The sequence below is a fragment of the Mucilaginibacter sp. UYNi724 genome, from assembly GCF_054057495.1.
Map to the genome: position 1 here is coordinate 57,672 of NZ_JBSRZI010000003.1, position 57,671 is coordinate 115,342.

Here is a 57,671-nt window from a genome sequence, read left to right on the forward strand (position 1 = left end):
ATTCAAACCATCCAGCGTACCGCTACAGAGAGCGCTATCGAGAATACGGTATCTATCTTCAACATCGAGAACGACGAGATCAAAGGTCGTATAATCGGTCGTGAAGGCCGTAACATCCGTGCGCTGGAAGCAGCAACCGGTATCGAAATTATTGTGGATGATACCCCCGAGGCGATTATTCTGTCAGGTTTCGACCCTGTCCGCCGCGAGATAGCCCGTCTGGCAATGCACCGCCTGGTAACGGACGGACGCATCCACCCCGCACGTATCGAAGAGGTTGTTGCCAAAACCAAAAAGCAAATAGAAGAAGAAATTGTTGAGATAGGCGAGCGTACCGTTATCGATCTGGGTATAACCGGGCTTCACCCCGAGCTGATCAGGATGGTAGGGCGTATGCGTTACCGCTCGTCATACGGGCAAAACCTGTTACAGCACTCGCGCGAGGTGGCCAACTTTTGTGCCACCATGGCAGCAGAATTGGGCTTGAACGTAAAGCTTGCTAAACGCGCAGGCTTACTGCACGATATTGGTAAAGTACCCGATGACAACCCCGAATTGCCACACGCTATTTTGGGTATGCAGCTTGCCGAAAAATATAAGGAACATCCTGAAGTGTGTAACGCCATTGGCGCCCACCACGATGAGGTGGAAATGACATCCATGCTATCGCCAATAATACAGGTTTGTGACGCTATATCAGGCGCAAGGCCGGGCGCAAGGCGCGAAGTGGTAGAAGGTTATATCAAGCGCTTAAAAGAGCTTGAGGAACTTGCATTATCATACCCCGGTGTGGAAAAAACATTTGCTATACAGGCAGGCCGTGAGTTACGTGTTGTGGTAGAAAGCGAAAAGATCAGTGATGCACAATCAGAGATCCTGGCAGCAGATATATCAAACCGCATCCAAACAGAAATGACCTACCCTGGTCAAATAAAGGTTACCGTTATAAGGGAAACCCGTTCGGTAGCGTTTGCCAAGTAATTAATAATAAGCTTATATAAGCCCTCTCTCACATAGGAGAGGGCTTTTTTGTTTTATGGGAAAGCAACATCCAAACACTAAAACCCCGCTTGTTAAACAGGCAGACCAACGCAAGATAGACGTTTATTTTAAGCGTTTAGATGCCAGCCATCAAAACCCAACAAACCAGCTGATGCATTATTTTTTTGTACCGCTGATGGTGCTGGGCATATTGGGGATGGCATGGGCTATCCCTTTCCCGCGTATTGGTTTTATAGGCAAATATAACGGTTATTTCAACTGGGCGTCATTCATCATCGCGTTCGGTATCTACTACTATTTAAAGTTATCGCCGTTGTTGTCGTACTTCGCGCTGTTTTTGTTCTTTGGGTTAAGCTATGGCATTATGCAGCTGGAAGTTTACGAAAAAGCGGGCGGTGCAGAGTTAAGCGTTATCAGCGTAGCCATCCTGATGATCTCTCTTGCGGGCCAGTACATCGGCGGCAAAATAGAAGGCAACGAGCAATCTTTTAATGACGATACCAAACTGGCGCACATAACCCCGCTATGGGTGTTTTACAAGCTTACCCAAAGGTTTGGATTAAGGTATTAAGATAATTATTGGTAAGGGTTTTCATTGCCGTCTGCTTTAGCTGACGGAATGTGAGATTGATGGGCATGGCTTCAGCCAACGGCAATGATTGATTGTCCGCTTTCTGTCTCATGGAAACAGTACTAAGAAACGGACGGACGGCAAAAGTTAAATGGGCAAATCAAAATCCAATAATTGATAAAATTTCTTCAATCCCGGTTACAGGTTCTTCCCTAATTTCTCCAGAATATCCTGCGGTACTTTCTCAAGGTCTAATACCAGGAAACCATCCAGGCAATCGGCAAATTTAGGGTCGATGTTAAAGCTGATGATATTGGCGTTTAGCATCAGGTACTGTCGAAGCAGCACGGGAACTTTCATGTTGTGCGTTTCCACTTCCGATATCAGGTTATCCAGGCCCTTAAAACTATCACCTGCCGACATCAACAGGTCAGTATCTATATTCTCAAAATTAACCTTGAACTTTTTGCGCGGTTTAACATACTGCGCCATCTCATGATCGAAATGGTTGCGGTTAATGTAATCCACAATAAGCGATTTGCTGAACTGCGAGAACGAATTGCTGATGCTCACCGGGCCTATCAGGTAGCGATAGCGAGGATTATCTATCACAAACTTCAGGATGCCTTTCCAAAGGAGGAACAGGGGCAAAGGTTTTAATTGGTATTCCTTACGGATCCACGAGCGGCCAAGCTCCAGGCTTTTCTTAAGCACGGGCGTAAACTGCTCTTTTATCTTAAATAGTTCGTTTATGTAAAAGCCTTTTTTACCAACGCCATAAAATATCTCGTCGCCAAGGCCTATGCGGTAGGCGCCTACAATGCGTTTAGCCTCAGTATCCCATATGAAAAGGTGATGGTAATAAATGTCGTATTCGTCAAGGTCGGTAGCTTTGTTTGTACCCTCACCAACCTCGCGGAAGGTTATCTCCCGCAGGCGGCCAATCTCACGTATCACCGTCGGGATCTGCGATGTAGGGGTGATGTAAACTTCGTAGTACTTCTCCGTCCAAACTTTGTAATTCTCGCGCAGGCCGTCAACCTCTTTCTCTAATTTGGCGGCAGATGTTTCGGGAACAATAGCCTCGGGCAGTTTCTTTATTTTGAACAGGTTGCGCGGGTTAAATAATTTCTTTTCTTCATCCAACCCTGCACCAAGGGCATAGGTTTTGGCACGAAGGAAGTTGAGGATCTTTGCGCTGTTATTGTTATCGGGGATATCCTCGATCTTAATAGGTTTGCCGATGCGCAGCTTAATGGTTTGCCCTTGTTTGTTAAATAGCTCTGATGGTAGCTTAGCTGTGCGCAGGGCGGGGTGTATCATGCTCAGCAGGTTGAATAACAATCCATTGTTGCCATGGAAGTAAATTGGCACTACAGGCACTTTGGCCTTGGCTATGATCTTACCCACAACAGGGTGCCAAAGGCGGTCAGTTATCTCCCTTTTTTCAAGCTTAAAAGTAGATACCTCCCCGGCAGGGAAAATACCGATAGGCGTGCCGTTATTGAGCAGTGCGAGTGTATTCTTTAATCCGCTGATACTGGATGAATGCTCCACATTCTCAAATGGATTTACAGCAATAAAGTAATCGCTTAGGTTAGGGATCTTCTTCAGCAAGAAGTTCGCCATTAACTTGGCATCAGGCCTTGCCATGGTCAGGATCTTCAACAGTATTAACCCTTCTATTCCACCGTAGGGGTGGTTTGCTATCGCGATAAAAGCGCCATCTTTTGGGATATGCCTCAGTTCACGCTCATCAAATTCTATTTCTATACCACAGCCTTTTAAAATGGCATCCACAAACTCGGGGCCTTGTTTAGGCTGGGCTTGCGCGAAAAGGTCGTTCACCTGGTTAATTTTCATCAGCTCCATCAACATAGATGCTAACCCGGGCATTTTTAAGGTGTCCAGTTTGGTGGCTTTGGCAAACTCTTCGGTGGTTATAATTTTCATGCTGTAATTAACACAATAAAAGTCTCAGAAATTATTAATTTAACGGCTTTGTAACCATCATAATGAAAACGCAGTTCAAAAATTACATATCCTTTACCAAAAAAGAATGGAACGGTATGGTTGTGCTGCTGTTATTGATTGCCGTTGTGCTGGCTGCGCCCTACGTTTATCAATGGTATCACAAAGATAGTACAATAAATGTTACTGAGTTTAATGCCGATCTTGCAGCGTTAAATCACGCCAATCCGCGACTTTTAAACGACTCTAAATTACCAAAAAACGACCTGTTTAAGTTCGATCCTAACACAATTTCGGCAGGTGACTGGCAACTGCTGGGCATTACCGCGAAACAGGCCGCCATCATCAAAAATTACGCAACAAAAGGCGGCAGGTTCCGCAAGGCCGAGGATTTACAAAAGATCTATGGCTTAACTAAGGTAGACTACGCTCGCCTCGCACCATTCATTGTCATCCCGGATGAAAAAGCACAGCCCAATGTTGTATTGGAACTGAATTCGGCAGATTCGGCAAAGTTAACCACCATTAACGGGATAGGAGGGGCGTATGCTAAACGAATCATTTACTATCGCGAGCGGCTTGGCGGATTTATCAGTAAAGAACAACTAAAAGAAGTATTTGGGATGGATAACCTTAAATACGACGAGATAAAAGGGCAGGTAAGGCTTGATACCGCCCGCATCCGTAAGATAAATATCAACACCATTTCTTTTGACAAGCTAAGGCTTATGCCATACTTAAACTACAAGCAGGTGAATGCCATAATTGAATATAGAAACCAGCACGGCAATTACGCCGCTATCAACGATTTGGAGAACATCGCCATTATAGATGCCAATATTTTGCGTAAAATTGAACCCTATATAATTTATAAATGATAGAGCAGCAGATCAAGACCGCTATCCGTGATATTCATGATTTCCCAAAACCGGGTATTATCTTTAAAGATATCACCCCGATACTGAAAGACCCGGAGCTTTGTACTAAAATAAACGATGCCTTTTTAGAGCAGATAAAAGATATGCAGATAGATGCCATTGCAGGGGTAGAAAGCCGCGGGTTTTTGTTCGGCCTGTCACTGGCCACTAAACTGGGTGTGCCTTTTATACCCGTTCGTAAAGCGGGTAAGCTGCCGCATACCGTTAACCAAAAGGTTTACGAATTGGAGTACGGCACTGCGACTATAGAGATACATACCGATGCCTTTAACCCGGGCGATCGCATCCTTATCCACGACGACCTGCTGGCAACCGGCGGCACCGTTACGGCCACCAGCGAACTGATCCAGGACATGGGCGGCATAGTTGCAGGCTTTAGTTTTGTTGTAGGTTTAAGCTTTTTAAAAGGCGTGGAAAAAATACGCCCTATTAGCGATAACATCATCGTATTGGCAGATTATTGATCTCCTGGCTTATACAGGCGTTAATATTTAGCCTTATATTTTTAGCCATTCAAACCTCCCAAAACCCTCTAATTTTAATAATTAGGGGGTTTTTAGTTTATAAAATATTTACGCCGATCTATATTAAGATGCAGCGTGGTAAATCTGTTTTAATTTCAGCAAATAATCCGGGGTAGGTACCAATACCCACCGGTATTAAACAGGCCTAAGCTGTTTAATAAACCTTTGCTAAACCGTTCGATAAAAACATGAAATTAAATCGTTGCATTGCCCTTGCCATAATTTTTACGGCTTGTGCCCAATTCTTATTTGCCCAAAGCCCTATAAAGCAGGTTGGCAAGGTAACCGCCGTGACCGTAAACAACCAGGATGTGGACATCACTACCGAAAATGCTTTTGTAAAGCTTACCGTGTACAGCCCTAATATTATAAGGGTGCGTATGGATAAGCAAAAACAGGCGGCAGATTTTTCGTACGCGGTAATTAGCGAACCCACAAAAACCAAGGTAAACATCAGCCAAAATAACGACGAGATAAACCTTACCACCGACTCGTTAAAGGTTAACATCCGCAAAAATCCTTACCAGGTAACCTTCAGCACACTTGCGGGCGAGGTAATTAACCAGGATGAAGCAGGTTTAACCACCTCATGGGTAAACGAATCCGTTACAACCTACAAGCACATGCAGGATAACGAGCACTTTATAGGCCTTGGTGAAAAAACAGGTCCGCTGGATAGGAAAGGAAATGCTTACACGCACTGGAATAGCGATACTTACGCTTACACAACGGGGCAGGATCCTATTTACTCCACTATTCCATTTTATATAGGGGTGCACCATAATGTGCAGTACGGGATCTTTTTTGATAACACCTGGCAATCTGATTTTAACTTCGGCGCCAGCAATAACAGGTTCTCATCATTTGGTGCCAAAGGTGGGGAGATGAACTACTACTTTGTTTACAACAGCCACATTGCCGATATAATCAAATCCTACACATCGCTTACGGGTTTAATGAAAATGCCACCGCTTTGGAGCCTTGGCTACCAGCAAAACCGCTACAGCTACTACCCCGAGGCGGAGGTGATGCGTATAGTACAAACCCTGCGCGAGAAAAAGATCCCGGCAGATGGTATTACATTAGATATTCACTACATGGATAAATACAAGGTATTTACCTGGGATGCCAACCGTTTCCCCGACCCAGCTGCCATGATCAAAAAGCTAAACAATACCGGCTTTAAGGTTACTTTGATTGTTGACCCTGGAATTAAGGAGGAAAAGGGCTACGGCGTTTATGAGCGTGGACTTAAAGAAGATATTTTTGCCAAGTACCCCGATGGTAGCAACTACACAGGCCAGGTTTGGCCTGGTTGGTGTAACTTCCCCGATTTTACAAACCCTAAAGGCCGCGCATGGTGGGGCAGCGAACTGAAGAAATATGCTGCCGAAGGCGTAAGCGGAATTTGGAACGATATGAACGAGTTTAGCACCTGGGGCCAAAAAGCGCCGGATAACATAATGTTCAATTACGAAGGTAAAATGGCGTCGCACCCGCAAATCCATAACGTGTATGGTTTGGAAATGATCCGTGCGAGTTATGAGGGTTTTAAGGCGGCGCGTGATAACAAGCGCCCGTTCATATTAACCCGTTCCGGCTATGCAGGTTTGCAACGTTACGCCGCTATTTGGACAGGTGACAACCGCGCCGAGAACGACCATATGCTGTTAGGCGTAAGGTTAATGAACAGCCTTGGTTTAAGCGGCGTTCCATTTGCCGGTATGGATATCGGCGGTTTTACCGGTGGTGCATCACCATCATTATACGCCCGCTGGATGCAGATCGGCGCATTTAACCCGTACATGCGTAACCACTCGGGTATCAACTCAAAAGCATCAGAGCCTTGGGCCTACGGCGAGGAGGTGTTAGAGATAACCCGTAACTATATTAACCTGCGTTACCGTTTACTGCCATACCTGTATTCGAGCTTTTACGATGCTACCCAAAGCGGCAGCCCAATTATGCGCTCGCTTACAATAGATTACACGCATGATGAGAACGTGTACAACGGCCAGTACGAAAACCAATACATGTTTGGTAAATCGTTTCTGGTGTTTCCGTTTGATGGGGTAACCAACTATGGTAAACTTTACTTCCCGGCAGGTAAATGGTACAATCTTTACAACGGCCAGGTGCAGCAGGGAAACCAAAAAGTGGCGATGGACCTGGGCATTTCTCAATTACCTGTTTATGTAAAAGAGAGTAGCATTATTCCAATGCAATCGCAGATCCAAACCACGGTTGAAAAACCTACAGACACCCTTTATGTACACATTTACAAAGGCGATGTAAATAACAGGTTTGTTTATTACGAAGACGACGGCGAAACCTTTAACTATGAAAAAGGCGAATTTTACAAGCGCGCCATCACTTATGATGCAGGTAAGAAAACCATCTCGTTTGCCAAAGTGGAAGGCTCCGGTAAATCTAAATTCAATAACATCAAATTGGTAATGCATGGTTTTGGCGATGGCGCTGCCATAAAACTAAACGGTAAGCAAACCAAGGCCGAAACCGGCTTTGAGGCGCTAATGGTTCCCATATCAAGATTTGACCCGACAGGTTTATCAAACCCTGTTGAAGGAGAAAAGGTAAAAACTTTACTGGTTAAAAACATAAGCGACCAGTTTAGCGTAAGCTATTAATTCTTAAAATCAGTATTTAGCGGTGGCCCGTGGACCAAAAATGGCCCTTGTCCGTAACCATTGTTAATAGTTTAAAGTCGCCGTATTAATAATGGGTTTTACGGAGTGCCATTTAAATAATTATCACTTAAGTAGCCAGCCCGTAGTTTATTAATAAGCTACAGGCTTTTTTGTTATCGTTTTAACAAAAATGGATGCTATGTCAAAAAAATGGCTGATTATTACTAATATTACGTTTAAGGAGAATTGCCAGTTAGCTTCTAAAACTGATCTTATAAGGAACGAATTAAGGATTAAATCATAGCAGATTAAATCCTTTTGCCGGCGATGGAATTTTAAGATTTAGTTTATAGTGTTAACTTTAATTCCCGTTAAGACCCTATTATGAAGTTTTTCCTGAGGTTTTTATTTGCTGTGCTGCTTGCGTATCCGGCCTTGTTGTTTGGCCAGGGTACAGATAGCCTGATAAACGAATTAAAAACAGAGATAGGCAGAAAGAATAGTTACGACGGTAAAAAACAACAGCGTATAGCCCTTCTGAAAAAACGGCAGCAAAACACTTTAAAGCTGAATTATAGCCAGCAATACGACCTCTGTGTAAAACTCTATGACGAGTATAAATCGTACCAGTACGATTCTGCTTATGTGTATGTAAATAAGATGAAAGATCTTAGCGTATCTATGAACGATATGTCGAGGGCCTATTATAGCCAAATTAAACTTGGCTTTATCCTGCTATCATCCGGCATGTTTAAAGAAACCTTCGATAGTATGCGCAAGGTGGACCCAAAAGTGCTTACCGATTCTATGAAGGTAGAATACTATTTTATTATGTACCGCTGTAACAGCGACCTGGCCAAATATAATAGCGATAGATACTTTACCCCGGACTACATTAAAGCCGGTTACGCTTACATTGATTCGGCCGTAAATCTGAGTAAACCGGGATCGGTGGACCGTATTTATTATACCGGCTTAAAACATGTTGCCGAAAATGATTTTGCCAGTGGCTCTAATGAGCTTAATAAGCTGATTGCACCAAATGCACCAATATCTATGCATTTACGTGCCATGATCACCTGTTCGTTAGGCATTATTTACCTTAATAGCGATAAACATAGCGAGGGGATAAACTTGCTGATACGATCGGCCATTGCAGATATTAAATCATCTACCAAAGAAACTGTAGCGCTGTTTACCCTTGCCGAGCAACTTTACAAAGCCGGCAATATTAAAGATGCTTATGCTTTTGTACAATTAGCTAAAGAAGACGCCGACTTTTATGGCGCAAGGCAACGCAAGATCCAGATAGGCGCTATTTTACCGTTAGTAGCTGCCGAAGAGTTAAACCACTCCGAAAAAGAAAAGCGTACGATATTGATGTATTTGCTGGCAATAACCGCCCTGGCATCGTTGGTTATCCTGTTTTTGGTAATGATCTACAAGCAATTGGGTAAACTGAAGCACAAGGAGCGCATTATCGAAGATCAAAACCTGCAGTTAAAGGATATTAATCATAAGCTGGGTGAGGATGCGCACATCAAAGAAGAATACATCGGCCAGTTCTTTAAAATCATATCCGGCTACATTTTAAAATTGGAGAAACTTAAGATGTCGGTAGATACAAAACTATCTATAAAAAAGTACGACGATATACGGCTGATCGTGAATGGCATCAATATAAAAAAAGAGCGGGAGGCGCTGTATTACAGCTTCGATCATATTTTCCTGAAGATATTCCCTAATTTCATATCCGTATTCAATTCGCAGTTTGAAGAGAAAGACCAGATATGGCCGCACGAGCACGAAGTGTTAAATACCGACCTGCGTATATTCGCCCTTATTCGTATGGGTATAAACGATAACGAAACCATAGCCAAGATCCTGGAATATTCGGTAAATACCATATATGTGTACAAAATGCGCATCAAGGCGAAAGCCAAAAACCCCGATCAATTTGAACAGCGTATAATGGACATTAAGGCTGTTGCAACCATAGAATAGTTGGGGTGCTCGATTGTATCATTCATGCTACTTTAAAAACTATATAAGTAACGTTTTGGCTATATATTATAAAAAAAAGGCTTAAAATGGGTTATATTTTCAGGTTAGTTATTTTATTTAACTTGCTGAAAATCAAATATTTAACTTTTATAAAGTCTATATTTTTTTTCAAATGAATTAAAGTAGTAGGGAATGATGCGGCATACATACATCTTTGTATAGAGGTAAAAAGTTTTAAAGGCCGACCAATCCTTTAATATTACTCCAATAGCTTTAAAAGGCATATTTATAAACCAATATATACTGTACTATTTTATTAGCGTTTTCAACAGGCATTAACGTTGCACTGTACCATCAATAATCAACTTGTCGCATTTTTTGCGGGCTTGTGTTTTTGATGTAAGCATGAACCATGTACTAACTTTTATATAACCAATTATCAATTAAACCACAAACTATGCAATTTAAACACTTACTCACATTATGTTTTTTTGCTTTAACCTGTTTCTTTGTTCAGCCTGCCCTGGCCCAAAACAAGGTTATTACAGGTAAGGTAACAGACAAAAAAGACGGCTCTACGCTAATTGGCGTATCGGTAGGCGCTGCCGGCGGTGTTGGTACACTAACCAGTGTAGATGGTACCTTCAGGCTTTCGGTACCGGTAGGCACAACCGCTTTAAACTTTACCTACATTGGCTACAAAAGCCAAACCGTTCAGCTTAGCGGCCAAACATCAATCGCTGTATCGCTCGAATCAGCAAATACATCTTTAAACGAAGTTGTAGTTATTGGTTACGGTACGCAGCGTGTGCGTGATGCTACGGGTTCTGTGGCATCTTTAAGCCCTAAAGATTTTAACAAAGGCGTTATATCAACGCCAGATCAATTATTACAGGGCCGTATTTCTGGTGTACAGGTAACGCCATCAAGTGGTGAACCAGGTGCCGGTGCAACTATTAATATACGTGGTGCAGGTTCTATCCGTGCAGGTGATGGCCCATTATACGTAGTTGATGGTATCCCTATCGATCAGGGCGGCGGTACATCAGGCGGTTATGGTGTGGGTGCCGGTAACTCTTCGGCACGTAATCCGCTAGCATTTCTTAACCCTTCAGATATCGAAAATATATCGGTGTTAAAAGATGCGTCATCATCTGCTATTTACGGTTCACGTGGTGCAAATGGTGTTATCTTGATCACTACCCGCAAAGGTCGTAAGGGTCAGGGTGTTCAGTTCTCTGCAACAACAAGCCTTGCAAACACTGCAAAACGTTATGACGTACTTAATCGTGATGAATTCTTAAAAGCGGTTGAAAGTGTAGGTGCAAATGCAGGCCCCGCATCAGCAGGTGGTGTTGATTACGGAGGTAATACCGACTGGCAAAAAGAGATATTCCGTTCAGCAATTTCTCAAAACTACAACGTTAGCTTTGGTGGCGGCAGCAATACAGGCAACTACCGTGCTTCTGTTGGTTATGATGACCAACAGGGTACTGTTAAAAACTCTGGATTAAAGCGTTTAAACGCCCGTTTCAATGGTGGTCAATCATTTTTTAATGAAAGGCTTAAGTTTGAGCTTCAGTCAACTTACTCAAATGTAAAAGACCAGTTTGCCCCAATTACAAATAATGCCGGTTTTAACGGTAGTTTAATTGGTTCGGCAATACAACTTAACCCTACAGCACCTGTGTTTGATGATCAGGGCCGTTATTTTAACCTAAATGGTTACGAAAATGGATTTCCTAAGGGTAATACGTTCAGGAACCCGGTTTCGTTGTTAAACCAAATAGATGACAGGGATAACATTAACAGATTTTTGAATAACCTAACCATGACCGTTAAGTTATTTGAAGGCTTATCTTACAAGGGCAATTTTGGTGCGGATGTATCACGTGGACTGCGTAAAACTTTTTATGATCCAGGCGTTATTGGATATACAGATGCAATTGGTATAAGGCAGGTGAACTTCCCGTCTCCTACCGGAAATGGTACTGCTATTAAACAGTACAATGAAGTAACTAACATAACCACTGAGCATACATTAAATTATGAGAAAAAGTGGTCTGATAACAGTTCATTAACAGGTTTATTAGGTTACTCATACCAAACCTTTAAAAACTTTAATCGTAACGAGTTTGGTTTTAAGACATCAAAACCTGGTGTGTTGGTGAAAGATTACAACGATTTTCAACAACATTTGCCTTACCCTGTGGGTGATAGCTCGAGCTACAGGTTGCAGTCGTACTTTGCACGTGTAAATTACTCGTATAAAGATCGGTACATTGTAACAGGTACAATACGCCGTGATGGTTCAACCCGTTTTGGTGACAATCACAAATATGGTAACTTCCCGGCCCTTGCGTTTAAATGGCGTATAAGCAGCGAAAGCTTTATGCCCAAAAGTGGCTTTTTTGATGACTTAAGTTTAAGGCTTAACTACGGTAAAACCGGTAACCAGGAAATCCCTTCTTATGCATCTTTAAATGTTAACCGTCAGCTAAACTTTGATGGTAGTGCAGTTACTTCAGATTACCAGGGTAACCCCAACTTAAAATGGCAATCCAATACCACTTATGGCGCTGGTTTAGATTTCTCGATAATAAAAGGTCGCTTAAACGGATCTGTTGATTACTTTAATAAATCAATTACCGACCTGTTATTTTATCAGGATATTGCACAACCGTCATTATCTTCAAGGGTATATCTAAACTTACCGGCTAAAGTTCTAAATAAAGGTGTTGAATTAGGTTTAAACTTTGCAGCTGTGCAGGGTACTAAATTCACCTGGGATATAGCTTATAACATGACGATCATTAAAAGTAGTGTAAGCAACTTTGTAGGCCGCAACATTGTAACAGGTAATATTGATGGCCAGGGTTTATCTGGTGCATACGCACAACTTATTGCCAACGGTTTACCATTATTTACATTTAACGTACCTAATTATGCAGGCTTAGATGCCAATGGTTTCGGTATTTATCCGCAAGGTATTGATGTGCTTAGCGTACAGGGTAGCCCAAATCCTAAATTTACTGCGGGTTTAACCAACAATTTCAGCTATGGTAACTGGAATTTAAGTTTCTTCCTGAATGCTGCAACAGGTTTCCAGATCTACAACAACACTGCTAACGCGTTTTTCTACAAAGGCAATCTTGTTAGCGGCCGTAACGTAACTAAATCAGTAGCAGCAACTAACGAGAACCCACTTAACTCTGGCGAGGTTTCGACCCGTTTCTTGGAAAAAGGTGATTTTCTTAGATTAAGCAACGCATCAGTTGGTTACACGTTCCCTGTAAAGAACAGTGTATTTAAAACTTTAAGATTATCGGTAACTGGCCAAAATTTGTTCCTGATAACCAGCTACACTGGTCTTGATCCGGAGGTTAACACAGATAAACAAAGAAATGACGTAGCTTCAAGAGGCATCGATTATACATCATACCCTAAAGCAAGGATTTTTACATTGGGTTTAAACGCAAGTTTCTAAATAAAAAATTAGTATGAAAAAAATAACTATAAAAGCACTGATCTGCGGTTTGATTGTTACAACTGCTGCAGGATGTGCAAAGCTTGATGAGAAGCTTTACGGCTCTAAGTCATTAAAAGATCCAAATGCGGCAGCCGGATCTGCCGACTTAAACGGTGTATACTCGCAATTATATGGTCAAACAGATCAGGCAAACACTTACGCTTTGCAGGAACACCCTACGGATGAAATGATGGGCCCGACGCGTGGAACTGACTGGGGAGACTTTGGTACCTGGCGTAAATTGCACACGCACACCTGGACGCCAACACACAACCAGGTTAATGATACCTGGGATCAGTTAAACATTGGTGTATTTAGAGCCACACAGGTAATTAGCAAAGCAACGGACAACAACGTTAAAGGGCAGGCAAGCTTTTTACGTGCCTACTTTATGTTCCAGGTTGTAGATTTGTACGGCCAGGCGCCTTTCCGCGAAGCTGATGCACCGGTAGAGTCTGTTCCACGAGTAATGAGTCGTGCTGAAGCAACCGACTTTATTATTAAGGATCTTGAATTTGCAGAAACAAATTTGCCGGCTACATCAGCCAACATTGGTGTTGCTAATAAAGCAGCAGCACAGGCGTTACTTGCGAAGGTATACCTAAACAAAGCGGTGTATACTGCATCTACAACCGGCGGGCCTTTCACATTTGCACCGGCAGATATGAACAAGGTAATTGAGTATGCTAATAAAATAACAGCAGCAGGCTATACGTTAGAGCCGGCCGGTAAGTATTTCCAGGATTTTGCATGGGATAACTCAGAGCAGTCTCACGGTAACATATTTGGTTTATACAACACAGAAACCAGCGCACCTGCATCTGCCAAAAACCGTTGGAGAATGGAATTGCATTACAACCAAACACCAGATGGATGGAATGGCTTTACAACCCTTGCAGACTTTTACAATTCGTTCCAGGCAGGTGATGAGCGCCGTGGCGTAGCTTACCCGGGCTTAACTGATAAAGTCGGCTTAAGGGCAGGTTTTGCGGTTGGTCAGCAATTTGGCCCTGGTAATAAAGCTTTAACTCAACGTAGCGGTAAACCACTTATTTTTACACCAGAGGTTAACCTTAACTTTTCTACAGAGGCACAAGGCATCAGGGTGTTCAAATACTTCCCTCATCCTAAAGCAGACAACACCGTTAATGATGATAACTCATCAAACGATTACGTGATTTTACGTTATGCCGATGTGCTTTTAGAAAAAGCTGAAGCTATTATGCGTGGTGGTACAGATCCTAACGGCCAAACCCCATTAGCAATTGTAAATGCTATCCGTACCCCGCGTGGTGCAACAGCGTTAGGTACCGTTACTGAAGCTGATATGCTTGCAGAACGTGGCCGCGAGTTATACTGGGAGGGTTGGAGAAGGAACGATCAGATCCGTTTCGGTAAATTCAACGATCCGGTTGACCAGCGCCCTACCGCCTCAGATAAAACACGCACTATATACCCAATTCCACAACGTGCAGTTGATACTAACCCTAACTTAAAACAAAACGCGGGTTATTAATTGTAACGAGTTTCCAATTAGTTATATTTGATTTGATATTTTAAACGTAGCGAAGTAATTCGCTACGTTTGTTTTTTGTGCCTAATACAAATGATCAATAAGAGCTATTATTTAACCATCATTGTTATTTTACTTGGCTTTACAGCGTGCCGTAAAAAGGGCGTTGATAACCCTTTGTTCTCTATACAGGATAACAATAAACTGGGCATCAACTTTATTAATAAGTTAGATGAACAAGACAAAACCAACGTTTTTACATTTCGTAACTATTACAACGGCGGCGGCGTTGCCATTGGCGATATTAATAACGATGGGTTGAATGATATTTATTTAACCTCTAACCAGGGCGGCAACAAATTATACCTTAACAAAGGCAACTGGCAGTTTGAAGACATAACCGATAAGGCGGGCGTTAAAGGCACCAAATACTGGAGCACCGGTATTACCTTGGTTGATATAAACGGCGATGGCTGGCTGGATATTTACGTATGCCACAGCGGTAATATTATCGACAGGAAGGGCAACGAACTTTTCATCAACCAAAAAAATGGCACTTTTAAAGAGGAAGCCGCAAAATATGGATTGGTGGATAATGGATTATCTACCCAGGCAATCTTTCTGGATATGGATAACGATGGCGATCTGGATTGTTTTATCCTTAACGACTCATTCAGGCCTATTGGCTCGTTCGATTTTAGCCAAAATTTGCGCGCTGTTGTTGATGAATTGGGTGGCGCACGCCTTTACCGTAACGATGGCGGCCACTTTACCAATATTACCAAGCAAGCGGGCATCTTCTCAAGCGATATTGGTTTTGGTTTAGGTGTTTCGGTTGCCGATATCAACAACGACGGCTACCCGGACATTTATGTATCTAACGATTTTTTTGAACGCGATTACCTGTACATCAATCAAAAGAACGGTACTTTTAAGGAAGACATTCAAAACGAAACAGGCCACCTGAGCCTGGCCTCGATGGGGTCGGACATTGCCGATATAAACAATGATGGCAACCTTGATATTTTTACTACCGAAATGTTGCCCGAGGGTGATAAAAGACTGAAGAAGATGACATCATTTGAATCGTTTGATGTGATCAAACTAAAACAACACGATGGCTACTTTAACCAGTTTATGCAAAATTGCCTGCAGCTTAATAACGGCGATGGTACTTTTTCTGAAGTGGCATTTAAAGCTGGCGTAAGCGCCACCGACTGGAGTTGGGGAGCACTTTTCTTTGATATGGATAATGATGGCTGGAAGGATATTTTTGTATCAAACGGTATCTACAAAGACCTTACCGACCAGGATTACGTAGAGTTTTTAGGCAACCGCGAGAATATGGATAAGATAGCCGAGAAAAAGAAATTCGACTATAAAGAGTTTTCGAACAACATGAAATCTACCCCGCTAAGCAACTATGCTTATCACAACAATGGCGACCTGACTTTCACTAATCAATCAACCAGTTTTGGCCTTGATGAACCAGGATTTAGCAACGGGGCCGCCTACGGCGATCTTGACGGTGACGGCGACAACGACTTGGTGGTGAATAACGTAAACATGCCTTTGTTTATTTACAAAAGCAACGCGGAAAGGCTTCATAATAACTTCATTCAAATTAAGTTACAGGGCGAGGGGCTTAACCGTTTTGGCGTTGGGGCAACTATAAAAGTTTTCTCAAAAAACGCTTCGATGGTTTATTACCAACAGCCAACCCGGGGTTTCGAAAGCAGCACTTCACCAAACTTGCTTACCATAGGCATGGGCAAAATAAAACAGGCCGATTCTATCCAGGTTATTTGGCCGGGCGGTAAGTACCAGGTAGCTAAAAACGTAAAAACCAATAAAGTTTACACTTATAAAATTGCAGATGCTACAGCACAATACAACTTTGCCAAACCGCTAATAAAAACTTTGTTTGTTGATGCGGAAAAAACGCTATTTGATTCGGTACCCGCACACAAAGAGGATGGGTTTATCGATTTTGATAACGAGCGATTGATGCTGCAAATGTTATCGACAGAAAACCCGTATATGGCTAAGGGCGATGTTAATAAAGACGGCCTTACCGATTTTTATTTCGGTAGTTCAAAAGATAGCCCGGCAGCAATATACATCCAGCAAAAAAATGGCAGGTTTAAACAAACCATCCCGCCCGATCTGGAAAAACAAAGTTACCTTGAAAACGCCGGTGCTGTATTTGGCGATTTTGACGACGATGGCGACGAAGACCTTATTATTGGTGTAGGTGGCAACGCAGATGAGGCCGGTACAAATATTTATTACCCGCGCTTTTACGAGAACGACGGGCAAGGCAACTTTCATCGCAACGCGCAAAAGGCTATCCGCGTGCCGGTAAATGCATCGGTAATTACCGCTTGTGACTATGATAAGGACGGCCACCTGGACCTGTTCATTGGTGGGCGCAGTATTCCCGGTACTTATGCGGTATCGCCCAACTCATATGTAATGCATAATGATGGCAAAGGCAACTTTACCAATGTAACCAACGATGTATTAGGCGCTGATGTTAAACCCGGTATGGTAACCGCGGCAGAGTGGGCAGATATCGATAATAATGGCTATCCCGATCTTGTGATTGCCGGTAACTGGATGGGCATTAAGATCTTTAAAAACAACAAAGGAAAATTTACACCCGACAGGCAGCTGGATAATTATAAAGGCTGGTGGGGCAGCCTTGCAATTGCTGATATAAATGGTGACGGCAAACCGGATATCATTGCAGGCAACATCGGCTTAAATTCTAAATTTAGCGCAACCAAAGCCCAACCCATGAAGATCTATGTAAAAGATTTTGATGGTAATGGTACTAAGGAATGTGTTACATCAATTTACCGCGAAGGTACCGCTTACGTGTTCCACATGAAGCCGGACCTGGTGGGGCAGATGCCTATCCTAAAAAAACAATATCTAAAATATGCCGACTATGCAGGCAAGCCCTTTACCGAGGTTTTTACACCAGAGATGTTGCAGGGTGCAGAAGAACATGAAATGAATTATCTGTCGTCTGCAGTGTTTATAAACGGAGCGGATAATAAGTTTACCGTAACGGCCTTGCCTTACAATGCCCAGCTATCAAACGTGAGCACCATTTTGTGTGATGACGTTGATAACAGCGGCACTCCATCAATAATACTTGGGGGTAACTTTTATGGCTTTAAACCCGAGGTTGGCCGTTTAGATGCAAGTTATGGCTCAATTTATAAGTACACTAAAAACGGATTTGTTTATATTTCACCAGCAAAAAGCGGCATGAAATTAAACGGACAAATACGGTCATCGTTGATGGTCAAAAACGCCGCGGGTACCAAATACTATTTATTTGGGGTAAATGATGATAAGCTTAAAGCTTACAAATTACGTTAAGCGATATGCCAAAAGCTAAAACTAAAAAGCCGGTATCGAAGCCGTATAAACCGATCTTGTTTTTTTGCTGTGCTATTGCTGCGGGTATAATTATTTATACATCGTGCAAGACCCGCAAAAGCGGCGAGGGTATTTTTAAACTGCTGTCCGCCAGCCAAACCAATATCGATTTTGTAAACAAGAACACCGTATCAGATTCTGTCAACATACTCGATTACCTGTATTTTTATAACGGCGCGGGTGTGGCATCTGCCGATTTTAATAACGATGGGTTGGAGGACATCTACTTCGTATCTAACCAGGGGCCAAACAAATTATACCTCAACAAAGGGGACCTGAAATTTGAGGACATCACCGCTAAGGCGAAAGTTGCAGGTACCGGCAGTTGGAAAACCGGCGTAACCGTAGTTGATATAAATGGCGACGGTTTAAAGGATATTTACGTTTGTGTGGTAGCCAATTACAAAGGGTTTAAAGGCAAAAATCAGTTATATATAAATAACGGCGACCTTACTTTTACCGAGAGCGCCGCCCAATACGGCCTCGATTTTTCGGGATTCTCTTCACAGGCATCCTTTGTTGATTTTGATAAGGATGGCGACCTGGATATGTTCCTGCTTACCTCATCGGTGCATAGCAACGATACCTATGGCGACTCTACCCTGCGTTTTAAAACCAGCCACGACGCCGGCGATCACCTTTTTAGGAATGATAATAATAAGTTTACTGATGTTACCACCGGATCTGGCATTTACCAGGCGCCGATAGGGTATGGGTTGGGTGTAAGCGTGGGCGACCTTAACAACGATGGCTGGGACGATATTTACGTAAGCAATGATTTTTTTGAACAGGATTACTACTACATCAACCAAAAAAACGGAACTTTTAAAGAGGAATTAAAAAGTGCCTTTGGGCATACCAGCTTGTTTTCGATGGGGAACACCCTTAGCGATGTAAATAAGGATGGGCACCTGGATGTGATAAGTACCGATATGCTCCCCGAAGAAATGACGGCGCTAAAATCGACCATAAACGATGAGCCGCTTGACATTTATAACCAGGAGGTAAACGCGGGGTACTATTATCAATATTCAAAAAACAGCCTCCAGTTAAATGTGGGCAACGGCAAAAAGTTTGTTGATATAAGCCTTTACTCGGGCATGTCGGCAACGGACTGGACGTGGTCGCCGCTTGTGCAGGATTTTGATATGGATGGGCGTAAGGACATGTTTTTTTCTAACGGGATAAAAAAGCGTTTGAACGATATGGATTACCTCAAATACCTGGGCGACCCTAACGTAATAAAAGATTTTAAAACCAGCCGCTTTTTTGATAAGGAGAAAATTAACCTGATGCCCGATGGCGACGTGCATAATTACCTTTATCACGGTGCCGATGGGCTAAAGTTTAACGATGTATCGGGTGGGAACGATATGGAGGAGGCCTCGATATCGGCAGGCTCGGTAGCGGTAGATCTTGATAACGATGGCGACCTTGAATTGGTAACCAACAACATGGATGCCCCGGCGTTCATCTATCAAAACATGACGATGGAGAACCATAAGGATAATAAGCCATCGTACTTAAAGCTTAGCGTAAAATACACCAAGGCAAACCCTGATGGTATCGGCACAAAGTTGTTTTTAAAGTCAACCAAACAGGTGGATCACCAGGAGATACAAACCAGCACCGCTTTTGAAAGCACACAGGGCAGCAACCTGCTATTTACATTTTTACCCGATGATAAACCGGTTGAATTGATGATACTTTGGCCGGATAACTCCTACCAGATAGTGACAGATTTTGCGCCGGGTAAAAAAACAGTGATAACTTATGTTAAAAATAAAACACAGGTGGCTATAGATGTGCCAAGCCTTATAAATGGTTTTGTTAGCAGCAAAAGTCAGTTTACTTATACCGATGTAAAGGCAAACGTGCTGGCTACCGTGCAGCCATTTGAAACCCCCGATTTTAATTATTACGGCCTTTTGCCGCATGCTTATTTGCCGCATACCCCCGCCCTGGCTATTGCCGATGTAAATAACGATGGCGTTGATGATATTTATGTTGGCGGCATAATTGGCGAAGACAAATACATTTTGGCGGGTGGCCTCAATGGAGCTTTTACCAAAATATTGGTAGATGCTTTTGTGCCCTTTAAACAACAGGGCGATACCGAAGCGCAATGGGTTGACGTAAATAACGACGGCCTGCCCGATCTGGTGGTGCTAAGTGCCAACCACCCCTTTACCGAGGCCGGCAAAAGCATACCGCCGCGCCTGTATATCAACAAGGGGAATTATAAATTTGAGTATAAGGCATTGCCCAAGTTCGACGGGCTTGTAGCTAAGATATTGGCTTACGATTTTGATGGTGATGGTAAAAAGGACCTGTTGTTTACCAGCAGTGTATCGTTCCAAAACTATACTAAACCGGCAGCATCGGTGGTATTGCTCAATAAAGCCGATGGCGATTTTGCAATTGCGGCTAAAAACCAATATGCCGATTTAACAACCATCCCCTACGTAAATAATTTTTCGGTAGCTGATGTTGACCATAATGGCACCGACGATATTGTTGTTAGTGCCGAGTGGCAGCCCGTACAAATTTTCCTGAACAAGGGTAAAAAGCTACATAAGTTTTCGTCTCCGGTGTTGGATAACGAGAAGGGTTGGTGGCAGTCAGCCATTGTTACCGATATTGATGGCGATGGCAAAGCCGATCTGATAGCCGGCAATTGGGGCGAAAACAGTAAGTATAACGTAAATGGCAAACAGCCGCTATACGCCTACAACAACGATCTGGATAACGATGGTAAGAACGACCTCATCCTTTCGTACTTCTACAAAGATAATTACTACCCGTTCCGCCCGAAAAACGATCTGGAACAAGAGCTGCCGTATCTTAAAAAGGAGTTTTTGAGCTTCCGCAAAATGGCTGATAAAACCACCGCGGAGATCTTTAAAGATAACATAACCGATAAAGGCCGCCTGGAGGCGAACCAATTCAGTAGCATTTACATTAGTGATATTTTAAACGCGAAAACCATAACGCCGCTGCCATATTTGTACCAGCAGGCACCTATCCGCTCTATAACCCCGCTTAATAAACAGGGTGATGTTTTGCTGAATGGCAACTTTTGGGGTGTAGTACCTTACGAAGGTAAATACGATGCCCTTGGTTTGGTAACCGCCCATTACGATAAAGGCACCAAACAAATGTCGACACCGCAGTATTGGGTAAATGGCATGATAAACCCGCAGGAGATAACGCATCTCTATCCGTTAAAAAACGGCGATAGCTTCGTTATTACCACCTATGATGGCAGGGTGATGCTGCTTACCAAATAACCTTAAAATATCGGCCAGAAAATTTTGGTGGTCCATTTTGCGGTATCGGGTTGGGCAAGCCTGTTGGTAACCAAAACCTCGAACGGCATAGCGGGCGATATTAGGCGGTGCGCCTTTTGATAGTTTTTTAACTGTGTAAAAGCGTTAATAATGGTGTTTTTGCCACCGGTTACATCAGCTTCTAAAGCATTGCCATTTTTTACCAGCATGTTTATCTTCATGTTTTTGCCCGGCATAATATTTTTATTTATGGGGATAGCCACCATTATCTGGTAGCCATCTGTTTCGCCGGGGTGCACGTTAAGCATCGGCGAATCTACCGCCGTGGCGTGTTGCAAACTTATCTGTTGCTTAAGCGCGGCAACCAGGCTGTATATGGTTTTTGGTGAGGGATAATCATGTGTATTAGTGCTCGATGCCAAAACTATGGGGTTTTTAATGGGGCTAACACGTACTTTCATTCCATAAATATTGGTATCGGTTTGCATGAATTTTTTAAAGCCCGATAAAATGGTGTTAAGATCTTTAGTTAAGCTTTTTGTTTTTACAAACTGGGATACGCGTTCAAAAGGGTTAAGGCTGCTTTGCATTTCGGTAAACCAGGTAACGCGGCAACTACCTTCGCCAATTGTCGCGTAAATAAGCTGGCTGTTTACTTCCATCCCGTCAAACTTTATTAGTGCCTGCATATCGCTGTTGGTGTTTCGCTGCAACAGGTAATCAGTGCCGTTAAAGTTGTAAAGGCTGCTGTCGGCCACGTTGTGCTGGCCCGGCCACCACTTAGCCCAGGGGCGTTTGTTAACCAAAAATTTTGACACGTTTACGTCCGTAGCGTCCATTTCAACTACGTTGGTTGTTTTTATTTTTTGTGGGATAATAAAATAAACGCTGATGAATGCCAGCAACAGGATAGCAAATAAAATAACGAAGGGTTTTTTCATAACAAGCAAGGCAATAATATAGCGCGACACGGGCTTGGTTGGGCGCAAGTTTCGCGCGGTAAAAGTAATTATTTAAGCGGGTTAAAATCAAACAATATACGCACTTAGCAATTACCGAAAAAACGCTATATTAGCCTGTAATCATACAAAAGCCGATATAAATCCGATGGCCCGTTCGGTCATATTTTCTTAAACCAACATTGCTATATGAAGCGTTCCCTGTTTTTTATTGCAGCTGCAATTTTTGTATTTGCATCCTGTAAAAAAGCCGACTACCAAAAGGTTACCCACGACCCCGAGCTATACCGCATCACAGTAAAAAAGCTCAACGATATTGTACTCGAAAATAACTTCCCGCCGGTAATTGCATCCCGTAACTACGTTTATGCCAACATTGCCGCTTACGAAGTTATCGCCGCCGGCGACCCAAAGCATTACCGCTCGCTGGCCGGGCAGATCAAACATCTGCCAAAAGCCCCGCAGCCAGAGAAAGGGAAGGAGATAGATTTTCATTTCGCGTCGTTACTTTCCTTTTGCTTTGTGGGCAACGCGGTAACTTTCCCCGAAGGGAGCATGAGTATTTATGTTGATGAATTGAAGCAAAAGGTAAAAGACGCCGGTATGCCGTCTGATGTTTTTGAAAATTCAGTGGTCTACTCTGATAGTGTTGCCAAATACATCATGAAATGGAGCAAGAAAGACAATTACGCCCAAACCCGGTCGGCGAGTAAATACACTGTTAATCGCAAGGATGGCCGCTGGATCCCTACGCCACCAATGTATGCCCAGGCGCTTGAACCGCATTGGGGAGAGATCCGGCCAATGGTTTTAGATTCCGCATCGCAGATCCCGGCACCCGAGGCCCCCGCTTATAATATGAAAGACAAGAACAGCCCGTTTTATAAAGCTGTTATGGAAGTTAAAGCCCTGGGCGACAGCCTCACTACCGACCAAAAACACATGGCCGATTTTTGGGATGATAACGCATTTAAGATGAACGTGGTAGGGCACGCCATGTTTGCTACCAAAAAGTTTGGCCCGGCAGGCCATTGGATGAACATTGCCGGCATCGGCTCAAAAATGACGAAAGCCGACTTTGGCACAACGGTAGCAGCTTATACGCAATCTTCGATAGCCTTATTTGATGCCTTTATAAACTGCTGGTATGTAAAATATAAATCAAATAGCGTGCGCCCCGAAACAGTAATTACTAAATTGATTGACCCTGATTGGAGGCCTCGCATCCAAACCCCGCCGTTTCCGGAATATATTAGCGGGCATGCCGTAATATCCGCCGCCGCTGCCGAAGTACTTACCCATGCCTTTGGCGATAATATGCCATATACCGACGCATCAGAATCTGAATTTGACATACCCGAGCGCAAGTTCCCGTCTTTTAGGGGCGCTGCGCAAGAGGCTGGTTTGTCGCGCGTTTATGGTGGCATCCATTACAAAAATGCCTGTGTTATCGGTAATATGTCGGGCCGTAAAATTGGCGCCCTGGTGGTCGAAAAATTAAAATTGAAGATCAAGTAAATTGCTTTTATGAGAAAATTAGCTTTCCTCGTTATAGTGTTTAGCACTATTGCAGTTGGCGTGCAGGCACAAAGCCCATGGGTAATTAAAGCCGATAAAATAGACCCCAACAACTATTACGGCATAACCGTAGCTAATGGGATGATCGGTATCGTATCATCGCCCGAGCCTTTTAAAGTGAAGAATGTGGTGCTTGCAGGAGCGTATGACTTGTATGGACGTGGCCGGGTAAGCAACTTTTTGAACAGTTTTAACCTCCTTAATATGTACCTGGAAGTTGACGGCAAACGCCTGGACGCCAAAATGGTAAGTAATATGAAACAGGAGCTTGATATGCAGCATGCCGCCATGACAACCACGTTTGATTATGGCGACAAGGCGAGTATCAAATACACCTATTATTCGTTGCGGCAGTTACCATTTACCGTTTTGATGGATGTTGCTATAACCGCTAAAAAGGCTATTAACATAACAGCCGCCAGCGTTATGGAGGCGCCCGATGCCTTGAAGGAAGTACAGAATTATTACAACGAGATTGATAGGCCGCATGTAACCATTAGCCTGCTCACATCAACTGCAAAATCACCTACGGGCAAGTTACAGTTGTGTGCATCAACTTCGTTTTTGTTTAACGAGGAGCATGGCAAGGAGCCACGTGTTATCCACGAAATGTGGGACAATAATATGCACCTGATGAAGTTTAGCCACGCTATCGGTGCAGGCCAAACGTATAAATATGGGGTAACAGGGTCGTCCATAACATCGGCACACCACGCCGACCCGTTGAATGGGGCGGAACGTTTAACCATCTTTGCCAAATTGGAGGGCCGCGACAGGTTGATACAGTTTCATAACAAGGCTTGGGACGAACTTTGGAAAAGCGACATCCAGATAGAAGGCGATGCGCAGGCGCAGCAGGATGTTCACAGCATGTTATATCACCTGTATTCGTTCTCGCGTGCAGGCACGGCTTTATCTCCATCGCCAATGGGCTTATCCGGTTTGGGTTACAACGGCCACGTGTTTTGGGATACCGATCTATGGATGTTCCCGGCGATGCTGGTGATGCACCCGGAGATAGCAAAGTCAATGGTGGAGTATCGTTTTGAGCGGTTAGAGAACGCCCGGAAAAACGCTTTCTCGCATGGTTATAAAGGGGCGATGTTCCCTTGGGAGAGTGCCGATAGCGGTGTGGAAGAAACACCTGTTTGGGCATTAAGCGGCCCGTTTGAACACCACATAAGTGCCGATGTAGCCAACGCTGCCTGGGCTTATTACTGCGTAACGCAGGACAAGCAATGGTTGCGGGAAAAAGGCTGGCCGATCTTATCGGCAACCGCCGATTTTTGGGCGAGCAGGGTGGAGCGCAACGGCGCCGGCCATTATGATATTAAGAATGTGGTTGCTGCCGATGAGTGGGCAGAAAATATTGATAACAACGCATTCACCAATGCCGCCGCGAAGTCTAATTTGATGAATGCTACCGCCGCCGCGCAGATCTTGGGCATACAAGCCGATAGCAATTGGGTGAATGTTGCCAACAATATCCCAATCTTAAAAATGGCAAACGGCGTAACGCAGGAGCATGCGCAGTACAAAGGCGAAGGTATCAAGCAAGCTGATGTGAACCTGTTAGCTTATCCGCTTAAAACTATTACCGACCCGGTGCAGATAAGAAAAGACCTGGAGTACTATGAAACCCGCGTACCAAACGAAGGTACCCCGGCCATGACGCAAGGCGTATTTGCCCTGCTTTACGCCCGCCTTGGCGATGGACAAAAAGCGTACAAATGGTTTAAGGAAGCGTACGAGCCAAACCTAAACCCGCCGTTCCGTGTGATAGCGGAAACCAAAGGCGGTACCAACCCTTACTTTGCAACGGGCGCGGGTGGTATTATCCAGGCCATGCTCATGGGTTTTGGAGGATTGGATATTACACCAACCGGCATCATGCAAATAAAAAGCAAGCTGCCTGCCAATTGGAAATCATTAAAAATAACCGGGGTAGGAACGAATAAGGCGACCTACACGGTGAAATAACATCACCCCCGAATACACTGAGGAGACGCGATACCTCGCGTCTCCTTTTGTTTGAACAGACTAACAAATTATGATTTTAAGGGTTAAACAAGCATGAGTAAAGCAGCAAACGTTACTAACCTTTCCATAATTGACACAGATCGCGTGATGGAAATGGCATGGGAAGACCGTACGCCATTTGATGCTATAAAAGCGCAATTTGGCTTGAGCGAGCAAAATGTAATAGACGTGATGCGCAGGCAAATGAAACTATCCAGTTTTAAAATGTGGCGGGCAAGGGTGCAGGGCAGGCAAACCAAACATACAAAATTACAGGTTGACGGTACTGACAGGTTTAAATGTAATTTACAACGGCAGATAACGCTGAATAAGATAAGCAAGCGGTAAATTATGAGATAATAATTTTACAACAACTCGTTTTATTCTTTCTCTTTCTTCTCTTGAGCTTCTTCTATATCGTCTTCATCGGCCGTTAACGGTTGCTGATGATTATAGGCATCAGCATCCAGTTGGATGTCCAAAAAAATCGGAAAGTGGTCTGACCCGTAATTAGATAAGCGTTTTATTTTGTTCAGTTTAAAATGCCTTGAAATAAAAGCATGATCTAATGGAAAGCGCACAAAAAAATAATGCGCGTGAAACGAATTGAAAAAGCCACGGCCACGCCTCGGATCAAGCAATCCGCTCATTTTTAAAAATAATTCGGTTGTATGGCTCCAGGCAACATCATTCAGGTCGCCGGCTACAATTACGGGCAATTTGTTTTTTCTGGCTAAATCGGCAGTTAATAATAACTCTTTATCGCGCTCGGTCGATCTTACGTTTTCTGTTGGCACTGGCGGTGTAGGGTGTACAGCGTATAGTTGCACCATTTGCCCGTTATTTAATTTAATTTTAGTGTGTATCGAAGGTATGTCCTCCTCTACCAAGTACTTAACCTGTGTATCATCAAGTTCAAATTTAGAGTAAAGCATCAGGCCGTAAGTATTCTCTAACGGCACCCTAATAAAATACGGGTAGTCTTTTTCCAGGCTTCGTGTTTCGGTATCCCAGCGGCTGTTGGTTTCTAACATGATAATTACATCGGCATTAGCTTTATCAATTACTTTTAAGCACCCTTCGGTATTAGTATTGTCCTGATAAACGTTGGCTATCATTATACTAATACTACGTTGGGCATCCTTTGGTGTGGCTTTTAAAACCTGTTTGTGGGCAATAGCCGTAAAAGGATAAATAAGCCATAAAAGGTAAGTAGTGTTGGCGCTTAGGGCCACAATAAACCCAAACTGTAATTGTGCATCGCCGTTATAAACCCAAGATAATAGTGCTATGCAAACAAAGTTTAGAAATAATTTTTGCAGGCGGGGATAATCAAACACCCTGAAAATCCAGTAATCATTTCTTACCAGGGGCAATAAGGTAAATAGTAATAGAAGGCAGGCAAATATTAATAAAGTAAGGTTCATTAAATATAAATGTGTGGCAAGATAGTAATTGCTGCAAAAAACCGGAATTTTTAATTTGATTGCTATGTTTAAGGCACAATGTTAAATTATTTGGTGCACCAATTTATATAGCATTGTTAACGCATATGATACAGGTTTAAATTACCCGCACCGATTGTTATTTTATAAATTGCCTTATGAAATGTTTTAGTCTGCTTAGCATTTTTCTTATCTCCTTTTCGGCATCTGCACAAACTACCGTGAAGCAGGATGCGGGCATCAAACAAATGGTAGAAGAGGTGTCTTCTAAAAAAATCGAAGCTATTGTACATAAACTGGTGAGCTTTAAAACCCGCCATACACTAAGCGATACGGTTAGTAAAACCGAGGGCGTTGGCGCTGCCCGTAACTGGATCAAAGCCGAATATGAAAGATATGCTGCCCCCTCAAACGGGCGCATGAAGGTACAGTTTGATGAGTTTATCCAGCCACAGGGTAATCGGATTGACAGGCCCACGCCCATGAAGAACATTTTGGCGATCTTAAAAGGGACTGATACTGCTAATAAACGTATTTACATCGTATCCGGCCATTACGATTCAAGGGTAACGGATGTGATGAATGTAAAATCATTTGCTCCCGGCGCGGTCGACGATGCATCTGGCACGGCGGTTTCTATGGAACTTGCACGGGTGATGGCTAAACGGTCGTTCCCGGCAACCATCATATTTATGGCCGTGGTGGGCGAGGAGCAGGGGCTGTATGGCTCTACCAATGTTGCTAAACGCGCTAAGGCCGGGGGCTGGCAGATTGATGCCATGTTGAATAATGATATAGTAGGTAATACCTATGGCATGGAAACCGGCCTGAAAGATAACCGCAGCGTACGCGTATTTAGCGAAGGGGTACCTGCCGCCGAGACTGATAAGCAGGCCGCAATTCGGAATTCAGTAGGGGGAGAGAATGATAGCCCTGCGAGAGAACTGGCCCGTTACACCAAGGAAGTAGCCGAGCGTTATGTAGAACAACTGGATGTAAAACTCATTTACCGCCGCGACCGTTACCTGCGTGGAGGAGACCATACCCCATTTTCTCAGCAAGGTTACTCCGCCATCCGCATAACCGAAATGAACGAGGACTTTAACCGCCAGCACCAGGACATCCGCAAGGAAAACAGCGTAGATTACGGCGACCTGCCAGATTTTGCCGATTACGATTACACCCAAAAGATAGCCCGTATGAATTTATCGGTACTGGCCAACCTCGCCCTTGCGCCGGGCCAGCCACAAAACGTAGGCATTATCACCAGCGGTTTAACCAATAAAACGCAATTGAAATGGGATGCCCCAAAAGGCAAATCCCCGGCGGGTTATTACGTGCTGATGCGCGAAACCATCAGTCCGTATTGGGAAAAGAAATTTTATGTAACGGGCACCACTGCTAATATAGGCTACTCAAAAGATAACTACTTATTTGCTGTGCAATCCGTGGATGCAGATGGGCACGAAAGTTTACCTGTGTTTCCTAAGCCGGTGAGATAGAAAACAGATAGTGGTCAGTTATTCTCCCTGCTGCTCCTCATAATTATACCTGTTCATCAACTTTAATAATACCCCGTTCGTCCACCCGAAACCATCCTGGAGTGGATATTCGCCGCCGCCCGCAGTTAGGCTGGTATCAACTACGTTGTATTTTTCTAACAGCTTGCCGGTCTTTTTAAATACGCAGATGTTTAGCTGCAGCCAGCGGGTGGCAATATCTTTAGCCAGTTCGCTGTGTCCATAATTCTCCAACCCGTCAATAGCCATGTATTGAAGGGGAGCCCAACCGTTTGGCGCGTCCCATTGCTGGCCGCTAAAGTTTAGCGTAGTAACCAGTCCGCCCGGTTTCAGAAAATTGGCCTTTAAGCCTTCGGCTATCTTGTTTGCCTGCATAGGCGTTGCCAGCTTAAACTCCAGCGGGAAAACAGCCGCCAAAGTTTGGATTGGCGAAGATCGCTTGGCAACGAAGTTATAGTCGCCAAACCAGCCTGTTTTTTCATCCCAAAAGTATTTCAGGATGGCTTTTTTGCGGGCATTTGCTTTGGCATTATAGGCGGTGTAAAGTTTGGTGTTGCCTTTAATTTGATAGCTATGGGCAATGGTTAATTCGAGATTGTACAACAGGCAGTTTAGGTCTACAGGAACAAGGTTGGTAGTTTCTATAGTGCCAAGCGTGGCGGTATCGCTAAACCATCGGCTGCTGAAATCCCAGCCACTTGCAGCTGCCGCGCGCACGTTGTGATAAAATACAGGCAAGGGTTGTTTGGTGGTTTTAGCGGCATCTACATCTTTGATATAGCTCTCCTCGCGTGGCTCGTCGCTTTCGTCCCAGTACCGGTTAAGCAGTGTGCCGTCGGCCACGCGCACGGCGCGGTGGGTTGCTTTGTTATTGGCCAATGTTGCGCCGCCAAGCATCCAGTAGTTATATTCCTTTATTAATTGCGGTTGATACTTGCTGAGGATGGCCTTGCCCCCGCTTTTTGCCAGCAAGTTTACCATCAACGAGAAAAATGGCGGCTGCGAACGCGTTAAATAATAAGCACGGTTGCCGTTAGGGATAAAACCGTAGGTATCTATCAGGTAAGCAAAGTTATCTATCATGTTGCTGATCACTTTTGTTTGCTTACTTTCTTGAAGACCAAGCATCGTAAAGTAACTATCCCAGTAATAGATCTCGCGGAAACGGCCGCCCGGTACAATATAGGGGTTAGGCAAAGCCGCTAATGATGATAGCTTTGAAGTAGCATCCGGCTTGCGTTGCAGCACCTGCCAAAGGGTATCAATATGTTTACGGATGCCGTCCTCAATATTAGTTTGAAAGGCATGGGTAACGCCTGATGGTACGGTAAAATTAGCCATCACAAACTCCTTAAGGTCGAAACCTGCTTTGCCTGATTGCTCGTTATAGGCTTTCATGATCTGCGACGGCGCGTATTTCGGCGTACAGTCCACAAAGGTTTTATTATCCGGAAATATAGTAGATGATTGTACCGACTCGAACAAGCCGGGGAACAACTGGCGCGGTGTTCTTTGCTGTGCTTTCACTACAAAAGTGCAAAGCAATAAGGCTGCCACAATAAAGGTTTTTTTCATTTATAAGGGGTATTATAGGTTATAACCAGAGCCCTTAAATTTAAACTTTTAATGCAGTAAATACAAGCGGGTTATAGCGGCGGCGATACTTAGTTTTCGTTGTTTTTAAGCTGATCGAGCTTTAGGATTTTGCGCACCGCCAAAAATATGAGGTAAACCAAAAATGGTGCGGCAACAACGTCAATAGTGTAGTGGATGTGTTGAACAAGCAACAACACCATCACTGCTATGATGGCTATAAAGCCCATTACCTTGTCGCTACGTTTTTCCAAACATAAAAATATCAGCACCATAGTTGAGGTATGGCCCGAGAAGAACAAATCGCGTGTAATAACTGTGTTTCCGTAAAAAACGTTGGTGAGCGGGTCTAACAGGTGAATAAGGCCAACCGGTGGGTCAAGCGGTATGAGATATATGGTTAGCATGCGGGCAAGGTTGATGAATATCAGCGTCCACACGTAGTTGATGTATATAACCGGGTTGTAGAGTGCACGCGCGAATGTCAGCGCAGCCATGCCCCAAATAATAGTAAATATGATTATGGATACATCATGGGCGGGTATATTAGCCAAAACCCAATCGCTAAGTAAAACACCTTGTCGTTTTTGTATATAGTTAAAAAATATGGGCATGCCCGATAGCATGATAGCCACAATGAATGAGCCTACTAATAATTTATCACGTTTTTTAGGTGATTGCAGGGCAGTAGTCCAGGCTTGTTTTACAGAAGGTTTACCTAATTCCGTCACTATACACATTAATTAAAGGAGCGCAAATTTACGAAAACCCCCTATATTAAATAAGGGTTAGTTGAATATTACATTTTCGTTAGAATAGACGGAGTTGATAAACAATTGTTACTAAAGTTCTTACTAATTGTTGTTTTTATTTGAATAATTTTAATGAGTATATTAAGGCGTTGTAAAACTCATAAAACTAAAGCCTTTGGAAAACATCAACGCCAAACAACTGAAACGGGTATTAAAGCCCATCCATCTTTGGGCAATAGCGGTAGGGCTGGTTATATCCGGCGAGTATTTTGGCTGGAACCTTGGCTGGGCGGTATCGGGTACCATCGGTTTCCTGATCGCCACATTGGTGGTTACGCTGATGTACGTCACCTTTATTTTTAGTTATACCGAATTAACCAGCGCCATACCACATGCCGGCGGCGCTTTCGCCTATGCCTACAGGGCTATGGGGCCTTTTGGCGGGTTAATAGCCGGTTATGCTACACTGATAGATTTTTTGCTTGCTACACCTGCTATCGCGTTTTCATTAGGAGCATACCTGCATTTTTTGCATCCGCAGATAGGGGTATTGCCATCGGCGCTGGTATTCAACGTGGTGTTTATTCTGCTCAATATTTCGGGGGTGAAGGAATCGGCAACCTTCTCGGTTTTCATAACCATTTTGGCCGTGGGCGAGCTTTTGCTTTTTATGGGTGTGGTTGCACCATCCTTTAAAATGGATAATTATTTAGCCAACCCAATGCCTTTTGGCTGGAGCGGTGTGTTTGCTGCCCTGCCCTTTGCAGTCTGGTTTTACCTGGCGATAGAGGGCGTTGCTATGGTTGCCGAAGAAGTAAAAGACCCCAAACGCAACATCCCGAGGGGGTATATTTCGGCATTAATAACCCTTGTGTTTTTAGCATTGGGGGTAATGATATTAACCGGCGGCGTTACCGACTGGCGCAAACTTAGCAACCTTGATTACCCGCTGCCCGAAGCCATTGGTATCGTATTAGGTAAGGCAAACGGACTCACAAAAGTGTTTGCCAGTATAGGCTTATTCGGGCTTATCGCATCTATCCATGGTACCATACTGGCATCATCAAGGCAGGTATTCGCGATGGCCCGGAGCGGTTATTTGCCGCGTGGCCTGGCATCCGTTAATAAAAAATTTAAAACACCGCACTGGGCCATTATTGCCGGAGGGGTTGTCAGCTTTATAGCCTTATTTACGGGGACAACGGGGCAAATTATCATTTTATCGGTTATGGGGGCAGTAGTGATGTATATGATGAGCATGATAAGCCTGTTCATTCTTCGTAAAAAAGAGCCCCGTATGGAGCGGCCTTTCGCTGCCATATTTTACCCCGTGTTCCCGGCTATTGCATTGGTTATCTCTACCATTTGTATGTTTGCCATAATGTATTACAACTTTATGTTGAGTATGATCTTCTTCGCCGGGCTTGCTATAGCTATTGCTGTTTTTATGCTAATGGGCAAACATAAAGTACGAATAATGGACGATGAACTGATGGAAAAAGCGTTGGAGCAGCCGGTTATCCCAACCTCAAAATAAATCTTTAAAAAACATTCTTGGGGCAAAGCAACCATCCTGTAAATGTGGGCGTAATCATATTAAACACTAAAACCATTTAATATGAAAAAGTACATCTTAGGGATTTCATTTATGATAGCGGTTGTGGTTATGGGCATCGCGGCTTGTTCAAAATCAAGCAGCAGCAACCCAACCCCCGAAACACCAACCAACCCATCAAACCCGGCTAAAGGCGCTACCGTAAGCATTTCGGGTTTCGCCTTTTCCCCTGCAAGTGTAACTATTAAGGCCGGCGAGGCAGTAAAATGGACAAATGCTGATACTGCACCACACACAGCGACAGATGTTGCCGGTTCATTTGACAGCGGAACACTAAACCAGGCCGGTTCGTTTACGCACACATTTGCAACGGCAGGTACTTACACCTACAAATGCGTTATCCATTCTACAATGGCTACGGCAACCGTTGTGGTACAATAATTAATTGTTGTGAGTAATTGATAGGTGAGCATTTGCTGTGGATAGGGTTGGTGAGGATTTTTATTCATCACGGCGGTGCTCACTCTTTTTTCTCTGTGTTGCAGCACTGCATTACCCTTGCCAATGTTAAGCTTTTATTAAAACAGGCTATTATTGCCGGTTTTTACGTCGAAGAATTTATCTTAGTAAAAACTAAAGCAATATGCCATATCAGCATACCGTACAAGGGAAGGTTTACGGGTTTGATAACCTGCGGGTATTGCTGGCAAAAGCCTCGCCGTTCCGTACAGGGGATGCGCTGGCGGGATTAAGTGCGGAAACCTACGAAGAACGCGTTGCCGCCCAGATAGCACTTGCGGATGTCCCCCTCAAGGCTTTCCTGACCGAGGCCGTTATCCCTTATGAAGAGGATGATGTTACCCGGCTGATCATGGATAGCCACGATGCCAATGCTTTCCAAACCATAAGCCATTTAACCGTTGGCGACCTGCGCGACTGGCTGTTAAAAGATGAAACAGACACCATTGTGCTAAAAAGCATCGAAGATGCCATAACGCCCGAAATGGCTGCCGCGGTGTCTAAAATAATGCGCAACCAGGATCTGATAGCGGTAGCAAAAAAATGCGAAGTGGTTACCCGGTTCCGCAATACCATAGGCTCAAAGGGGCATTTTGCTACCCGCTTACAACCTAACCATCCAACAGATGATCCACGTGGCATTGCCGCCAGTTTGATTGAGGGCCTGTTGTATGGCAGCGGCGACGCGGTTATCGGCATTAACCCCGCTACGGATAGTCCCCAGGCGGTAATGCAGATCTTGACTTTGGTTGATAACCTGCGGCAGCAGTTTGAGATCCCTACGCAAAGTTGTGTACTAAGCCATATCACCACCACAATAGAGCTTATCAATAAAAATGCACCCGTCGATCTTTGTTTTCAATCTATCGCGGGTACGCAAAAGGCTAATACAAGTTTCGGCGTAAGTTTGTCTTTATTAGAGGAGGCTTACCTGGCAACGCTATCCTTAAACCGCGGCACGGTTGGCAATAACGTAATGTACTTTGAAACAGGGCAGGGTAGCGCGCTGTCTGCCAATGCGCATCACGGGGTAGATCAGCAGACCTGCGAGGCGAGGGCTTATGCGGTGGCTAAAAAGTTCAATCCTTTTTTGGTGAACTCGGTAGTGGGATTTATTGGGCCAGAGTATTTATACGATGGTAAACAGATCATCCGCGCAGCACTGGAAGATCACTTTTGCGCAAAACTGCTTGGCTTGCCCATGGGAATGGATATTTGCTACACCAACCACGCCGAGGCTGACCAGGACGATATGGACAACCTGCTTACCCTGCTTGGGGTTGCCGGCTGTAATTTTATTATGGGCATCCCCGGCAGCGATGATATTATGCTAAATTACCAGAGTACATCCTTCCATGATGCTTTATATCTGCGTAAAGTGCTTGGCCTTAAACCCGCGCCCGAGTTTGAACAATGGCTGATAAAACAAGGTATATTTGATGAACAAGGTAACCGATCTGCCACTGCTGCCGCAGGTTTGTTAAAAGATATGGGGAGTTTATGGATAAAATAACCAAGCCGGAACAACCCGACCCGTTAATTTTTTTAAAGGAGTTTACCGCTGCGCGGATTGCGATTGGCGCAACGGGTAGCAGCATCCCAACCAGGCAATCGTTACAGTTTAAACTGGCGCACGCCCATGCCCGCGATGCGGTTTATTCTGCTATGGATACAGAAAGTTTGGAAGATGCGCTGGCGCAATTCCATCGCCCGGTTTTGCAGTTACATAGCATGGCTGGCAGTCGCGCGCAATACCTTCAACGCCCAGATCTTGGCCGTAAACCCAGCGAAGAATCCCTTAACCGCCTTGCCGACCAAATAACCGGCGACGATATTGTAATTATTATTGCCGATGGGTTATCCGCGATTGCCATAAATGAAAACGTGCTGCCGCTTTTGCAATTGCTTATTCCGAAACTATCAGCCGCTAATTTGAAAATCGCGCCGTTGTGCCTTGTGCGGCAGGGCCGGGTAGCCATAGGCGATGATATAGCCCACGAATTACAAGCGAAGTTTTCCATTATGCTTATTGGCGAAAGGCCGGGGCTTAGCTCCTCAGATAGTATTGGCGCTTACTTAACATATCAGCCCAAACCCGGTTTAAAGGATAACTCGCGCAATTGCATTTCAAACATCCGCCCCGGTGGGTTGGATTTTAATTCGGCTGCCTATAAGATCTTTTACCTGGTGCAGGAGAGTTTTAAGCGTAAGTTATCAGGTGTGGAATTGAAAGATAATGAGGGCTTGTTAGGGTTATAAATAAAATTATTGTTTCTTCATTTCCTTTTTACGCATGGGCATCGCGTCAATAATCCCGTAAAGTTTTTGAAGGGTTATAGGTTGCGAATTACGGTATTTCTCACCGCCGTCTTTGCCGGTTAATGTAACAGTAAAAAATCCTCTTATCTTATTTTTTTCGAATACAGCTGCAGTTTCGTTACTGTAGATATAGGTTTGGATAACGATATTCCTGCTGGGAAGCCCGGGCTTATCACTGTTTAATATTTTCAATTGCTGCGTGTAGGCAGCATTATCAGCACTGGTTGTATATAAAGTTAAAACACGTTTTTCATTGGTTTGAAAAAATAATACTATCGATAAGATAATTAAGCGTGTCATAAATATTGTTTATAGTGTATAGAATTTAACTTAAATTGATTGTTGTATAAAACCCCCAAAGTGGTACAAACTTAAAACTAAAAGGAATAATTGGCTTTTTCGGATATTTTTTTGACAACCTTTAGAATAAATATACGTAATTAATTTCGAACCAATTTTTATATATGCAGAACCAGCCGATACCAGGGAATGAAATGGAACGGATCATCAGTCTGTCCGACTTCGACCTTGATTACACCAGTTTCCAGGACAATTTTAAAGACCTTGCCAAGTTAGCAGCAAAAGTTGCAGGTACCGAGATCTCGCTTATTAACCTTATAGATTCGTTTACGCAATGGACGATCACTAACCATGGGTTAGATATTGAACAAATGCCGCGCGAGGAATCTGTTTGCCAGTACACCATCGCCAGTCCCGAAGATCATTTTGAAGTGAAAGACCTAAAGGCTGACGAGCGTTTTAAAGACAGGTTTTATGTGGCAGACGACCCAAATCTGCGTTATTATTACGGCATCCCGCTAAAAACTGCTGAAGGGCATAACCTTGGCGCGCTTTGTATGCTCGATAAGGACCTCAAAACACTGTCTCCCGAAAAGGTGGAACTCTTAAAGATCATCGCCGACGAAATTGTAAACCGACTGAATGCGCACCGCGTAATTACCGGCCTTAAAACCAAACTGCACGAGGCCAACGAAACTAAAAAGAAAGTAGCTCATGACATTCGCGGGCCGTTGGGCGGCATTATAGGCCTGGCGCAGGTAATAAGCGAACAGGGGCAGGAGAACGAGATTGACGAAGTGTTGGAGTTTATAAACCTGATACAGCGCAGCGGCCGCTCGTTACTGGAACTTGCCGATGAGATCCTTACCGCTGATAAACCTCAGCGCGACCTGAAAGCTGATGAGTTTAACCTCATTGTTTTTAAGGATAAACTGGAAAAGCTATACACGCCGCAAGCGGTATATAAAAAAATTAAGTTCACGGTAAACACATCCGTAAATTCATCAACCATACCATTTTCAAAAAATAAGTTGCTGCAAATAACGGGTAACCTCATCTCAAACGCTATGAAGTTTACCCCCGTTAACGGCAGTGTATCAGTAGATTTGAGCCTGAAGATAGAAGAAACCCAAAATTTGTTGCAAATAAATGTAACCGATACGGGCGTAGGCTTAAGCCAGCAAGCTATTGATACTATACTAAGCGGCAAGGCCGAATCTACAAATGGTACAGGAGGCGAGCAGGGCTACGGCTTTGGGCTGGCACTGGTAAAACACCTGGTAGATGCCCTGAAAGGCACTATGCACATTTATTCGCACCCGGGTAAGGGCGCTAATTTTGAGATAGCATTGCCGCAGGTTCAATAGGCAGATTGTAGTTGGCAGTTAGCAAACTTAATTACCATGCAAACCGCAACAAGTAAAACTTTTAATACACAATTTGATGGGTGTTATAATTTGATAACTTTATATCAACCAACGTACATCAAACCGTATTAATTTATGAAAAAGCAAACCTTAAGCAGGCGCCAGTTTATTGGCACCGGAGCCATCGCGGCAACCGGGGTGCTGTTCCTTTCAAAAATATCTTTTGCCAACTCGTTACTTAGCGGGTTTGCCAAGCCAAACAGCATGATAAACGGCGTGCAGATAGGGGTGATCACCTATTCGTTCCGCAGTATGCCGGGCACTGCCGAAGACCTTTTGAAATACTGTATCGACTGTAACATAAATGCCATTGAATTAATGGGCGATGCTGCTGAGGCGTACGCCGGTGCACCTAAACGCGAGCAAGGCCAGAACTGGACAGACTTTGCTCCCAAAATGGCCGAATGGCGCACAAATGCACCTATGGATAAGTTTAAGGAACTGCGCAAAATGTATAATGATGCCGGTGTAAGCATCTACGCCTGGAAACCCAATGCGCTGGGCACAAAAAACACTGACGCCGAGATTGAATACGCTTTTAATGCCGGTAAAGCGTTGGGATGCAACCATGTTACTGTTGAGCTGCCCGATGAAGCCCAAACCAAACGCCTTGGCGACCTGGCTACCAAACATAAAATGATGGTAGGCTACCATGCCCACACGCAGGCCACCCCAACCCTTTGGGATGCCGCTTTGGGGCAATCGAAATATAACGGCATCAACCTGGATATTGGGCACTATGCATCGGGTACCAGCAGTAGCCCCGTTCCTTTCATTGAGAAATACCACGACCGTATTACCAGCATGCACATTAAGGATCGTAAGTTTAATAATGGGCCTAACGCAGTATGGGGGCAGGGAGATACGCCGATAAAAGAGGTTTTAGCCCTGATGAAGAAAAATAAATACAAGTTCCCGGCTACAATTGAGCTGGAATACAATATTCCCGAAGGCTCTGACGCGGTTAAAGAGGTGAAAGCGTGCCGCGCCTATGCCGCGGATGCATTAAAATAGCAAGCGTGTGCAACCTATTGATTAAATAAGGCGTCTATTGCATAGTCACCTTATTTAATTTATCCCAATTTCTACATTCGCTCCATGAAAAAATACATCTACCTTTTCGTTATTGCACTTATTGCCAGCAGCTGCAGTTACACCGTTTATGATATGGCTAAAGGCAGGTTAGATATAGCCCCAAAAGCAACATATAACGTTAATTACATAACAGAAATACCTGCCGGTACAACTGCTACCATCAGCTATATTGATAAGGATAATACCAGGCATGTAGAGAAAGAATACACAGGCAAATTAGATAAATCGGTAGTGTTACCCTCAGGCCAGGATGTTAAGTTAACCGTTGATGTTAATCTGCCAAAAACAAACCCCGCAAGCCAGTTGGTAACCACCATTAAGGTAGATGGCGAAGTTGTTGACACCAAAACTCAAACGGGCAAAAAAGTTTTATACAGGTTTGAGTTTAAGCTGCCATAAGTTTTTCAAATGGCAGATCTTAAAATTACAGGCGGGGCGTACATTGGCAGAAGCAGGGCCACGTGGCCGTTTGCCAAATTAACGGTAAACGACCGTTTGTTAGAACTTAATGCAGGTATTATTGGCAAATTTGTGTTTAAGCCATCGGATATCGTTACTATAAGGCCTTATGATGGATTTGCAGGGTTTGTTAACGGTGTTGAGATAGTGCACACCGTACAAAGCTATAAGGAGCGCATTGTGTTCACTTCGTCAAAAGGTGTTAACGAGGTGATGAGGCTTATAAAACAAACCGGGTTTTTAGATAATAAAGATAAGCAGGGTTTAATATACGATTATGATATAGATGCTTTAAGGGCAAGCGGCACCTTCCCTCTAAAAACCCTCCCAACAGTTGTAATTGTTGTGATTTGGAACCTTTTGTTTTTTATCGATTTCACCGGTATCATCAAGGGAGAAATGCCAGCTAATTCTTTTTACTCGGGCCGTAATCTTGCAATAACGTATATGCTTGTATTGGCTTTACTGATACTTGTATTTAAGCCTCTAAGCAGTTTGATCTTAAAAGAAGGCCGTAGTGTTGGTGATATTATGCCATTTCTACTGTTCCTGATGTTTATACTTTCTATTTTGCTTGCAGGTTCATTACTGGCGCCGGTTAGTTAACTTTACCCGCACAGTGATTGATTATCATATAGAATAATTGCTAAATAGTAGAAATATGTATCCACAACTACTGGCCCACATTAAACGCCAGGTGCAGCTTAACCCGCAGGAAGAGCAGATGCTTTGCGATAGCATGGAGTTGAGAAAATACAAGAAGAAGGAAATCATCCTGGAGCCGGGCCAGCATTGCAAGGGTGAGTATTTTGTACTGAGCGGGTTGCTGCGCCAGTATTACGTTAACGCCAAGCTTAACGAACAGATTGTACAATTTGCCCTGGAGAATTGGTGGATAGCCGACCATGACAGTATTGTAAACCAAGTGCCCGCAGGTACTTACATCCAAACTATCGAAGCATCAGAAATATTATTGCTGCATAACCGCGATAAAGGCCCGCTGCTGGAGCAGATCCCCAAGCTGGATACCTACTTTAGGCTAACTATGCAACGGGCTTTTATAGCCTCGCAACGCCGCATAGGCTTTCTGTTCAACCAAACCGATGAGGAACGCTACAGATACTTCACCGCCATGTTCCCCGGCTTTGTGCAACGCGTGCCGCAGTATATGCTGGCATCGTACCTCGGTTTTACCCCGCAATTTTTAAGCAGGATAAGAGCTAAAGGATAGAGCCAAGATGCAAGAATCAAGACGTAAGATTTTTATTCTTGGCTCTTGATTCTTATCTCTTGATTCTAATTTTTCTTAACCTCAATTCATTTTTCTGAAGGGTGCTTGTGCGCAACTTTGTCTTAACAAAAACAAGAAAGACAATGACAAGAGCAAATATTTTAACTACCCAGCCCGATGCTTACAAAGCAATAATGGCTTTAGAGAATTTCGTTATCAGCAGCGAGATAGAACCACTGCATAAAGAATTGATCAAACTTCGTTCATCACAAATTAATGGTTGTGCCTACTGTTTAGATATGCATAGCAGGGATGCCCGCAAATTAGGCGAAACCGAGCAGCGCATTTACACATTAAGCGCCTGGAGAGATACCCCGTTCTTTGACGAAAAGGAGCAGGCGATATTGGCGTTAACGGAAGAAGTTACATTGATTAATAAAAAAGGAGTGTCTGATGATACGTACAATAAGGCTACCGAACTATTGGGCGCTAAATACGTAGGCCAGGTTATTATAGCCATCATCACTATAAATGCCTGGAACAGGATAGCCATCAGCTCTCACTTCCAGCCCGCGTTAAAAAAGTAATTTCAGCGGTATTTTATGCATTGTGTTCACGATTTTACACCACGTCAAATTATTAAACAACTGTTTATCAGCTTATTGAATATATTTTTTTGAGCGTTCACGCGTGAACGTGAACACCAATTGCCAAAAAAAAGCCATCTGCAATTGCGGATGGCTTTTCTTAATTTATATCAGGTTTGCTTATTTAAAAGCAGATATGTGTGTTGTTTTGATGCTGAGGATAAAAGATTTACCTACGCTTATTTTGATGTTTTTGTCCTGAAGCATCTCTTTGATGGCCTCGTCGGTTTTAAGGGCCTCATACAGATCGCGGGCTACAGCCGAACCGCTGATGTTGTTGATTACCTTACCGTTTTCCATAGCGATGTTAAACGTATAGCCAGATTTTCCCCTGTCGCCTGCCGACTCGAAATCGGTGATGTTCAGTTTAAAACTTTGGTCTTCGTTTAAGCTCCTTTTTAAATGCAGGCGTATAACCGGGATATATTTTCTCCAGGTTGTTAAATATTTTCTTTCTTCCATGTGTGTGTGTAAAGGTAAAATAATTAATTGGTTACACTAACTATTCTACCGTTTATCTGTTACAGACAACCGCATTATGCGTAAGCTATTATATGCATAACGGATAAATGCTGATCTTATTTGAAATTAATTAAGACAAAAAACCGCCTTAAAATTAATTAAGACGGTTGCTATAAGTGTCCACGATGAGATTCGAACTCATATCGACGGCTTCGGAGGCCATAATTCTATCCATTGAACTACGCGGACGATATTTGCGCAAATATAGAATTTTTGCTGCTACTATGTGCCACAATATAAAAAGCCCGGGTGGCATGTTGCAGCAACCCGGGCTTTTTATAATATTGGGAACGTTACTGCATACCCGCACCGCCGGATGATCCATAAATCTGTCCGGTTGCGTAGCTTGCATCCGCAGCGGCTAACTGTACATAAATGGAAGCCAGTTCTGCAGGTTGGCCGGGGCGGCCCATTGGGGTTTGCCCACCAAACTGTTTTAATTTTTCTTGTGTTGCGCCACCGCTAACCTGTAATGGTGTCCAAATTGGGCCGGGGGCGACGCCGTTTACGCGGATACCTTTTGGTGCCAATTGCTTAGCCAGCGAGCGCACATAGTTAGTGGTTGCCGCTTTAGTCTGCGCGTAATCATACAGATCGCCCGATGGATCTGTAGCTTGTTCTGATGTTGTGCCGATGATAGCCGAGCCAGGTTTTAAATAGGGCAACGCTGCTTTAATGGTCCAGAAGGGCGCATAGATATTAGTCTTCATGGTCCAGTCGAATTGCTCGGTACTAATATCTAATATCGACGGGTGCGTTTGCTGGCGGCCGGCGTTGTTCACCAATATATCCAGTCCGCCTAATTGTTTAGCTGCATCGTCCACCATTCTTTTACAAAAAGCTTCGTCGCGCAGGTCACCGGGAATGGCTACCGCTTTGCGTCCTGCTGCTTTTATCAGGGCGATGACTTCACGTGCATCCGGTTCCTCTGCAGGCAGGTAATTGATGGCAACATCGGCACCTTCACGGGCATAAGCTATAGCCGCAGCACGCCCCATGCCCGAGTCGCCACCAGTTATAAGTGCTTTTCTGCCCGCCAACCTGCCTGATCCTTTGTAGCTTTTTTCGCCATGATCGGGCACAGGGTCCATTTTACCGGCCAATCCAGGCCATGGTTGCAATTGACCGTTAAATGGTGGCTTCGGATACTTGGTTTGTGGATCTTCCAGCGGTTGCGCTGTTTGATTAGATGAGCTAAACGCCTCTGTAGCGCCTAAAACCGGCGATACCGCAACTGCGGCAAGCCCTGCACCAAGACCGCCAATTACGGTCCTGCGGCTTATTTTGTTATCGTTATCCATGGGTTTGTTTTCGTTATAGTATAAAATAATAACCCATGGTTTCTATTTTGGTTTGAGGGATTTCAGGAAATTGTTAAATAAAAAACCCCGCTTAAGCGGTTTACAGTATCTTACTCCCCCCTTACGGGGACTGGAGGTTACACGTTAAATCTAAAGTGCATAATGTCGCCATCCTGCACAATGTAGGTTTTACCTTCAACGCTCATTTTTCCGTTCTCTTTTATAACCGCTTCAGATCCATTGAACTTTACAAAGTCTTCATACTTAATAACCTCGGCACGGATGAAGCCTTTCTCAAAATCTGTATGGATAACACCTGCTGCTTGTGGAGCTGTAAAACCTTTTGTGATGGTCCATGCGCGTACTTCCTGTACACCCGCGGTAAAATAGGTAGCAAGGTTAAGTAAGCTGTAAGCAGCTTTAATCAGTTTGTTCACACCTGATTCTGTCAAGCCCAGATCACCCAAAAACTCCTGGCGTTCTTCAAATGATTCCAATTCAGCAATTTCGGCTTCTATTTGTGCAGATATCACCAAAACCTGCGCGCCTTCTTCTTTCGCAATGGCTTTTACCAGCTCTACATAAGCATTGCCCGTAGTAACAGAACCTTCGTCCACGTTACAAACATACAATACCGGTTTAGCAGTCAGCAACCAAATATCTTCGATGTATTCTTTATCCTCTTCGGCAACAGGGGCAGTGCGTGCGCTTTTACCTTCAAGCAAATGGTTTTTGTAAACTGTAAGCACGTCGTAGGTTTTTTTAGCCTCTTTGTCGCCGCCTGTTTTAGCCATTTTCTCCACCTTCTGGATCTTCTTTTCTATCGAATCCAGGTCTTTCAACTGTAATTCAGTGTCAATGATCTCCTTATCGCGGATAGGGTTAACAGAACCATCAACGTGGATCACATTATCGTTATCAAAGCATCGCAATACGTGCAGTATAGCGTTCGTAGCGCGGATATTTGCCAGGAACTGGTTACCCAAACCCTCGCCTTTACTGGCACCTTTAACAAGGCCTGCAATGTCAACTATCTCAATAACATTCGGTACGATGCTTTTGGGGTTAACAATCTCGGTTAGTTTTGTAAGACGCTCATCAGGTACGGTAATTACCCCCACATTTGGCTCGATTGTACAGAACGGAAAGTTTGCCGCCTGTGCCTTGGCATTTGATAAACAGTTAAAAAGTGTTGACTTACCCACATTTGGTAAGCCTACTATACCACATTGTAAACCCATTTGTTTGTTTTTTGAATCAAGATTTCAAGAAGCAGGAACAAGAAAAGAATCTTGTCTCTTGATTCTTGTTTTCCTGCCTCTTTTAAAGGCGCAAAGATAACAGAAAAAAAGCCTTGTAATTTGAAAAAATAAACGACTTTTGCCAGCGTCGCAAAAGGCAGAAAAATAGGTTAATAAGATGTAAACACGGGGCTTATGGAAGAGATGGTTGAGCAAATTGAATTACTACTGGAGCAGGAGGATACCACGCAGCTACAGGAATATTTGAACAACATGAATATCTCTGACGTTGAGGAACTTATAGATGAACTGCCTGAGCACGGCCCTGAATTTATCGAGATACTATCTATTAAACGCGCGGTTAATGTATTCCGCATCCTTGATTTCCCTACTCAGGAAAGGATCATCAAAAAACTTTCGGGCAAAAAGGTAAGCGAGATCGTAAATGAACTGCCACCCGATGACCGCACCGCATTTTTTAGCGAATTACATGGCGATGCGGTTGCCAAATTAATCCTGCACCTTTCGCCCGCCGACCGTAAAGAGGCGCTTTCTCTTTTAGGTTATAAAGAAGACAGCGTTGGCCGTTTGATGACACCCGATTATATAGCCGTTAAAAAAAGCTGGGATGTAACGCGAGTGCTATCGCACATTCGCCGGTACGGTAAAAATTCCGAAACTATCGATGTTATATATGTAATAGGAGAGAATGGTATCCTGCTGGATGATATCCGGATCCGCGAGATACTACTCGTTGCACCCGAAACTAAAATAAGCGACCTGATGGATGGCCGCCTAATCGCCCTGAGTGCAAACGACCCGCAGGAAGATGCGATAAACGTGTTCAGGATGAACAACCGGACCGCCTTGCCAGTTACCGACAAAGAAAACATACTGCTTGGTATTGTTACGGTAGATGACATTCTTTGGATTGCAAATGAAGAATACACAGAGGATATCCAAAAAATTGGAGGTACCGAGGCCTTGGACGAACCTTATTTAGATATCAATCTTTTCCGCCTGGTTAAGAAACGGATAAGTTGGCTCATTGTACTTTTCCTGGGCGAAATGCTTACGGCAACTGCTATGGGGCACTTTGAACACGCTATCGCCAACACTGTAGTATTGGCCCTGTTTGTACCGCTTATTATATCAAGCGGGGGTAACAGTGGGTCGCAGGCATCAACGCTAATTATACAGGCTATGGCGTTAGGGGAGGTAACCATAAGTGATTGGTGGCGGGTTATGCGCCGCGAAATAATATCCGGCCTGTTACTGGGTACAACCCTTGGTGTAATAGGTTTTATGCGAATTTACATATGGACACTTTTTAGCAATATATATGGCCCCGAATGGATGACAGTTGGGTTTATAGTAGGTATCGCTCTTGTCGGCGTAGTGTTATGGGGATCATTAGCAGGCTCTATGCTGCCATTACTGTTAAAAAAGTTAGGGGCCGACCCTGCGACATCATCCGCACCATTCGTGGCAACGCTGGTAGATGTTACCGGCCTCATTATTTACTTTACTATTGCAGTCTTATTTATGCCGGGTATTAACCATTAAGAATTTTTATTCTATAATGTTGGTTTATTGCTTGTTTCAGTTCAGATAATTTATATCTTTAAAAGAAATTCAAACACCCTAAACTAACACAATGGAAATTGACGAAATGCCGGTACAACCGGTAACCCCCCAACCACAAATCACTTTATCAGAACAAGCGTTGTACTTTTTACATAAAGCCGGCCAATGGGCTAACTTTATAGGCATTATAGGGTTTGTAATGACCGGCCTGATCGTGATACTTGCATTATTTATAGGAACACTATTTACCACGCTTGCAGCTTTTAACCCAATGATGGCAGGTGCAGCGGCAGCAGGTCCTCTGTTAACTGTTGTTTACCTATTATTTGCAGCTTTTAACTTCTTCTTCTCGTATTATCTGTACCAGTTTGGTGCACGAATTAAAAAAGCTATTTTATTTAATAATACTGAAGATGCAACACAGGCTTTTGGTAAATTAAAATCCTTCTTTAAACTTTGGGGTATTACTTTGATTGTAATACTATCACTTTATGCGCTAATATTTATTTTTGCGATCATAGGCGGCGCAGCAGGAATGATGAGCAGATAACAGAATATGAAGTAAAATCTTTATAAAAACAAGAAACCCCGTCTGTTAAGGCGGGGTTTCTTTGTATAATTTAGGTTTGTTTAATTCTTACTTTGCAAGAGAACTTTAGAAAGAGAAATCTTCGTCGGCTTTGGCGGTTTCAACGTTTTCACCAAATTCATAGCGTTTCTCAACTACTTCCTGATGCTCTTTAACGTAATCTACGGCGTCTTTAAGGCCTTCGGCAAATTTTTCAAAGTCTTCTTTATAAAGGAAAATTTTATGTTTTACAAAAACACCGTCCTCTAAACGTTTTTTACTTTCAGTGATAGTCACGTAGTAATCGTTAGACCTGGTTGCTTTTACATCAAAAAAATAAGTTCGTTTACCGGCCCTTATTTTTTTGGAGTACACCTCTTCACGCTCTCTATTGTCAAAATCTCCCATAAATTTTTTATTGTAATAGTTTTGGTGGCATAAATATATATAAAAAACTAATTGCAAGTATTTAATTAAATCACAATTAGATCTTTATTTCAATCTTTTACGCCAATTAAGAGTAAAGGGTTGCGTTTTAAGCTTGTTCCTCTTCTTCCAGCAGTTGTTTTTCGTATAACTCAAAGTATGAGCCTTTAAGTTCCATTAACTGGTTGTGGGTGCCTTGCTCTACAATTTCACCATTATCAAGCACTAAAATGTTGTCGGCGTTTTTGATGGTGGAGATACGGTGCGATATAATTACGCTGGTTTTGCCATGCATAATTCGGCCAAGGTTGCTTAATATTTCTTCTTCGGTGCGGGTATCAACGGCAGACAAACAATCATCAAATATCAATACCTGCGGATGCTTTACTATAGCCCTGGCAATGCTTACCCGCTGCTTTTGTCCGCCAGAAAGGGTTACGCCACGCTCGCCAATTAAGGTTTCGAAACCTTTCTCCAGTTCCATAATATTATTGTAAACGGCAGCATCCTTTGCGGCTTGCTCTACACGTGGCATATCCAGCACATCGGCGCTGAAGGCTATGTTGTGAGATATGATATCCGAGAACAGGAAAACCTCCTGCGGTACAAAGCCAATTTGCGACCGGTAGTTATCCAGGTTAAGCTGGAGTAATGATTTATCGTCCACCAGGATCTCGCCGCCGGTTGTGTCGTACATGCGCATCACCAGGTTGGCAATGGTAGATTTTCCAGACCCGGTACGACCAATAATCGCCACCATTTCGCCCGGATTAGCAGTAAAAGAAACATTTTTTAGTGCCGTAATACCAGTATCAGGGTATTTGAACGATACGTTCCTAAATTCGATCTTACCGGCTAAAGTATGCGGCAGTGCTTTGGGAGATTGGATCTCGGGCTGCTCGTGCAAAAACTCGTTGATACGCTTTTGAGAGGCGGCCGCGCGTTGGACAAGCGAAGTAACCCAACCCAACGAAATCACCGGGAAGGCCAGCATGTTCAGGTACACAATAAACTCGGCGATGTTACCGGGCGTGATGTTACCCTTCATTACCTCTACACCGCCGATGTACATGGTGATCACGTTACTTAGCCCTATCAGCAACAGCATCGACGGGAAAAACATAGCCTGAACTTTGGCCATGGCCATACTTTGGGTTTTATAATCTTCGCTTTCGGCGGCAAATTTCTCCCTTACAAAGCTCTCGCGAACGTAAGATTTTATGACCCTGATGCCCGAAAAATTTTCCTGTACAAAGCTGGATAGGGCCGACAGCCGCTGCTGGATCTTCTCGCTGCGATATTCAATAACGGTGTTCACATAAAATATAATAACCGCCAAAATAGGCAGCGGCAATACCGAAAACACCGCCAGCCTAACACTTACTGTAAGCATGGCGTATATTACCAGTATAAATAACACAATGGTATTAATGGTGTACATAATGCCCGGCCCAAGGTACATGCGTACACGGCTAACGTCCTCGGTAACGCGGTTCATGAGGTCGCCGGTGTTGTGGCGGCGGTAAAAGGCAAGCGATAAAACCTGGTAGTGCGAATAGATCTCGTTCTTAAGATCATACTCGATATGCCTCGACATGAGGATAATGGTTTGTCGCATAAAGAACAGGAACAATCCGCGAAGCAATGCCAGTACCAAAACCAATATGCCGAATAGTAATAAACTGGAGCCGAATATATCGTAGATAACCTCCTGCCTGTTAAAACCATCAAATAGCTGGTAAACGCCAATGTTCTCCGTAACCAGATCGAACGCTACGCGGATAACCTGCGCCGGCAACACGCCAAATATATTTGATATGATAACAAACAGCACGCCCGGAACCAGGCGCCAGCGGTATTTATAAAAGAATTTATTGAGGTATGCGAGGTCTTTCATGTGTGTTTAGTCCGGAAAGTCAGCAAGACCGGATGATTCTGCCTAATCCAAAAGTACATGTTTAATAGTAACTCCAAAGTAAAAAGTAACCATAATCTAAGTCATTCGGACTTCCGGCCGTCGACTTTCCGACTTTAACTTTGCCACGCAAAAAAAAACCTCTACTTTTGCCGAACCATAACTAATATTTTATTTGCCGCGTCCCTAAATGTCTGTTCAACAACCTACCGATAGTATATTTAACCAGCTCGATGCCTTTGGCCACAAGAAAGTTGTGTACTGCAGCGACCCGGATACCGGTTTAAGGGCTATTATAGCTATACATAATACCACGCTTGGCCCTGCCTTTGGCAGTACCCGCATGTGGGCCTACAAAACCGAGGCGGATGCTTTAAACGATGTGTTGCGCCTGTCAAAAAGCATGACCTATAAGTGTGCTATTGCGGGTTTAAACATGGGTGGTGGTTATTCGGTTATCATCGGCGACTCTCACAAGGACAAGAACGAGGCCATGATGCGCAAGTTTGGCCGCTTTATTAAAAATCTTAACGGCGAATTTATTACCTCTGAGGATGTAGGCACAACCCCACGCGATATGGAATATATCCGTATGGAAACGCAGCATGTTACCGGCATCCCCGAAAGTTTGGGCGGGAGCGGCGACCCGGCACCAGTTGCGGCTAAAGGCGTTTATATGGGCATTAAAGCTTGTGTAAAAGAGCAGTTTGGCACCGACAGCCTTACCGGTAAAGCAGTAATTGTACAGGGAATTGGCCACGTAGGCGAAAACCTGGTAAAGTTGCTTCGCGACGAAAATGCGAAGGTTTATATCAGCGATATTAACGATGAGCGTACCCGCCAGGTATCTAAAAAATACGGTGCCGAAGCGGTATCTAACAATTCGATATTTGATATCGACGCGGATATTTATTCGCCCTGTGCTTTAGGTGCTACCATCAATACTGAAACCATCGCAAAAATAAAGTGCGGAATTATAGCGGGATCGGCCAATAACCAGTTGCAGGATGAGCATATACACGGCAAAATGTTGCTGGAGAAAGGCATACTTTTTGCCCCGGATTACGTTATTAACGCTGGTGGTATTATTAACTGTTACTCGGAGTTGATGGGTTTTAGTAAAAAGCGCACCCTGCAGCTTACCGAAAATATTTATGAGGCAACCCGTAATGTTTTAAAACTTTCTAAGTTGGAAAATATTTCTACAACAGATGCGGCAAACAAAATTGCCGAAAAACGTATTGCTGATATTAAAAAAGTAAAATCAACCTATTAAAATTTATCATAGCCCAATTGCGGGCATAATCGTTCTTACAACATGTTAAACAGAAGGCACCTTAGGGTAAAAGTGTTACAGTCGCTGTACGCGTTCCACCAATCGGATACAAGAGACATTAAAGCGCATGAAAAAAACCTGCTAAGCAGTATCGATCAGGTTTTTGAAATGTACATCTGGATGCTATCATTAATAAGCGAAGTGATAGATTACAGCGAAACCGATGCGGTAGAAAGGGCCGCAAAGCATTTACCAACGGCCGATGACCTTAACGCGAGTGTTAAGATCATGAGCAACCGTTTCCTGGTATCGTTAAAAGACAACCGCGATTACCTTATCGCCCTTAAAAAGTATAAAGTAGAGTGGTCGTTTGATCCTGAATTGGCAAAATCACTTTTCACTACGCTTAAAAATTCGACGGAATACACCGAGTACATCGCAAAAACCGACGATACCTTACAAACCGATAAAGACATCATCAAGTTCATTTTCAAAAAGGTGATCCTTAAATCATCATTAGCCGAGCAGGTTTTTGAGGATAAATTTATCTACTGGCCGGTTGACCGCGAGGTGCTGCAGGCGCTGATCGCTAAAACATTCAAAAACTTTTCATCAGATAACTATGCCGAAAACAAGCTTGCCGATATTAGCGGTAACTGGGATGAGGATAGGGAATTTGTAGTGAATTTGTTTGAGCAAACCATCCGGCACGATGTAACTTACCAGGCGTTGATAGCTGAAAAGACCCAAAACTGGGAGCCTGACCGTATAGCGATGATGGATACCTTATTAATGAAGATGGCTATTGCAGAGTTTATTAACTTTACATCTATCCCGGTTAAGGTTACCATTAACGAGTACCTGGAGATCTCGAAGGAGTTTAGTACACCTAAAAGTAATTCGTTTATAAACGGTATATTAGACAAGATTTTGTTTGAATTAAAAGAGCAAAATAAGATTAAGAAAATAGGCAGGGGTTTAATAGAATAATCAAAAAATGAAAAAGCTGTTTTTATGTGCAATTATTGCAGGCGCGTTGTTTACATCGGCCTGTAACCAAACCGGCCAAAACGCAAGCGCGGCCGTAGCTGATAACGGTAACACCAGCGCAACCAACGCGCCTGTTATGAAGTTTGAAAAAGAAACCCACGACTTTGGCAAGATCAAGGATGGTGATAAGGTTACTTACGAGTTTAAGTTCACCAACACCGGTAAATCGCCGTTGATTATTAAAGATGCGGTTGCAACATGTGGCTGTACCAAGCCAGAGTGGCCTGCCACCCCGATACAACCGGGTGCCGATGGTGCAATAAAAGTTACGTTTAACAGCGCCCATAAACAAGGTTTACAGGATAAACAAATTACTATTACAGCTAATACCAACCCTGCGCAAAGCATGGTACATTTAATTGGCGAGGTAACCACAACCACTACTAAATAAGTATAATTATTTGTGAAGCGCGGTTAAAAAGCTAATTCACAAAATCACTAATTCAATAATTAATAAATGATAGCTACAGTTTTATTACAAGCCGGCGGCGGCTTAGGTTACCCTCAATTGATCATGTTTGGCGCAATTGCCGTTGTGTTTTACTTTTTTATGATCCGCCCGCAAATGAAGAAACAAAAAGACCAGAAAAAATACGTTGACGAGCTTAAAAAAGGCGACAAAATTGTAACTACGGCCGGTATACACGGTAAAATTTACGAAGTTGCCGAAACTACTTTTCTTGTTGAAACAGAAGGCGGTGGCCGCATCCGTTTTGATAAATCTGCCGTATCGTTAGATGCCTCAAAAGCATTGAATACACCAGTGGTTACCAAATAGGTTTAAAGGATAAGGTAAAAAGCGAAAGGAAAACCTTTCGCTTTTTTTGTTTCAAGCGTTTTACCTTTTACCTTTACCCTTTCACCTCAAAAAAATGGCAATAATAAAATTATCTGCAATTGAGCGCCGGCGGTTATCGGCCTTTGTGACCTGCCTGGTGATTGCCATAGTTGCGTGGATGTTTACTACGTTGTCCAACCCATACAAATTCAGCATAAAACAAGTAATAGTTTTTAAAAACGCCCCACAGAAACGTGCGTTCCACCCGCTGCAGCCAGATACTGTTAATGCCATGGTGCAGGGCACGGGCTGGCAAATGCTGATGTTTAGGATGAACGATGAGAAAAAGGCCATCACCGTTGATCTCCATACCATCGATCCCAAAAACTACGTAGTACTTAGCTCGCAGTTAAAACAGATTAATACTAATAAGGAGTTGGAGCATGAGATAATCGCCATAACTCCCGATACCTTGTTTTTTGATTTTAGCAGCCGTACAGTTAAACGTGTGCCGGTAGAACTGGTACAAGCAATAACCTACCAAAAGCAGTTCGCTCAGTCGGAAAATGTGAATATTAAGCCCCGTTATGTAACCATCAGCGGCCCTGCCGAGGTTTTAAAGAAAATAAGTACCTGGAAAACTGATACTGTTAAAATTAATGATGCTAACGAAGATTTTTATGGCCGTATAAAAGTGCAGGGTGTTAAAGAAGGCAACCTGAGCGTGTTGCCCAAAACTGTTACGGTGAACATCCCCATTGATGAGTTTACCGAAAAAACGATTGAGGTACCCGTAAAACTCATCAATAATAATAAGTATTATGATGTAAAGATCTTCCCGCAAAAGGTTAGGGTAACGTTCACTACATCGCTAACCAATTACCCTGACCTGAACGAGGACGATTTTGAAGCAGTTGCCGATTTGGAGCTATGGCGCCACAACGGATACACTGTGCTGCCCGTAAAGGTAACACGGTCGCCATCGTACAGCAGGGTGGTAAAGATAGTACCGCAGAATATTGATTTTATTATCAAAAAATAATGTTTAAAGTAGGCATCACCGGCAATATAGGCAGTGGCAAAACCACCGTTTGCAAAATATTTGAAGTATTGGGCATCCCGGTTTTTTATGCTGATGATGCAGCCAAACAAGTTATGGTAAAGGATGAAGAACTTATTAAAGGCATAAAAAAAGCCTTTGGTAACGACGCCTACTTTAGCGATGGCAGCCTTAACCGCAAGTATATAGCGGGCATCGTGTTCAACAGTAAACAGGAAATTGAAAAGCTGAACGCGCTGGTACACCCCGCCGTTTTTCGTGCTTTTGATAAATGGGTGATTAATCAAAAAGATGCGCCTTACGTGTTAAAGGAGGCCGCCATATTATTTGAAAGCGGCTCTTACAAAAAGTGCGACAGGGCTATAATGGTTACCGCGCCTTTAGAGATCCGAATAAAACGTGTTACCTCTCGCGATGGCATTACCGCCGACGAAGTTAAAGCCCGTAACGCCCGCCAATTTACTGAAGAAAAAAAGCTGGCCCTGGCCAATGACGTTATTACAAATGATGATAAACAACTCGTTATTCCGCAGGTATTAAAGCTGCACGAGCTATACCTGTCTATCGCCCAACAAAATTCATGATATTAGACGATTTTATTGCCTTTAATGCCAATGGCCTATATTGCCGTTATGCCGATTTTTACCTGGATCCGCAACTCGCGGTTACCAATGCCGTAATAAGCCACGCCCACGCCGATCATGCCAAGAGCGGCAATACCAATGTTTATACCACCGCTGCTACTTATGCCTTTATGCAATTGCGATACGGCAAGGGCGCGGCTAAAACAACCCATATAGCGGATTATAAAGCACTGTTTAGCATTGGCGATGTGCAGATCACCTTTATCCCCGCAGGCCACATGCCCGGCTCTGCACAAGTGTTAATGGAGTACCAGGGAATACGATACCTCTACACAGGTGATTATAAGCTACAGCCCGATGCCACCTGCGAGCCTTTTGAATTTGTTAAGGCCAATGTGCTGATAACTGAAAGCACCTTCGCCGACCCGAATACCGCGCACCCGGACCCGGTGGCGGAGATTAAAAAACTAAATAATATTAAAATAAACATTCTGTTAGGCGCTTACAGCCTGGGTAAAAGCCAGCGTTTGATTAGGATGATAAACGATTATGCCCCGCAGAAAAAGGTATTGGTACATCACCGTATTATGCCTGTCAACGCTATTTATCAAAAGCTTGGGTTCGAACTGGGCGATCACCGGATGTATGGCCGTAAACTGATGAAAACGCAAGAGGAGTGGGTGTACATTGTGCCGCCCTTTACGTTTGAGAGTTACATCAAAGCAACAGGGGTGAAGCGCCTGTTTGCATCCGGCTGGAAAAATCTGCAGGTTAACAATCAGGACACCCTTTATATATCAGACCATGCCGACTGGGACGACATCATCAAAACCATTGAACAAACAGAGCCTCAACAGATCTGGACGCTGCACGGTGACGGCACACATTTAAAAAAATACTTTAATAACAATATTTTTGTGAAATTGCTGAGCTAATGCTACAGGAAAACGTTGATTATTACATAAACCAGGACGGTAACTTTGTTTTTACAAAAGAATACCATTTAAAGCGCGGTTATTGCTGTAAAAACCAATGCCTGCACTGCCCTTGGAATTATAGGGGAGAGATGGATAAAACTGAAGAGTCGGGACATTTAGACCAAAAAATCAAGAAAGAAATGTAATGTAAACCAATGAGTTTACGGTTATTGAGCCATTTTTTTACCGCTTGTCTTGATTCTTGACTCTTGGTTCTTGATTCGCATAAATAGGTTATATTTGCCGAATAGTTAAATCATGGGAATAGAGGAAGATATAAAAAGCACGAATTTTGAAGACAATTACCACAAAGCGGTAATTAATCTTAACTATACGTACGGTTGGATCAACAACTATATGCGCCCGGAATTTGAGCGTTATAAGCTTACCCAACAACAATTTAATATCCTGCGCATATTACGCGGCCAGTTCCCAAAACCGGCCACCGTAAATTTATTGAAGGATAGGATGATCGACAAAATGTCGGATGCTTCGCGTATTGTAGACCGCCTGGTGCAAAAAGGCCTGGTATCGCGCTGTACCAACTCCCGCGACCGCCGTGCCGTAGATATCCGCATTAGCGACGAAGGTTTAGAGATCCTTAAAAAAATGGATGCCTGCTTTAAAACCAAAGACCTCTTTAAACGAAACCTTACCGAAGAAGAAGCCGGCCAGTTAAGCGATCTATTGGATAAGATGAGAGGATAGTTTTAAGAGAATCAGGATTTTTAGAATCAGGAGTCAAGACAAAATATAATGGGCGCTTACGAGAGTAGGCGCCTATTTGTGTTAATTGACTAATAGGTTTGTCAGTCTGAGCTTGTCGAAGACTTGTACAAGCGACAATTGGTTAGACAGCTTCATCATGACAATTGTAATACGCTATGCCTTAAACCCAGGCACAACCTTCCTAAACCCAACCCCAAATAACACGCCTACTAAACTGCCATATGCAGCTCCCCCGGTAACATCAAGGGGGTAGTGTACACCAACATAAACTTGTGCAAAGCATATAATGGCAGCCCATAATATGGTTGCGGGCAGTACCCATCTCCACCGTTTAAAAAATATAAAACTTAAAAACGCGGCTATGGCAAAATGGTCGGTAGCGTGGGTAGATGGGAAGCTGTAGCCGGGGCCGCAGGCAACACGGCTTATATCGGTTGGGCCGGTTACCGGGTCGCGGCAGGGGCGCAGGCGATTTACGTTTGGCTTGATGATGCTGGCACTTGTAAAATCGGCAAAACCAACGGCCATTGCCAAAAACACAACCAGTATCATGCCCTGCTTTTTGTATCGCCAAATGCTGAAAATAATGATGAACAGATACAGCGGGATCCAAAATTTGGGGTTGCGCATCAGAGGCATCAAAACGTCAAAAAACGAGTTTGATAGGTCGTGATTGATGAAGTAGAATAAATGCCGGTCAAAGTTTAGCAGGAAGTCGGGCATCGGGTTATTGTGGTGATATACTTAGTGTTGTCAACAGTGGTAAATATAGGCAATAAATTGATGTGCAAACTATTGCTTTTTTTACAATGCTATAGCTTAAATATTCTTATTTTTGCGGCTAATCATCTATATATTTTGACACTCATAAAATCTATTTCGGGCATCAGGGGTACCATAGGTGGTGCAGCCGGCGACGGCTTAACCCCCTTGGATATTGTAAAATTTGTATCTGCATACGGTAGCTGGGCTGTAAAACGAACAGGCATTAAAAAGATAGTTTTGGGCCGCGATGCCCGCCTATCGGGCAGTATGGTAAACAACCTGGTTATCGGTACGCTGCAAGGCTTGGGGATAGATGTGATAGACTTAGGCCTCTCAACCACCCCGACTGTTGAGGTTGCCGTGCCTGATAAGAATGCTGCAGGTGGTATTATCCTTACCGCCAGCCATAATCCAAAACAGTGGAACGCCCTTAAATTATTGAACGAAAAAGGCGAGTTTATTAGCGATGTAGATGGTAAAGAAGTTTTAGAAATTGCCGAGAACAGCGATTTTGTTTACGCCGATGTAAATGACCTGGGTACTGTTACCAATGATGATAGCTACCTGCAAAAACATATCGATAAAGTACTGGCGCTGCCTTTGGTGAATGTTGCCGCTATCAAAAAAGCCAACTTTAAAGTAGCTATTGATTGTGTGAACTCTACAGGTGGTATTTTTGTCCCGGCATTATTAAAGGCGCTTGGTGTAGAGGTTATCCATGAGCTTTATTGCGAACCTGATGGGCACTTCCCACACAACCCGGAGCCATTGCCGGAGAACTTGGTAGCCCTGGCGAAAGAGGTTTTAAAAACCAAATCTGACCTCGGTATAGCTGTTGACCCTGATGTTGACCGCCTTTGCTTTGTTTGCGAGGATGGCAGCATGTTTGGCGAAGAGTACACTTTAGTTGCTGTTGCCGATTATGTGTTGAAGAACAACAAAGGCAACACGGTATCAAACCTGTCATCAACCCGCGCCCTGCGCGATGTTACCGAAGATGCTGGCGGAGAATACCATGCTGCCGCGGTAGGCGAGGTAAATGTGGTTAATAAAATGAAGGAAGTGAACGCCGTAATTGGCGGCGAAGGCAATGGCGGGGTTATTTACCCCGAGTTGCACTACGGCCGTGATGCTTTGGTGGGTATAGCTTTATTCCTGACCCATTTGGCTAACTATGGCAAACCGGTATCAGTATTAAGGGCATCATACCCAAGCTACTTTATCTCTAAAAACAAGATCACATTAACGCCCGAGATGGATATCGATGCGTTGTTGTTGAAGGTGGAAGAAAAATACCAGAAACAGCCACACTCTACTATTGATGGATTAAAAATAGAGTTTGATAAGCAATGGGTACACCTGCGCAGGTCAAACACCGAGCCTATTATCCGCATCTATTCTGAAGGAGGTTCAGAAACCGTTGCAGAGAGCCTGGCTAACAAGATAATTGCCGATATAAAAGAAATATTGAATTTAAACGAGTAGCAGACAAACCGCCGGGGGTTGGGGAATCCCACGGTATTGCCTGTTATTTTTACTGACCATAATTATTTAAGAAACGATGCGAGTTTATTTAGACAACGCCGCTACTACCGCCTTTGATCCTGAAGTTTTAAAGGAAATGTATAAAGTTATGGAAGGCCATTTTGGCAATCCATCTTCAATACACTCCCACGGGCGCGAGGTGCGTACTTTGATAGAGCGTTCGCGCAAAACCATTGCCGGCTTGCTTCATACCTCGCCTGCCGAGATCTTTTTTACAAGCGGCGGTACCGAGGCGGATAATACTGCCATCCGTTGCGGTATTGTAGATCATAAACTTACACATGCCATCACTACTAAGTTAGAGCACCATGCAGTTGTGCATACGCTGCAGGCAATGGAAAAAGCAGGCGTTATCAAACTAAGCTACGCCGATGTTGACTGTAATGGCAACGTTGATTATGATCATCTGGAGACGTTATTAAAGACCAATGAACGCAGCTTTGTATCGCTGATGCACGCCAATAATGAATTAGGTACGCTTACAGA

49 protein-coding genes and 1 tRNA gene (2 of these 50 cut by a window edge) are annotated in these 57,671 nt (G+C 43.6%); 37 read left to right on the forward strand and 13 right to left on the reverse strand.

The features are described from left to right. Positions 1-981, forward strand: partial view of a ribonuclease Y gene (gene rny / locus ACVW0P_RS05545; protein WP_457131198.1) — the 3' portion only. It extends 585 nt beyond the left edge of the window; the window shows 981 of its 1,566 coding nt (coding positions 586-1,566); its start codon lies off the left edge, out of view; its stop codon occupies positions 979-981. Positions 982-1,036: 55 nt separating this feature from the next. Further along, positions 1,037-1,573: an Mpo1 family 2-hydroxy fatty acid dioxygenase gene (locus ACVW0P_RS05550; RefSeq protein ID WP_457131199.1), complete on the forward strand. Its 537-nt coding sequence runs from the start codon at positions 1,037-1,039 to the stop codon at positions 1,571-1,573. A 198-nt stretch (positions 1,574-1,771) separates the two neighbouring features. On the opposite strand, the gene ACVW0P_RS05555 is transcribed toward ACVW0P_RS05550, so the two are convergent. Beyond that, the gene (locus ACVW0P_RS05555) at positions 1,772-3,526 is read right to left on the reverse strand and encodes a lysophospholipid acyltransferase family protein (RefSeq protein ID WP_457131200.1); all 1,755 of its coding nucleotides are present in this window, start codon (positions 3,524-3,526) and stop codon (positions 1,772-1,774) included. A gap of 62 nt (positions 3,527-3,588) precedes the next feature. Here ACVW0P_RS05555 and ACVW0P_RS05560 point away from each other — a divergent pair, with 62 nt between their 5' ends. The 8 genes from ACVW0P_RS05560 (at position 3,589) to ACVW0P_RS05595 (ending at position 21,443) form a co-directional block, all read left to right on the forward strand. Next, a complete protein-coding gene (locus tag ACVW0P_RS05560) occupies positions 3,589-4,422 on the forward strand; it encodes a helix-hairpin-helix domain-containing protein (RefSeq protein WP_457131201.1) in 834 nt (277 codons plus the stop codon). After that, the gene (locus tag ACVW0P_RS05565; RefSeq protein WP_457131202.1) at positions 4,419-4,946 is read left to right on the forward strand and encodes an adenine phosphoribosyltransferase; all 528 of its coding nucleotides are present in this window, start codon (positions 4,419-4,421) and stop codon (positions 4,944-4,946) included. Before ACVW0P_RS05560 ends, ACVW0P_RS05565 begins: the two co-directional genes overlap by 4 nt. A 248-nt stretch (positions 4,947-5,194) precedes the next feature. Continuing rightward, positions 5,195-7,654 carry a glycoside hydrolase family 31 protein gene (locus tag ACVW0P_RS05570; protein ID WP_457131203.1) on the forward strand — a complete coding sequence of 820 codons (2,460 nt, stop codon included), beginning with the start codon at positions 5,195-5,197 and terminating at the stop codon, positions 7,652-7,654. A 384-nt stretch (positions 7,655-8,038) separates the two neighbouring features. Then, positions 8,039-9,658 carry a DUF6377 domain-containing protein gene (locus ACVW0P_RS05575; protein WP_457131204.1) on the forward strand — a complete coding sequence of 540 codons (1,620 nt, stop codon included), beginning with the start codon at positions 8,039-8,041 and terminating at the stop codon, positions 9,656-9,658. Positions 9,659-10,115: 457 nt separating this feature from the next. Next, positions 10,116-13,145, forward strand: a complete 3,030-nt coding sequence (locus tag ACVW0P_RS05580; protein WP_457131205.1) for a SusC/RagA family TonB-linked outer membrane protein — start codon at positions 10,116-10,118, stop codon at positions 13,143-13,145. Between the two features lie 13 nt (positions 13,146-13,158). Continuing rightward, entirely contained in the window at positions 13,159-14,703 is a 1,545-nt protein-coding gene (locus ACVW0P_RS05585; RefSeq protein WP_457131206.1) for a RagB/SusD family nutrient uptake outer membrane protein, read from the forward strand. A gap of 90 nt (positions 14,704-14,793) precedes the next feature. Beyond that, positions 14,794-18,093: a VCBS repeat-containing protein gene (locus ACVW0P_RS05590; RefSeq protein WP_457131207.1), complete on the forward strand. Its 3,300-nt coding sequence runs from the start codon at positions 14,794-14,796 to the stop codon at positions 18,091-18,093. Positions 18,094-18,098: 5 nt separating this feature from the next. After that, positions 18,099-21,443: an FG-GAP repeat domain-containing protein gene (locus tag ACVW0P_RS05595; protein WP_457131208.1), complete on the forward strand. Its 3,345-nt coding sequence runs from the start codon at positions 18,099-18,101 to the stop codon at positions 21,441-21,443. 2 nt (positions 21,444-21,445) lie between these two features. Here ACVW0P_RS05595 and ACVW0P_RS05600 read toward each other — a convergent pair whose 3' ends face one another. Further along, positions 21,446-22,384 carry a hypothetical protein gene (locus ACVW0P_RS05600; RefSeq protein ID WP_457131209.1) on the reverse strand — a complete coding sequence of 313 codons (939 nt, stop codon included), beginning with the start codon at positions 22,382-22,384 and terminating at the stop codon, positions 21,446-21,448. Positions 22,385-22,591: 207 nt separating this feature from the next. Here ACVW0P_RS05600 and ACVW0P_RS05605 point away from each other — a divergent pair, with 207 nt between their 5' ends. The 3 genes from ACVW0P_RS05605 to ACVW0P_RS05615 all read left to right on the forward strand — a co-directional run bounded on the left by ACVW0P_RS05605 (position 22,592) and on the right by ACVW0P_RS05615 (position 26,347). After that, on the forward strand, positions 22,592-23,920 hold the full coding sequence (locus ACVW0P_RS05605) for a vanadium-dependent haloperoxidase (protein ID WP_457131210.1): 1,329 nt from the start codon (positions 22,592-22,594) through the stop codon (positions 23,918-23,920). A gap of 9 nt (positions 23,921-23,929) precedes the next feature. Then, entirely contained in the window at positions 23,930-25,960 is a 2,031-nt protein-coding gene (locus ACVW0P_RS05610) for a glycosyl hydrolase family 95 catalytic domain-containing protein (RefSeq protein WP_457131211.1), read from the forward strand. Between the two features lie 93 nt (positions 25,961-26,053). Beyond that, entirely contained in the window at positions 26,054-26,347 is a 294-nt protein-coding gene (locus tag ACVW0P_RS05615; RefSeq protein WP_457131212.1) for a TIGR03643 family protein, read from the forward strand. A gap of 32 nt (positions 26,348-26,379) precedes the next feature. Here the strand turns inward: ACVW0P_RS05615 and ACVW0P_RS05620 are convergent, their stop codons facing one another. After that, a complete protein-coding gene (locus ACVW0P_RS05620) occupies positions 26,380-27,426 on the reverse strand; it encodes an endonuclease/exonuclease/phosphatase family protein (protein ID WP_457131213.1) in 1,047 nt (348 codons plus the stop codon). Positions 27,427-27,602: 176 nt separating this feature from the next. On the opposite strand from ACVW0P_RS05620, the gene ACVW0P_RS05625 reads away from it, so the two are divergent. Beyond that, entirely contained in the window at positions 27,603-28,946 is a 1,344-nt protein-coding gene (locus tag ACVW0P_RS05625) for a M28 family peptidase (protein WP_457131214.1), read from the forward strand. Between the two features lie 18 nt (positions 28,947-28,964). On the opposite strand, the gene treA is transcribed toward ACVW0P_RS05625, so the two are convergent. Together treA and ACVW0P_RS05635 are read right to left on the reverse strand one after the other, a co-directional pair. After that, a complete protein-coding gene (gene treA, locus ACVW0P_RS05630) occupies positions 28,965-30,539 on the reverse strand; it encodes an alpha,alpha-trehalase TreA (RefSeq protein WP_457131215.1) in 1,575 nt (524 codons plus the stop codon). A gap of 89 nt (positions 30,540-30,628) precedes the next feature. After that, entirely contained in the window at positions 30,629-31,297 is a 669-nt protein-coding gene (locus ACVW0P_RS05635) for a phosphatase PAP2-related protein (protein WP_457131216.1), read from the reverse strand. A gap of 187 nt (positions 31,298-31,484) precedes the next feature. On the opposite strand from ACVW0P_RS05635, the gene eat reads away from it, so the two are divergent. The 4 genes from eat to eutC all read left to right on the forward strand — a co-directional run bounded on the left by eat (position 31,485) and on the right by eutC (position 35,642). Then, positions 31,485-32,846, forward strand: a complete 1,362-nt coding sequence (gene eat, locus ACVW0P_RS05640) for an ethanolamine permease (protein ID WP_457131217.1) — start codon at positions 31,485-31,487, stop codon at positions 32,844-32,846. A gap of 81 nt (positions 32,847-32,927) precedes the next feature. Beyond that, positions 32,928-33,305: a plastocyanin/azurin family copper-binding protein gene (locus tag ACVW0P_RS05645; protein ID WP_457131218.1), complete on the forward strand. Its 378-nt coding sequence runs from the start codon at positions 32,928-32,930 to the stop codon at positions 33,303-33,305. A 202-nt stretch (positions 33,306-33,507) separates the two neighbouring features. Next, positions 33,508-34,896: an ethanolamine ammonia-lyase subunit EutB gene (locus ACVW0P_RS05650; RefSeq protein ID WP_457131219.1), complete on the forward strand. Its 1,389-nt coding sequence runs from the start codon at positions 33,508-33,510 to the stop codon at positions 34,894-34,896. Further along, positions 34,884-35,642 carry an ethanolamine ammonia-lyase subunit EutC gene (eutC, locus tag ACVW0P_RS05655; RefSeq protein WP_457131220.1) on the forward strand — a complete coding sequence of 253 codons (759 nt, stop codon included), beginning with the start codon at positions 34,884-34,886 and terminating at the stop codon, positions 35,640-35,642. Before ACVW0P_RS05650 ends, eutC begins: the two co-directional genes overlap by 13 nt. 6 nt (positions 35,643-35,648) lie before the next feature. Here eutC and ACVW0P_RS05660 read toward each other — a convergent pair whose 3' ends face one another. Beyond that, positions 35,649-36,002, reverse strand: coding sequence for a DUF4174 domain-containing protein (locus ACVW0P_RS05660; protein WP_457131221.1), 354 nt, complete (start codon positions 36,000-36,002; stop codon positions 35,649-35,651). A gap of 164 nt (positions 36,003-36,166) precedes the next feature. On the opposite strand from ACVW0P_RS05660, the gene ACVW0P_RS05665 reads away from it, so the two are divergent. From ACVW0P_RS05665 to ACVW0P_RS05690, 6 genes are all read left to right on the forward strand, one after another. Then, positions 36,167-37,369 carry a GAF domain-containing sensor histidine kinase gene (locus ACVW0P_RS05665; protein WP_457131222.1) on the forward strand — a complete coding sequence of 401 codons (1,203 nt, stop codon included), beginning with the start codon at positions 36,167-36,169 and terminating at the stop codon, positions 37,367-37,369. Positions 37,370-37,504: 135 nt separating this feature from the next. Next, positions 37,505-38,443 carry a sugar phosphate isomerase/epimerase family protein gene (locus ACVW0P_RS05670; protein WP_457131223.1) on the forward strand — a complete coding sequence of 313 codons (939 nt, stop codon included), beginning with the start codon at positions 37,505-37,507 and terminating at the stop codon, positions 38,441-38,443. Positions 38,444-38,527: 84 nt separating this feature from the next. After that, positions 38,528-38,923 (forward strand): hypothetical protein, encoded by a 396-nt coding sequence (locus ACVW0P_RS05675; protein WP_457131224.1) that lies wholly within the window; start codon positions 38,528-38,530, stop codon positions 38,921-38,923. A gap of 9 nt (positions 38,924-38,932) precedes the next feature. Beyond that, positions 38,933-39,589: a hypothetical protein gene (locus ACVW0P_RS05680; RefSeq protein WP_457131225.1), complete on the forward strand. Its 657-nt coding sequence runs from the start codon at positions 38,933-38,935 to the stop codon at positions 39,587-39,589. A gap of 55 nt (positions 39,590-39,644) precedes the next feature. After that, positions 39,645-40,214, forward strand: a complete 570-nt coding sequence (locus ACVW0P_RS05685) for a Crp/Fnr family transcriptional regulator (protein WP_457131226.1) — start codon at positions 39,645-39,647, stop codon at positions 40,212-40,214. Between the two features lie 143 nt (positions 40,215-40,357). Next, entirely contained in the window at positions 40,358-40,801 is a 444-nt protein-coding gene (locus tag ACVW0P_RS05690) for a carboxymuconolactone decarboxylase family protein (protein WP_457131227.1), read from the forward strand. 180 nt (positions 40,802-40,981) lie between these two features. Here ACVW0P_RS05690 and ACVW0P_RS05695 read toward each other — a convergent pair whose 3' ends face one another. From ACVW0P_RS05695 to ychF, 4 genes are all read right to left on the reverse strand, one after another. Continuing rightward, complete coding sequence (locus tag ACVW0P_RS05695) at positions 40,982-41,323, reverse strand: hypothetical protein (protein ID WP_457131228.1); 342 nt, start codon at positions 41,321-41,323, stop codon at positions 40,982-40,984. A gap of 177 nt (positions 41,324-41,500) precedes the next feature. Continuing rightward, a tRNA-Arg gene (locus tag ACVW0P_RS05700) sits at positions 41,501-41,572 on the reverse strand. 104 nt (positions 41,573-41,676) lie between these two features. Next, positions 41,677-42,684, reverse strand: coding sequence for an SDR family oxidoreductase (locus ACVW0P_RS05705; RefSeq protein WP_457131229.1), 1,008 nt, complete (start codon positions 42,682-42,684; stop codon positions 41,677-41,679). 137 nt (positions 42,685-42,821) lie between these two features. Further along, the gene (ychF, locus tag ACVW0P_RS05710; RefSeq protein ID WP_457131230.1) at positions 42,822-43,925 is read right to left on the reverse strand and encodes a redox-regulated ATPase YchF; all 1,104 of its coding nucleotides are present in this window, start codon (positions 43,923-43,925) and stop codon (positions 42,822-42,824) included. 195 nt (positions 43,926-44,120) lie between these two features. Here ychF and mgtE point away from each other — a divergent pair, with 195 nt between their 5' ends. Both mgtE and ACVW0P_RS05720 read left to right on the forward strand, forming a co-directional pair. Further along, positions 44,121-45,491 carry a magnesium transporter gene (mgtE, locus tag ACVW0P_RS05715; protein WP_457131231.1) on the forward strand — a complete coding sequence of 457 codons (1,371 nt, stop codon included), beginning with the start codon at positions 44,121-44,123 and terminating at the stop codon, positions 45,489-45,491. Positions 45,492-45,582: 91 nt separating this feature from the next. Beyond that, the gene (locus ACVW0P_RS05720; protein WP_457131232.1) at positions 45,583-46,062 is read left to right on the forward strand and encodes a DUF5362 family protein; all 480 of its coding nucleotides are present in this window, start codon (positions 45,583-45,585) and stop codon (positions 46,060-46,062) included. Between the two features lie 105 nt (positions 46,063-46,167). Here the strand turns inward: ACVW0P_RS05720 and ACVW0P_RS05725 are convergent, their stop codons facing one another. Further along, the gene (locus ACVW0P_RS05725; RefSeq protein ID WP_457131233.1) at positions 46,168-46,488 is read right to left on the reverse strand and encodes a DUF3276 family protein; all 321 of its coding nucleotides are present in this window, start codon (positions 46,486-46,488) and stop codon (positions 46,168-46,170) included. Positions 46,489-46,615: 127 nt separating this feature from the next. Continuing rightward, the gene (locus tag ACVW0P_RS05730) at positions 46,616-48,403 is read right to left on the reverse strand and encodes an ABC transporter ATP-binding protein (protein ID WP_457131234.1); all 1,788 of its coding nucleotides are present in this window, start codon (positions 48,401-48,403) and stop codon (positions 46,616-46,618) included. 208 nt (positions 48,404-48,611) lie between these two features. Between ACVW0P_RS05730 and ACVW0P_RS05735 the strand changes: the two genes are divergently transcribed. The 9 genes from ACVW0P_RS05735 (at position 48,612) to ACVW0P_RS05775 (ending at position 54,854) form a co-directional block, all read left to right on the forward strand. After that, positions 48,612-49,697, forward strand: coding sequence for a Glu/Leu/Phe/Val family dehydrogenase (locus ACVW0P_RS05735; RefSeq protein ID WP_457131235.1), 1,086 nt, complete (start codon positions 48,612-48,614; stop codon positions 49,695-49,697). Positions 49,698-49,739: 42 nt separating this feature from the next. Continuing rightward, entirely contained in the window at positions 49,740-50,687 is a 948-nt protein-coding gene (gene nusB / locus ACVW0P_RS05740; RefSeq protein ID WP_457131236.1) for a transcription antitermination factor NusB, read from the forward strand. Positions 50,688-50,694: 7 nt separating this feature from the next. Beyond that, positions 50,695-51,138, forward strand: a complete 444-nt coding sequence (locus ACVW0P_RS05745; RefSeq protein ID WP_354429467.1) for a DUF1573 domain-containing protein — start codon at positions 50,695-50,697, stop codon at positions 51,136-51,138. Between the two features lie 66 nt (positions 51,139-51,204). Continuing rightward, positions 51,205-51,525, forward strand: a complete 321-nt coding sequence (gene yajC, locus ACVW0P_RS05750; protein WP_354429469.1) for a preprotein translocase subunit YajC — start codon at positions 51,205-51,207, stop codon at positions 51,523-51,525. 94 nt (positions 51,526-51,619) lie between these two features. Then, complete coding sequence (locus ACVW0P_RS05755) at positions 51,620-52,567, forward strand: CdaR family protein (RefSeq protein ID WP_457131237.1); 948 nt, start codon at positions 51,620-51,622, stop codon at positions 52,565-52,567. Then, on the forward strand, positions 52,567-53,169 hold the full coding sequence (gene coaE / locus ACVW0P_RS05760; RefSeq protein ID WP_457131238.1) for a dephospho-CoA kinase: 603 nt from the start codon (positions 52,567-52,569) through the stop codon (positions 53,167-53,169). The genes ACVW0P_RS05755 and coaE overlap by 1 nt, the downstream gene beginning before the upstream one ends. After that, positions 53,166-54,104: an exonuclease gene (locus ACVW0P_RS05765; protein ID WP_457131239.1), complete on the forward strand. Its 939-nt coding sequence runs from the start codon at positions 53,166-53,168 to the stop codon at positions 54,102-54,104. The genes coaE and ACVW0P_RS05765 overlap by 4 nt, the downstream gene beginning before the upstream one ends. Further along, a complete protein-coding gene (locus ACVW0P_RS05770) occupies positions 54,104-54,292 on the forward strand; it encodes a DUF5522 domain-containing protein (RefSeq protein WP_457131240.1) in 189 nt (62 codons plus the stop codon). The genes ACVW0P_RS05765 and ACVW0P_RS05770 overlap by 1 nt, the downstream gene beginning before the upstream one ends. Before the next feature lie 112 nt (positions 54,293-54,404). Continuing rightward, positions 54,405-54,854: a MarR family winged helix-turn-helix transcriptional regulator gene (locus ACVW0P_RS05775; RefSeq protein WP_457131241.1), complete on the forward strand. Its 450-nt coding sequence runs from the start codon at positions 54,405-54,407 to the stop codon at positions 54,852-54,854. 174 nt (positions 54,855-55,028) lie between these two features. Here ACVW0P_RS05775 and ACVW0P_RS05780 read toward each other — a convergent pair whose 3' ends face one another. Further along, the gene (locus tag ACVW0P_RS05780) at positions 55,029-55,598 is read right to left on the reverse strand and encodes a phosphatase PAP2 family protein (protein WP_457131242.1); all 570 of its coding nucleotides are present in this window, start codon (positions 55,596-55,598) and stop codon (positions 55,029-55,031) included. A gap of 135 nt (positions 55,599-55,733) precedes the next feature. Here ACVW0P_RS05780 and glmM point away from each other — a divergent pair, with 135 nt between their 5' ends. Further along, a complete protein-coding gene (gene glmM, locus ACVW0P_RS05785; protein WP_457131243.1) occupies positions 55,734-57,125 on the forward strand; it encodes a phosphoglucosamine mutase in 1,392 nt (463 codons plus the stop codon). Between the two features lie 76 nt (positions 57,126-57,201). After that, positions 57,202-57,671, forward strand: partial view of a cysteine desulfurase family protein gene (locus tag ACVW0P_RS05790; RefSeq protein ID WP_457131244.1) — the start only. 667 nt of this gene lie beyond the right edge of the window; the window shows 470 of its 1,137 coding nt (coding positions 1-470); its start codon is at positions 57,202-57,204; its stop codon lies beyond the right edge, outside the window.

Bases quoted from the DNA above. Each gene is read 5' to 3' on its own strand.
- ACVW0P_RS05550 (WP_457131199.1), top strand. From the start codon at position 1,037: ATGGGAAAGCAACATCCAAACACTAAAACCCCGCTTGTTAAACAGGCA.
- ACVW0P_RS05555 (WP_457131200.1), bottom strand. From the start codon at position 3,526: ATGAAAATTATAACCACCGAAGAGTTTGCCAAAGCCACCAAACTGGAC.
- ACVW0P_RS05560 (WP_457131201.1), top strand. From the start codon at position 3,589: ATGAAAACGCAGTTCAAAAATTACATATCCTTTACCAAAAAAGAATGG.
- ACVW0P_RS05565 (WP_457131202.1), top strand. From the start codon at position 4,419: ATGATAGAGCAGCAGATCAAGACCGCTATCCGTGATATTCATGATTTC.
- ACVW0P_RS05570 (WP_457131203.1), top strand. From the start codon at position 5,195: ATGAAATTAAATCGTTGCATTGCCCTTGCCATAATTTTTACGGCTTGT.
- ACVW0P_RS05575 (WP_457131204.1), top strand. From the start codon at position 8,039: ATGAAGTTTTTCCTGAGGTTTTTATTTGCTGTGCTGCTTGCGTATCCG.
- ACVW0P_RS05580 (WP_457131205.1), top strand. From the start codon at position 10,116: ATGCAATTTAAACACTTACTCACATTATGTTTTTTTGCTTTAACCTGT.
- ACVW0P_RS05585 (WP_457131206.1), top strand. From the start codon at position 13,159: ATGAAAAAAATAACTATAAAAGCACTGATCTGCGGTTTGATTGTTACA.
- ACVW0P_RS05590 (WP_457131207.1), top strand. From the start codon at position 14,794: ATGATCAATAAGAGCTATTATTTAACCATCATTGTTATTTTACTTGGC.
- ACVW0P_RS05595 (WP_457131208.1), top strand. From the start codon at position 18,099: ATGCCAAAAGCTAAAACTAAAAAGCCGGTATCGAAGCCGTATAAACCG.
- ACVW0P_RS05600 (WP_457131209.1), bottom strand. From the start codon at position 22,384: ATGAAAAAACCCTTCGTTATTTTATTTGCTATCCTGTTGCTGGCATTC.
- ACVW0P_RS05605 (WP_457131210.1), top strand. From the start codon at position 22,592: ATGAAGCGTTCCCTGTTTTTTATTGCAGCTGCAATTTTTGTATTTGCA.
- ACVW0P_RS05610 (WP_457131211.1), top strand. From the start codon at position 23,930: ATGAGAAAATTAGCTTTCCTCGTTATAGTGTTTAGCACTATTGCAGTT.
- ACVW0P_RS05615 (WP_457131212.1), top strand. From the start codon at position 26,054: ATGAGTAAAGCAGCAAACGTTACTAACCTTTCCATAATTGACACAGAT.
- ACVW0P_RS05620 (WP_457131213.1), bottom strand. From the start codon at position 27,426: ATGAACCTTACTTTATTAATATTTGCCTGCCTTCTATTACTATTTACC.
- ACVW0P_RS05625 (WP_457131214.1), top strand. From the start codon at position 27,603: ATGAAATGTTTTAGTCTGCTTAGCATTTTTCTTATCTCCTTTTCGGCA.
- treA (WP_457131215.1), bottom strand. From the start codon at position 30,539: ATGAAAAAAACCTTTATTGTGGCAGCCTTATTGCTTTGCACTTTTGTA.
- ACVW0P_RS05635 (WP_457131216.1), bottom strand. From the start codon at position 31,297: ATGTGTATAGTGACGGAATTAGGTAAACCTTCTGTAAAACAAGCCTGG.
- ACVW0P_RS05645 (WP_457131218.1), top strand. From the start codon at position 32,928: ATGAAAAAGTACATCTTAGGGATTTCATTTATGATAGCGGTTGTGGTT.
- ACVW0P_RS05650 (WP_457131219.1), top strand. From the start codon at position 33,508: ATGCCATATCAGCATACCGTACAAGGGAAGGTTTACGGGTTTGATAAC.
- eutC (WP_457131220.1), top strand. From the start codon at position 34,884: ATGGATAAAATAACCAAGCCGGAACAACCCGACCCGTTAATTTTTTTA.
- ACVW0P_RS05660 (WP_457131221.1), bottom strand. From the start codon at position 36,002: ATGACACGCTTAATTATCTTATCGATAGTATTATTTTTTCAAACCAAT.
- ACVW0P_RS05665 (WP_457131222.1), top strand. From the start codon at position 36,167: ATGCAGAACCAGCCGATACCAGGGAATGAAATGGAACGGATCATCAGT.
- ACVW0P_RS05670 (WP_457131223.1), top strand. From the start codon at position 37,505: ATGAAAAAGCAAACCTTAAGCAGGCGCCAGTTTATTGGCACCGGAGCC.
- ACVW0P_RS05675 (WP_457131224.1), top strand. From the start codon at position 38,528: ATGAAAAAATACATCTACCTTTTCGTTATTGCACTTATTGCCAGCAGC.
- ACVW0P_RS05680 (WP_457131225.1), top strand. From the start codon at position 38,933: ATGGCAGATCTTAAAATTACAGGCGGGGCGTACATTGGCAGAAGCAGG.
- ACVW0P_RS05685 (WP_457131226.1), top strand. From the start codon at position 39,645: ATGTATCCACAACTACTGGCCCACATTAAACGCCAGGTGCAGCTTAAC.
- ACVW0P_RS05690 (WP_457131227.1), top strand. From the start codon at position 40,358: ATGACAAGAGCAAATATTTTAACTACCCAGCCCGATGCTTACAAAGCA.
- ACVW0P_RS05695 (WP_457131228.1), bottom strand. From the start codon at position 41,323: ATGGAAGAAAGAAAATATTTAACAACCTGGAGAAAATATATCCCGGTT.
- ACVW0P_RS05705 (WP_457131229.1), bottom strand. From the start codon at position 42,684: ATGGATAACGATAACAAAATAAGCCGCAGGACCGTAATTGGCGGTCTT.
- ychF (WP_457131230.1), bottom strand. From the start codon at position 43,925: ATGGGTTTACAATGTGGTATAGTAGGCTTACCAAATGTGGGTAAGTCA.
- mgtE (WP_457131231.1), top strand. From the start codon at position 44,121: ATGGAAGAGATGGTTGAGCAAATTGAATTACTACTGGAGCAGGAGGAT.
- ACVW0P_RS05720 (WP_457131232.1), top strand. From the start codon at position 45,583: ATGGAAATTGACGAAATGCCGGTACAACCGGTAACCCCCCAACCACAA.
- ACVW0P_RS05725 (WP_457131233.1), bottom strand. From the start codon at position 46,488: ATGGGAGATTTTGACAATAGAGAGCGTGAAGAGGTGTACTCCAAAAAA.
- ACVW0P_RS05730 (WP_457131234.1), bottom strand. From the start codon at position 48,403: ATGAAAGACCTCGCATACCTCAATAAATTCTTTTATAAATACCGCTGG.
- ACVW0P_RS05735 (WP_457131235.1), top strand. From the start codon at position 48,612: ATGTCTGTTCAACAACCTACCGATAGTATATTTAACCAGCTCGATGCC.
- nusB (WP_457131236.1), top strand. From the start codon at position 49,740: ATGTTAAACAGAAGGCACCTTAGGGTAAAAGTGTTACAGTCGCTGTAC.
- ACVW0P_RS05745 (WP_354429467.1), top strand. From the start codon at position 50,695: ATGAAAAAGCTGTTTTTATGTGCAATTATTGCAGGCGCGTTGTTTACA.
- yajC (WP_354429469.1), top strand. From the start codon at position 51,205: ATGATAGCTACAGTTTTATTACAAGCCGGCGGCGGCTTAGGTTACCCT.
- ACVW0P_RS05755 (WP_457131237.1), top strand. From the start codon at position 51,620: ATGGCAATAATAAAATTATCTGCAATTGAGCGCCGGCGGTTATCGGCC.
- coaE (WP_457131238.1), top strand. From the start codon at position 52,567: ATGTTTAAAGTAGGCATCACCGGCAATATAGGCAGTGGCAAAACCACC.
- ACVW0P_RS05765 (WP_457131239.1), top strand. From the start codon at position 53,166: ATGATATTAGACGATTTTATTGCCTTTAATGCCAATGGCCTATATTGC.
- ACVW0P_RS05770 (WP_457131240.1), top strand. From the start codon at position 54,104: ATGCTACAGGAAAACGTTGATTATTACATAAACCAGGACGGTAACTTT.
- ACVW0P_RS05775 (WP_457131241.1), top strand. From the start codon at position 54,405: ATGGGAATAGAGGAAGATATAAAAAGCACGAATTTTGAAGACAATTAC.
- ACVW0P_RS05780 (WP_457131242.1), bottom strand. From the start codon at position 55,598: ATGCCCGACTTCCTGCTAAACTTTGACCGGCATTTATTCTACTTCATC.